The 43546-nt window shown below is 49.5% G+C and carries 40 protein-coding genes and 2 pseudogenes; 36 read left to right on the top strand and 6 right to left on the bottom strand.

The window, feature by feature from the left end; translation table 11 throughout:
• Positions 1-112: 112 nt before the first annotated feature.
• From PUQ60_RS07515 to PUQ60_RS07525, 3 genes and pseudogenes are all read left to right on the top strand, one after another.
• A pseudogene (locus PUQ60_RS07515) lies at positions 113-337 on the top strand (VOC family protein); the annotation flags it as partial.
• Between the two features lies 1 nt (position 338).
• Positions 339-788: a hypothetical protein gene (locus tag PUQ60_RS07520; protein WP_243176557.1), complete on the top strand. Its 450-nt coding sequence runs from the start codon at positions 339-341 to the stop codon at positions 786-788.
• A gap of 156 nt (positions 789-944) precedes the next feature.
• Entirely contained in the window at positions 945-1112 is a 168-nt protein-coding gene (locus PUQ60_RS07525) for a hypothetical protein (protein ID WP_243176556.1), read from the top strand.
• Positions 1113-1458: 346 nt separating this feature from the next.
• Here PUQ60_RS07525 and PUQ60_RS07530 read toward each other — a convergent pair whose 3' ends face one another.
• Together PUQ60_RS07530 and PUQ60_RS07535 are read right to left on the bottom strand one after the other, a co-directional pair.
• Positions 1459-1701 (bottom strand): hypothetical protein, encoded by a 243-nt coding sequence (locus PUQ60_RS07530; RefSeq protein WP_273482895.1) that lies wholly within the window; start codon positions 1699-1701, stop codon positions 1459-1461.
• Positions 1682-2083, bottom strand: coding sequence for a DUF3990 domain-containing protein (locus tag PUQ60_RS07535; RefSeq protein WP_337955627.1), 402 nt, complete (start codon positions 2081-2083; stop codon positions 1682-1684). Before PUQ60_RS07535 ends, PUQ60_RS07530 begins: the two co-directional genes overlap by 20 nt.
• Here PUQ60_RS07535 and PUQ60_RS07540 point away from each other — a divergent pair.
• The 3 genes and pseudogenes from PUQ60_RS07540 to PUQ60_RS11465 all read left to right on the top strand — a co-directional run.
• Positions 2081-3106: pseudogene (locus PUQ60_RS07540) on the top strand (phage tail tape measure protein); the annotation flags it as partial. The gene PUQ60_RS07535 and the pseudogene PUQ60_RS07540 overlap by 3 nt on opposite strands.
• Before the next feature lie 140 nt (positions 3107-3246).
• Positions 3247-3519 (top strand): hypothetical protein, encoded by a 273-nt coding sequence (locus PUQ60_RS11460; protein WP_337376214.1) that lies wholly within the window; start codon positions 3247-3249, stop codon positions 3517-3519.
• 44 nt (positions 3520-3563) lie between these two features.
• Positions 3564-3695 (top strand): nucleotidyltransferase, encoded by a 132-nt coding sequence (locus PUQ60_RS11465; RefSeq protein WP_333493374.1) that lies wholly within the window; start codon positions 3564-3566, stop codon positions 3693-3695.
• 61 nt (positions 3696-3756) lie between these two features.
• Here the strand turns inward: PUQ60_RS11465 and PUQ60_RS07550 are convergent, their stop codons facing one another.
• Positions 3757-5106 carry a hypothetical protein gene (locus tag PUQ60_RS07550; RefSeq protein WP_273482896.1) on the bottom strand — a complete coding sequence of 450 codons (1350 nt, stop codon included), beginning with the start codon at positions 5104-5106 and terminating at the stop codon, positions 3757-3759.
• Positions 5107-5256: 150 nt separating this feature from the next.
• Between PUQ60_RS07550 and PUQ60_RS07555 the strand changes: the two genes are divergently transcribed.
• The 17 genes from PUQ60_RS07555 to PUQ60_RS07640 all read left to right on the top strand — a co-directional run bounded on the left by PUQ60_RS07555 (position 5257) and on the right by PUQ60_RS07640 (position 26950).
• Positions 5257-6456 carry a helix-turn-helix transcriptional regulator gene (locus PUQ60_RS07555; protein WP_118293294.1) on the top strand — a complete coding sequence of 400 codons (1200 nt, stop codon included), beginning with the start codon at positions 5257-5259 and terminating at the stop codon, positions 6454-6456.
• A 945-nt stretch (positions 6457-7401) separates the two neighbouring features.
• The gene (locus tag PUQ60_RS07560; RefSeq protein WP_118293292.1) at positions 7402-7929 is read left to right on the top strand and encodes a VanZ family protein; all 528 of its coding nucleotides are present in this window, start codon (positions 7402-7404) and stop codon (positions 7927-7929) included.
• A gap of 389 nt (positions 7930-8318) precedes the next feature.
• Entirely contained in the window at positions 8319-8666 is a 348-nt protein-coding gene (locus tag PUQ60_RS07570; protein WP_273417135.1) for a hypothetical protein, read from the top strand.
• 106 nt (positions 8667-8772) lie between these two features.
• Positions 8773-10134, top strand: a complete 1362-nt coding sequence (locus PUQ60_RS07575) for an MATE family efflux transporter (protein WP_273417134.1) — start codon at positions 8773-8775, stop codon at positions 10132-10134.
• A gap of 149 nt (positions 10135-10283) precedes the next feature.
• Entirely contained in the window at positions 10284-11300 is a 1017-nt protein-coding gene (locus tag PUQ60_RS07580; protein WP_186854973.1) for an alpha-hydroxy-acid oxidizing protein, read from the top strand.
• A gap of 49 nt (positions 11301-11349) precedes the next feature.
• Positions 11350-12537: a phosphopentomutase gene (locus PUQ60_RS07585; protein WP_270252399.1), complete on the top strand. Its 1188-nt coding sequence runs from the start codon at positions 11350-11352 to the stop codon at positions 12535-12537.
• A gap of 43 nt (positions 12538-12580) precedes the next feature.
• Positions 12581-13363 (top strand): uridine phosphorylase, encoded by a 783-nt coding sequence (gene udp, locus PUQ60_RS07590; protein WP_022359925.1) that lies wholly within the window; start codon positions 12581-12583, stop codon positions 13361-13363.
• Positions 13356-13778 (top strand): cytidine deaminase, encoded by a 423-nt coding sequence (gene cdd / locus PUQ60_RS07595; RefSeq protein ID WP_118293287.1) that lies wholly within the window; start codon positions 13356-13358, stop codon positions 13776-13778. Before udp ends, cdd begins: the two co-directional genes overlap by 8 nt.
• A gap of 231 nt (positions 13779-14009) precedes the next feature.
• Positions 14010-15986, top strand: a complete 1977-nt coding sequence (locus PUQ60_RS07600) for an RsiV family protein (protein ID WP_273379851.1) — start codon at positions 14010-14012, stop codon at positions 15984-15986.
• 139 nt (positions 15987-16125) lie between these two features.
• Entirely contained in the window at positions 16126-16452 is a 327-nt protein-coding gene (locus PUQ60_RS07605; RefSeq protein WP_107000176.1) for a cupin domain-containing protein, read from the top strand.
• A 186-nt stretch (positions 16453-16638) separates the two neighbouring features.
• On the top strand, positions 16639-17823 hold the full coding sequence (locus PUQ60_RS07610) for an exonuclease SbcCD subunit D (protein ID WP_118524606.1): 1185 nt from the start codon (positions 16639-16641) through the stop codon (positions 17821-17823).
• Positions 17820-20621: an SMC family ATPase gene (locus PUQ60_RS07615; RefSeq protein ID WP_273379855.1), complete on the top strand. Its 2802-nt coding sequence runs from the start codon at positions 17820-17822 to the stop codon at positions 20619-20621. The genes PUQ60_RS07610 and PUQ60_RS07615 overlap by 4 nt, the downstream gene beginning before the upstream one ends.
• A gap of 50 nt (positions 20622-20671) precedes the next feature.
• The gene (locus PUQ60_RS07620) at positions 20672-21529 is read left to right on the top strand and encodes a glycerophosphodiester phosphodiesterase family protein (RefSeq protein WP_273379857.1); all 858 of its coding nucleotides are present in this window, start codon (positions 20672-20674) and stop codon (positions 21527-21529) included.
• 110 nt (positions 21530-21639) lie between these two features.
• On the top strand, positions 21640-23211 hold the full coding sequence (locus PUQ60_RS07625; RefSeq protein WP_118524603.1) for an ABC transporter substrate-binding protein: 1572 nt from the start codon (positions 21640-21642) through the stop codon (positions 23209-23211).
• Between the two features lie 137 nt (positions 23212-23348).
• The gene (locus tag PUQ60_RS07630) at positions 23349-24299 is read left to right on the top strand and encodes an ABC transporter permease (RefSeq protein WP_022359791.1); all 951 of its coding nucleotides are present in this window, start codon (positions 23349-23351) and stop codon (positions 24297-24299) included.
• Between the two features lie 11 nt (positions 24300-24310).
• The gene (locus PUQ60_RS07635) at positions 24311-25108 is read left to right on the top strand and encodes an ABC transporter permease (RefSeq protein ID WP_107000170.1); all 798 of its coding nucleotides are present in this window, start codon (positions 24311-24313) and stop codon (positions 25106-25108) included.
• 12 nt (positions 25109-25120) lie between these two features.
• Positions 25121-26950: an ABC transporter ATP-binding protein gene (locus PUQ60_RS07640; RefSeq protein WP_273379860.1), complete on the top strand. Its 1830-nt coding sequence runs from the start codon at positions 25121-25123 to the stop codon at positions 26948-26950.
• A gap of 96 nt (positions 26951-27046) precedes the next feature.
• On the opposite strand, the gene PUQ60_RS07645 is transcribed toward PUQ60_RS07640, so the two are convergent.
• Positions 27047-27751, bottom strand: a complete 705-nt coding sequence (locus PUQ60_RS07645; protein ID WP_273401035.1) for a hypothetical protein — start codon at positions 27749-27751, stop codon at positions 27047-27049.
• Between the two features lie 286 nt (positions 27752-28037).
• On the opposite strand from PUQ60_RS07645, the gene PUQ60_RS07650 reads away from it, so the two are divergent.
• Entirely contained in the window at positions 28038-28793 is a 756-nt protein-coding gene (locus PUQ60_RS07650; protein WP_022359795.1) for a class I SAM-dependent methyltransferase, read from the top strand.
• Entirely contained in the window at positions 28794-29714 is a 921-nt protein-coding gene (gene hslO / locus PUQ60_RS07655) for an Hsp33 family molecular chaperone HslO (protein ID WP_333490943.1), read from the top strand.
• 233 nt (positions 29715-29947) lie between these two features.
• On the opposite strand, the gene PUQ60_RS07660 is transcribed toward hslO, so the two are convergent.
• On the bottom strand, positions 29948-30148 hold the full coding sequence (locus tag PUQ60_RS07660; protein WP_022359797.1) for a cold shock domain-containing protein: 201 nt from the start codon (positions 30146-30148) through the stop codon (positions 29948-29950).
• Between the two features lie 290 nt (positions 30149-30438).
• On the opposite strand from PUQ60_RS07660, the gene PUQ60_RS07665 reads away from it, so the two are divergent.
• Positions 30439-31059, top strand: coding sequence for a DUF5662 family protein (locus tag PUQ60_RS07665; RefSeq protein ID WP_022359798.1), 621 nt, complete (start codon positions 30439-30441; stop codon positions 31057-31059).
• Between the two features lies 1 nt (position 31060).
• Here the strand turns inward: PUQ60_RS07665 and PUQ60_RS07670 are convergent, their stop codons facing one another.
• Complete coding sequence (locus PUQ60_RS07670; RefSeq protein WP_118523527.1) at positions 31061-32170, bottom strand: ribonuclease H-like domain-containing protein; 1110 nt, start codon at positions 32168-32170, stop codon at positions 31061-31063.
• Between the two features lie 807 nt (positions 32171-32977).
• Between PUQ60_RS07670 and PUQ60_RS07675 the strand changes: the two genes are divergently transcribed.
• The 10 genes from PUQ60_RS07675 (at position 32978) to PUQ60_RS07720 (ending at position 43397) form a co-directional block, all read left to right on the top strand.
• Positions 32978-34945 (top strand): NAD(+) synthase, encoded by a 1968-nt coding sequence (locus PUQ60_RS07675; RefSeq protein ID WP_273379870.1) that lies wholly within the window; start codon positions 32978-32980, stop codon positions 34943-34945.
• Complete coding sequence (locus tag PUQ60_RS07680) at positions 34942-35736, top strand: RNA methyltransferase (protein WP_022359801.1); 795 nt, start codon at positions 34942-34944, stop codon at positions 35734-35736. The genes PUQ60_RS07675 and PUQ60_RS07680 overlap by 4 nt, the downstream gene beginning before the upstream one ends.
• A gap of 219 nt (positions 35737-35955) precedes the next feature.
• Complete coding sequence (locus PUQ60_RS07685; protein WP_022359802.1) at positions 35956-36393, top strand: NfeD family protein; 438 nt, start codon at positions 35956-35958, stop codon at positions 36391-36393.
• A 5-nt stretch (positions 36394-36398) separates the two neighbouring features.
• The gene (locus PUQ60_RS07690) at positions 36399-37337 is read left to right on the top strand and encodes an SPFH domain-containing protein (protein ID WP_022359803.1); all 939 of its coding nucleotides are present in this window, start codon (positions 36399-36401) and stop codon (positions 37335-37337) included.
• A gap of 236 nt (positions 37338-37573) precedes the next feature.
• A complete protein-coding gene (locus PUQ60_RS07695) occupies positions 37574-37882 on the top strand; it encodes a DUF6637 family protein (protein WP_022359804.1) in 309 nt (102 codons plus the stop codon).
• Between the two features lie 26 nt (positions 37883-37908).
• Positions 37909-38868, top strand: coding sequence for a biotin--[acetyl-CoA-carboxylase] ligase (locus PUQ60_RS07700; protein ID WP_337955605.1), 960 nt, complete (start codon positions 37909-37911; stop codon positions 38866-38868).
• The gene (locus PUQ60_RS07705; RefSeq protein WP_273379868.1) at positions 38861-40051 is read left to right on the top strand and encodes an A/G-specific adenine glycosylase; all 1191 of its coding nucleotides are present in this window, start codon (positions 38861-38863) and stop codon (positions 40049-40051) included. The genes PUQ60_RS07700 and PUQ60_RS07705 overlap by 8 nt, the downstream gene beginning before the upstream one ends.
• 38 nt (positions 40052-40089) lie before the next feature.
• Positions 40090-41010: a YegS/Rv2252/BmrU family lipid kinase gene (locus PUQ60_RS07710; RefSeq protein ID WP_107000161.1), complete on the top strand. Its 921-nt coding sequence runs from the start codon at positions 40090-40092 to the stop codon at positions 41008-41010.
• A gap of 304 nt (positions 41011-41314) precedes the next feature.
• On the top strand, positions 41315-42442 hold the full coding sequence (rpoD, locus tag PUQ60_RS07715; RefSeq protein WP_022359808.1) for an RNA polymerase sigma factor RpoD: 1128 nt from the start codon (positions 41315-41317) through the stop codon (positions 42440-42442).
• A 262-nt stretch (positions 42443-42704) separates the two neighbouring features.
• Positions 42705-43397 (top strand): epoxyqueuosine reductase QueH, encoded by a 693-nt coding sequence (locus PUQ60_RS07720; protein WP_022359809.1) that lies wholly within the window; start codon positions 42705-42707, stop codon positions 43395-43397.
• The last annotated feature ends 149 nt before the right edge of the window (positions 43398-43546 follow it).

The raw sequence follows: 43546 nt of genomic DNA on the forward strand, positions 1-43546 counted from the left end.
ATTCACCCCAATCTCTAATATATCTTCAAATGCAATAATGGTCGGCAGCTCTTTGTCGGTATTATTTATAAAACCTGTGTAAATTCGCAGTTCTTTGCTTATCGCATACACGGAGCTGGAGATTTTCGCTGAGGAAAATCCTCCGAAGCGTGTAAACCGTCCAGAGGCCTGTGGTCTACGCCATCTTGCGTTCTGCGTTGATAGCGTGGAGCAGACGGTGAATGAAATGGCGGAGGTAGGCATTGAATGCGAGCCAATCCGCGTGGATGATTACACCGGCAAGAAGATGACTTTCTTCCACGACCCGGATGGACTGCCGCTGGAGCTGCATGAGTAAAATGAAGAAAACCAGAAAGCCCGGTGGTGGCCGGAAGAAGCTGAAGCCGGAGTATGATGCCGGGAAGAATCTGAAAGAGCAGATGGATGCTGCTGTGGCACTTTATGGGGAGGAATGCTCCCTCCAATCCATCGCAGATGCGCTGAACCTTAACCCTATCAAAGTAAGAAAGCTCCTCATCACGGCAGGTGTGTATGAATCAGAAGTGGCGGAGAAGGTGCAAGCTACCTTTGAAGAATACCGTGAAACACAAGACTACAAAACCTCCATACTCTCAACTGCAAACACCCTGAAACTTTCCAAAGTCTCTGTTACTTCGTATCTGCCATATCAGAAAGGCGTGTACTTCCCAAGTACAGAAAAGGAGAAGATCAGTGTTGGGGCAGAGCGGCAGCGGAGATACAGAGCAATGAAGCGATGGAGGGCTAATCCGACAGAAGAAAACTTCTAGGGTGTGGTTCTGACCTATGCTGGAGTGAAATTTAAGATCTACTCCGGGTTGCCATTCTCTTACGAAATTAAAAAGGGCAGGAATGGCGAGTATACAAAAGAACTGTGGATCGACCGCCGAGAGAAGAGTAAAAGTCTGGCGTGGAGTTCTATAGTTTTGGCGCTGAAGAATATTAAAGGGGAGGTAGTAGACCGCCCGAAAGCTCTGGGTGATATCCGGGGAATGACCTACATATACGGAATGTTTTATCGGTTCGGACTGATTGATGTGCCGGACAAGGTAAAGGAGAAGATGGGCCGTCTAAAAGACCGCAACTCAAAGTAATAAAACGTATTATGTATGGCAGAAATAGTTTTGAATTATTGAAGGCAAAAGTACTGCTTCATGAACAATTTCGCTGTGAAATCAACTAAGTGTGGAAAGAGCCCTTACTGCCTTTTTATCGTTATGTTCTAAAGCAAAAACCAGACAACCGTGCTTATATTACGAACGAAATAAGCACAATCGTCTGGTGGTAAGGCATAGAAATCCCCCAGTCGTACACAACTGGGGGAGAAAGAAGGTGGCCCGGAGGTCATCTTCCCGGCCTCGGACCTCGCAAGGTTACCGAAACCTGATCACTGTTGAAAGTATAGCCGATGTAGTAGTGCTAGTCAAGCAGAAAGAAAACTTAGGCAGTCTTTTTAGAATTGCAATAGTCATAGAGATTCAGAAGATAGTCGGGGCTTTCTCTCCAAATTCCGGTATCATAGTCGAAAAGTGTTTTATATACCTTTGAATTTATGAAGCGTAACAGTGCATCTTCATAGGACATAGTATCACGCAAAGCGAGTTCTTTGACCGTATCGCGCATGAGACTGACAGCACAGCTTTCTTTCTGCGTATCTGTGAAGTTATAGTTTGACATCTCCATAGCGGTCACTCCTTATATATTCAAGATGATTAACGGCGTCCTGCGTGCGAAAACAGAAGTGGTCTTTTAGGCGATTGGGAAGAAGTTTTTCAATAGCTATTTTGTCTGCTTTCGGTGTGCCGGGGATACCAAAGTCAACGCCACCGATATACTGCTGTAAGGTGTGGGCTGTTTGGTCATCTGCAATTTTTCCACCGATGATGTCGATGGTGCCGTATTTTTTCAAAAGTTGTGGGAACAAATCCTTTTTTCGGTTTTCTGCTACAAAATGAAGCCATTCAACAGAGGCTCCTTGGAAACAGTAAGCTAATATGTTGGGATCGTAGTGGAATTTGTAAACAGATATCTGTCCGTCTTCCGGGTTGAAATCTTTTGGAAGGATGCCATTGAAGCTACCAAGGAAAAGCTGGCAACTCTGAAGACTGCCTCACAGCAGGCCAATGAGCAGCTTGCCAATGGTGAGATCACCCAGCAGCAGTATGCTGCTCTTCAGCGTGAGATCGTGGAGACCGAACAGAATCTGCGATCCTTACAGGATCAGGCGGCTACTACCAATGCGACTCTTGCCAAAATCGATGAAGCCGGAGAAAAGCTCCAGAACATCGGGTCTTATGTGGAGAATGTCGGTAAGAAGTTCCTGCCGGTGATTGCCGCTGTAACGGGTCTTGGTACGGCAGCAGTAAAAACCGCAGCCGATTTCGATTCCGAGATGAGTAAGGTATCTGCCATTTCCGGTGCGACCGGGGATGACTTTGACCAGCTCCGTGCGAAAGCCCGTGAGATGGGTGCAAAGACCAAGTTCTCTGCATCCGAGGTGGCTTCGGCGATGGAATACATGGCCATGGCCGGATGGAAGACTTCTGACATGCTGAACGGCATCGAGGGTATCATGAACCTCGCGGCGGCATCCGGTGAAGACCTCGCCACGACTTCGGATATCGTCACGGATGCCCTTACCGCTTTCGGTTTGTCTGCGGCGGATTCCGGGCATTTTGCAGATATTCTTGCAGCTGCTTCTTCCAATGCGAACACCAATGTCAGCATGATGGGCGAGACGTTCAAGTACTGTGCACCTATCGCCGGTGCACTGGGGTTCTCGGCAGAGGATACCGCAGAAGCCATCGGTCTCATGGCAAACAGTGGTATCAAGGCTTCTCAGGCCGGTACTTCGTTGCGATCCATCATGAACAACCTTGCCGGTGAAGTGACCTTTGTCGGTGAGAATATTGGCGAGGTCACAATTGCTACCAGTAATGCGGATGGCAGTATGAGAAGCCTGAACGATATCCTCGCAGACTGTCGTGTGGCTTTCTCCGGTTTGACCGAATCGGAAAAAGCATTCAATGCAGAGGCACTGGTCGGCAAGAATGCCATGTCCGGCTTCCTTGCCCTGATGAATTCCAGCGAAACAAAACTATTGATAACACGATATATCGTATGAAGCTAGTACAACGTAAAACGCAAACAGTATGAGGGGAAAGTGAATGATGAAAGGAAGGCTTTAAGGCGGTTCACGAGTATCTGGTGAATGGCGGAAAGTCCTGCATGGCAGGTTTTGTTTTGAAGAATACCTTGTCTGATAATGGCGGTGTGACGCGTGGTGTCTGCAAGATGGACGGGCAGAGCAATCTGACGGAAGTGGTGGAGACGAAAAATATTGTGAAGACGGAAAATGGAGCGGAAACGGATGGCGTTTCTATTGATACGGATTCACTGGTTTCCATGAATATGTGGGGGCTGACGCCGGATTTCCAGGATGTGCTGGAAGCTGGTTTTAAGGAGTTTTTTGAGAAGGAAGTGCCGCAGAATCCTATCTGATTCCTATCTTTATTGGTGAACTGCTGAAGCAGGGGAGAATCTCTGTGAAGGTGCTGAAAACGAATGATATCTGGTATGGCATGACTTATAAGGAGGATGTTGGCGCGGTAAGGGAAAGTTTTAGGAAGATGTTGGAGGATGGGGTGTATAAGGCGGAGCTGTTTGAGAACTTGTGATATACTGGAGAGCTGCCGCATTTTGGTGCGGCAGCCTTGCTTATTTAGGGGAAAAGGGAAATTATGGATTGCTCTGGAATTTAAGCAATTCCTGTGGAATTCGGTTTAAAGTAGCTGCCAAAAAAGACCCCATACCGATTGCCACAGTGGAGACAGATATATTGACTGCGGTCTCACCGAAGAGAAAACCTAACAGAAGGTAAAAGCCAAACGCAACAACACCTTGAAGCAAGCATTCACGGGCGGTATAATATATATCAGAATAAAGAGCATTATTATTATCGGAAGGCTTCTTTATAAGACTGGGCAGTCGGTTTATCAGCCAATAGGTCAGCATATAGGAGAGTATTCCCCGGTAAATCGTGTTTGTAGCAATTGCTTTTTGGGCAAAAAACATGATAGTAATGTAGAGAGTTATCCCGCAGATGGCCTTGATGAATAGGAGAATGCAGTCATTACACCAGCGGCGGGTTTTCTCCGTAAGAGATGGATCAGGAGCCGGAGCTAAAAAGTCCAAAGGCTGGGCGATAAATTCCTGGGAGAAGCTGATAAACAGTTCTAAGAATATCGAGAGAGCCAGACTGATTACGATGGAAATGACCAGATAACAGCTTCGGGGGTAGCTTCGGTGTGCGAAAAGTACCGTTAAGGTATGGGCGAGCAGAGGATTGTCATACTGACTGGCAACGGAGGCATCGGAAAGGTCAGTGAGAGCTGCTAAATCTCTGTCACGCTGAGCTTCACGTTCGGTCTGATATTCATGGAGTTTCTGCTGAAAGTCCTTCTCGAACTCCTGTTCTCTCTCCGCGTATTCACTGGCTGTCAGTGAAGCGGAATCCTGCAGAAAAGCTAACTTCTGTTTAGCGAGACTGGAAGTTAAATTGGAAGAGGTGAAACTATTCAGGTTTTCGAACGCAGTTTCTTTACTTGCCTGATAGGGAGCGATACGCTGGGATTTTTCCATAGCTAAACTCTGTTGTTTCTGCGAAATGTCTTCCTCACAGGACTGGGTGATTTCTGCTATTTGGGCATTGACAGAATCCGAGCTGTAGGAAGCCAAATCGAGAGCATTAATGGAAAAAATGATCGAGCAGGCAAGGGAAATTAATGTGGGGATCAGTACCAATACCCCGACTTTCCGTGTAAAGTGTTTTGAGAAAGAGGGTGATGCCTCATGAAGTTTGCCGTTCAGATAGTGTGAAAATATTTTTGTGTATTCGAGAGGGATCACAAATAAAAGGGCAAGCAGAGATGGGGAAATAAAAATCTGCTGCACGGAGGTGAACAGGCTGATAAATACGCTGTACTCGATAGTTGCAGATGTAACAGCTGCGAGCAGTCCGCTACAAATGAAGAGAATTGTTAAGATGGGGATAAATACATGATTGATCATAGTTTTGATGAGCTCCATATTGCGTAACCTCCTTGGTAAAAAATGTTTTTGCTAAGACTAGAATACTATATGAAAGGTAGTTCGACAATGTGTGAATGATGTGTTCATGAAAAATTGTTGTTACTATTGGAAATGAGTTATATAATTATAAGAAAATGGAGGGGTAACATGAAAAGTAATCAAAATTACCAGAATATCAGTAATGAACTGGATGATATTTTTAGAAGAAATTTAAGAATGTTATTGTCGGCTTGCGGATGGACACAGATGAGCTTTAGCGAAGATATGCCTAGAAAAACGATATCACTGGGAAGGTCGAGCGTGAATAAAATTTTAAATGGAAAACAACGTGTTTCTGCAGCATTTTTACTAGGCTGCTGTGATTATTTTAAAATTCCTGTGCATGAAATGGTTTCACTGGAATTTAATCCTGAAAAATATATAAATGCTGAAAATGTAAAATATACGAATTACGTAGATATAAATAAATTAAATGAACGGCACGAAGAAGTATTGGTGAAGGAAAAACAGGAGGAGCCAAATCCAGAGCTTATGTTAGCACATGGAAAAAATTTGATAACAAATCCTGAGCACGCTCTGTTTCAGGGCTATCTACAGGAGTATTATTGTTATTATTGTCCGACTAATTCGAAGGAAAATAAGGATAAAAATAAAATATTAAAGGGGATCTTAAAACTGCAGAAAGCAGGAAAGTGGTGCCAAGCAACTTTAACAATAAATACAGGGAAAGTAAATAAGGAGGGGGAGATTAATTACAAAACATATATGGGATATGCAGCAATTACCGCGTATGGAACAGCATTGAGCTGTAATATGTATAGTGATGAGCTTGATGAATTTTGCTTTTTGATGTTTCGGCTTTTTAAAATTAATTTTGGTGCCCAGGATTTCCGGATTGCAGAGGTGTTGTCCACTTCTTCTGCATCAGAGACGCGACGTCCCACAACCCACCGGATGCTTCTGAGCAGGGAAGAACTGCGGAATGAGGATTTACAAGCAATATTGCCTGCGCTGGAATTAAACTATTCGACAATTGCGGTAGTGAAAGAAAACATGAAATTGCTTTGTGAGCGCTCGGAAGTTTATAGGGAAATAGTAAATAAAATTATGAGTGAGTTTCAAGAAAATGAAATTTATTTTCTGACAGAATCAGATGTAAGAAATATTGCTAAGAAATGTTTAAAATCATCTGCGGAAGTGAATGAGTTTATCATGCAGTTGAGAAAAATGGCGTATTCGTATAGATACAATAAGATTGGAAATAAGGCAGATGAGATGCCGCGGGATATATTACTGGCTAGAGGGTATTATAAGACGGAGGATAAGGGAAAATCTGGGATGGTATAATTTTATAGGGGCTACTGCATTCTGGTGTGGTAGCCCTGTTTGCTTATATTGCCCTAAAAAGTCAGTATGCAACTTTTGAGACTGCTTATAAGCAGATGAAAATTCTATAATTGTGCAAGTTACGGTTAAACGGTGCAGCCATTCTATTTCGAACGGTGCGGGGCACCGCTATGTTGGCACGCAGTGCCACTGGTGAGGTTAATACAGTTATTTATCTGTATCCCGCATGCTGATTCCATTCATTTTTAAACGATAACAGTGCCGTTTGTCAGTGAACCGGGTAAGGCATGCATCTGCATAGGTATGTTCCTTTCTTAGGACAACTACAAAAAACTGAATATTCTTGTGCGATGAGAGCCACCATTCCGGAGAATGAGAGCCATATATTCCGGTATCTCTACACAGTACTACTTTATATGCCGGACTACAAAAATGAGCCCGCAGGTATAGAAAAGCTGTTACCGTGGGGCGACTTTATAAAGGAACGCTGCAGTGGATTGATTGATGTTGAAAATCAAACACCTGAACACCATGAACCACTGCCTGTTTAAGGCGAAGGATACCAAGGGGGCAGTGGGCAATACGGTGGATTATTCATCGCTTACCGTTGCTTAACTTACTGACATTGGTTCACGGATAGACACTTTTGGAACCGAAAGTGCCGTAAGAAAACGTGGTGGCAGCAGGAATTCACCATATTTAAATGCGAAGCCACGGCAAATTCCGTTACTGGGCACGTATGCGTGAACAGTAACAGTACTCAATTTTGGGGATTGCCTATAAGCAGGAGAAAACGGTATAATTGAGGAAGGCAGTTGGGTATAAGGGGTACAAGTGGTGGAGATGAAAAATATTGTGAAGACGGAAAGAGGGGCTGTTGCATGCTTGTGAGTTAGTGATTTATGGGTATCATGATAAAACAAAAACAATAATTGGAGAACCTCATTGGAATTTTGGAAAATATTGTTAGATGATATAAAAGAACCGGTTTCGTACCTTCCCATGGGAGTCGGAGCGGCGATTATGATGCTTTTGTTATTGCGGCTGGTTGCCGGGGAGAAGGCATGGAAGCGACCGCAGGTGTATTATTATTTTTTATTGGGTGTATATGAAACGGTTGTGTGGATTCAGGCGTTTTTTTCGCGGGAGTCGGGTTCCAGAACGGGGATTGACTGGCAGCTGTTTGAGACATGGGGCAGAACCTGGCAGTCCAGGGCATATATGGTTGAGAATGTGATTATGTTTCTTCCGCTTGGAGTTTTGCTGCCGTTGGCAGAAAGGCGGTGTGCCAAATGGTGGAAGATGCTTTTGATCAGTATGCTGTTGTCGATGATGATCGAGGGGATGCAGCTTGTGACAGAAAGAGGATATTGCCAGCTGGACGATGTAGTTATGAATACATTGGGCGGTTGTCTGGGATATGGGGTGATGCGGATAATCGATGCGGTGCATCGCCGTTTGCATCATTCATAGAGGGCTGCGGTATTTGTTTCAAGGTTATGGCAAATCCATATCATAGGGGAAGGCAATACGAGAACAACGGCAGTGTTCTTCATTAAATATTTAAGGACACTTGGGTTTTCTGCAACTAATGATATTTTTACGGAAAATGCGTGGTATTTCCGAAATGCACTTGTTCGTGCAAACTATACGAACCTGCAAAAAGGCATGAGGTGTTTGGAAGAAGTGCAGTTATGGAGCTTCTTGAGCTGAAAGGTTCAGGTGCTTCAAAACTTCTTTCCAATTTGGTAAAGGCAGACATTATTGAACCAGTATCCGGTCATGGAAAAGGAAAATATAAATTCAAGAAGTAGTTTAGATATTGTAGAATTTCCGCTCATCGAGTGGAAATTTTGCTTAATATGATAGAGATATTTTCCAGAAATCCGGATTTCATTATATTGGAAGATGATACAGTTCTCACACCGCTTCTGATAGATGATGAAATATCTAGTTTGTCGGCAATCCTTTTAAATGAAGCGTATTATGAGTTGCTAAAAACCGGACAAAAGATGGTTGATGGCATTCCGGTATTAAGTCCGACTTGCCTGATACCATTTAAGGCGAAAGCGTGGCTGGATTTAAAAGAACGCAAGTTAAATGGAGATCAGGTTGACAGCAAAAATATAAAGAAACATAAAAACGATGTGTTCCGATTAGCACTGTTAATCACAGCCAATGGGCTACACACTCAGCGCAAGAAGTATTGAGAATTTGCTGGCAGTCGGCTATAATGAGATCGAGAACATATGCGTGCAGAGGGGCGATGAATAGTCATCGACTGTGTGCATAAATATGATTAATTTTGGGGGTTTTATGGGGGCTGAAAGCAAAACGAGGATGACAGAGGGAAGTATCTCTAAGAAGATTATTTTATTTGCCATACCATTGTTTCTGGGGAATCTGTTTCAGCAGCTGTATAATACAGCGGATTCTCTGATTGTAGGTAATTATCTTGGCAGCAATGCGCTGGCAGCAGTCAGTTCGTCAGGAAACCTGATTTTCCTGATGGTAGGTTTTATTAACGGTATTGCCATGGGAGCAGGTGTGGTAATTGCCAGGTATTATGGGGCGAAAAACAAGGATTATCTCCAGCGAGCGATTCATACAACCACAGCCTTCGGTCTGGTGGCCGGAATCACACTGACGGCTGCGGGAATGTATCTGGCACCGAAGATTCTGGTACTGATGGGAACACCGGCAGATGTACTTCCAGAATCGATTGTATATTTTCAAACCTATTTTGCAGGTTCTCTGGGTGTAGTCATGTACAATATTTTCGTTGGAATCCTGCAGTCGGTGGGGGACGGCCGCCATCCGCTGCTCTATCTGATTATTTCCTCCTGTGTGAATGTGGTGCTGGATATCTTCTTTATCGCAGGACTTGGCATGGGAGTGGGCTCTGCAGCCCTGGCAACGGCTATATCCCAGTTTGTCAGCGCGATTCTCTGTATGGTGCATCTGATGCGGGTGAAGGAAGATTACCGGCTGGAGCTTAGGGAGATTCGTTTTGACAGACATATGCTGAGGCAGATTATTCAGAATGGTGTACCTTCCGGTTTCCAGAACTCAGTCATTGCCATAGCCAACGTGTTTGTACAGTCCAACATCAATGCATTCGGTAAAATGGCCATGGCAGGCTGCGGAGCTTATTCTAAGGTAGAGGGTTTTGCCTTCCTGCCGGTGACCTGCTTTACTATGGCGATAACTACCTTTGTGGGACAGAATCTTGGGGCAAAGCAGTATGACAGAGCAAAGAAAGGTGCGAAGTTCGGTATCCTCTGCTCCATCTCCATTGCAGAACTGATTGGTATCACCATATATACGGCAGCACCGGTGCTGATTGCAGCATTCAACCGTGATCCGGATGTGATACATTATGGGGTGATGCAGGCCAGAACCATTGCGTTGTTTTATTGTTTATTGGCATTTACTCACTGTATCGCGGCTGTACTCCGGGGTTCCGGCAATGCTGCCGTGCCCATGATCGTTCTGCTCTGTGTATGGTGTCTGTTCCGTGTCAGCTACATCACACTGGCAGTGCGTCTGATTCCGGATATCCGGGTCATATTCTGGGCATACCCACTGACCTGGAGCATCAGCTCCGTGATTTTCCTGTTTTTGTTTTTAAGGGGAAATTGGGTGCATGGATTTGAGAAGAGGCCGAAGAAGGGATAGGTTTTTATTATATCATATGTGAAATGGTTGTTTTGAGTGGTGGACAGCTGCTTACCGGAAATGATGCAGCTGTCAAAAAAATTTCTCGCAGAATCAAGTACAAAAGGATTTCGAGACCACATGAAAGTGACAGGGAGGTAACCAGATTAATGAATTATGCAGAATGTTTAGAACTGGCAAGAGGAAAAATGGGAAATTACTGCAAGGCCTGTCCGGAATGCAACGGAAGAGCCTGCAAGAATCAGATGCCGGGTCCGGGAGCCAAAGGAATCGGAGATACGGCGATTCGGAATTATGACAAATGGAAGGAAATCCGTGTCCAGATGGATACACTGGTGGAGAAACGTCCCATCGATACCTCTCTTTCGTTGTTTGGAAAGAATTTTCAGTATCCGTTTTTTGCAGGTCCGGTGGGAGCCGTGAATATGCATTACGGCGATTCACTGAATGATGTTTCTTACAATGATATATTAGTTTCTTCCTGTGCAGAGTTTGGAATTGCTGCTTTTACAGGAGACGGAATGGACAGCAATGTGATGGTGGCTGCCACGGAAGCTATCAAAAAGGCAGGGGGACTGGGAATTCCAACAGTGAAGCCATGGAATGTGGAAATGGTTCGTGAAAAGATGGCGCTTGTCAAGGATGCAGGTGCTTTCGCGGCTGCCATGGATATCGATGCGGCAGGTCTTCCATTTTTGAAAAATTTCAATCCGCCGGCCGGAAGTAAATCAGTGGAGGAACTTCGTGAGATCGTGAAGGCAGCAGGAGTACCTTTTATTGTAAAAGGAATTATGACGGTAAAAGGTGCTTTGAAGGCTAAAGAGGCCGGTGCAGCAGCTATCGTGGTATCTAACCATGGAGGAAGAGTCCTGGATCAGTGCCCGGCAACTGCAGAAGTTCTGGAGGAAATAGCAAAGGCAGTGGACGGTTCCATGAAAATCTTCGTGGATGGCGGAATCCGTTCCGGCACCGATGTGTTTAAAGCATTGGCACTGGGGGCAGATGCGGTTATCATAGCCAGACCTTTCGTCACAGCTGTCTATGGCGGAGGCCGAGAAGGGGTCGAAGCTTATATCCAGAAGATTGGAAGTGAGCTTGCAGATACCATGGCTATGTGCGGCGTATCTTCCCTTGCTGAAATTACCCGCGACTGTGTGAGAGTGTAAAAAAGTAAACTATCAAATATAGCAAAAATTAGTAGAAAGGGTGAGTGGTATGCGTTTTAAGCGAGTGTTTGTAATTGTACTTGATTCCCTGGGAATCGGTCCCATGGCAGATTCTGCGAGATTTGACGATGCCGGTGCGGATACGCTGGGGCACATCTCAGAAACAGTGGAACATCTGGATATTCCGAATCTGCAGAGATTGGGACTTGCCAATCTCAAGGCCCTTAAGCAGGTAAAGCCGGCAGAACATCCGGAAGGATATTTTATGGCGATGAATGAGGCAAGCAATGGTAAGGATACCATGACCGGTCATTGGGAGATGATGGGAATCCGGACGGATAAGCCATTTATCACATTTACAGAACATGGATTTCCCAAGGAACTGATTGACGAACTGGAAAAGCGCTGCGGCAGAAAGATAATCGGCAATAAGGCAGCCAGCGGAACGGAGATTCTGGAGGAGCTGGGTGAACAGGAAGTGAATGAAGGAAAGCTGATTGTCTATACATCAGCGGATTCTGTGCTTCAGATCTGTGGCAATGAGGAGACCATGGGACTGGAAACTCTGTATCATTACTGTGAGATCGCCAGAGAACTGACCATGCGGGATGAGTGGAGAGTTGGCCGTGTTATCGCAAGACCCTATGTGGGCAAAAAGCGCGGCGAATTTAAACGGACAAGTAACCGCCATGATTATGCTTTGAAACCCACCGGACCGACGGCGCTGAATGCCCTGAAGGATGCCGGATATGATGTGATTTCCGTTGGAAAGATTAACGATATCTTTGTGGGAGAAGGGATAACAGAAAGCAATCATTCCGACAGCAGTGTACATGGCATGCAGCAGACCATCGATATCGCAAAGCGGGATTTCAAGGGACTTTGCTTTACCAATCTGGTAGATTTTGATGCGTTATGGGGACATCGCAGAAATCCGGTGGGATACGGGGAAGAGATCGAAAAATTTGATAAAAAGCTGGGAGAGCTTCTGCCGCTGCTCCGTGAGGACGATCTGCTGATTCTGACGGCGGATCATGGAAATGATCCAACCTACAAGGGAACGGATCATACGAGAGAGCAGGTCCCATTTATTGCGTATTCACCGTCGGATACGGAAAGTGGGAAGCTTGATACCAGTGACACCTTTGCCGTTATCGGCGCGACCATTGCGGATAATTTCGGTGTCAGAATGCCGGAGGGGACCATCGGAACTTCTATTCTGGATCAGATAAAATAAATGACATTGGACTTGAAGTTAAAAACAGAAAGGCGGCGATTATATGGTTGATTATACAGAAGGAACGGGAAAACAGTACCACACAGGAATCGGCCCGGAGGATATCGGCGGATATGTCATCATGCCGGGGGACCCCAAGCGATGCAAGAAGATAGCAGAACATTTTGAGAATCCGGTGTTAGTTGCGGATAATCGTGAATATACCACATATACGGGAACCATCGATGGGGTAAAAGTCAGTGTGACGTCAACCGGCATCGGTGGTCCGTCAGCGGCTATCGCTATCGAGGAGTTATCCAAGTGCGGAGCCCATACTTTTCTGCGTGTGGGCACTTGTGGCGGTATGCAGGAGGATGTACTGGGCGGAGATATCGTAGTTGCAAGCGGAGCTATCCGCATGGAAGGAACCAGCAGAGAGTACGCTCCCATTGAGTACCCGGCTGTTCCCCATGTGGATGTTATGAATGCCATGATCCGTGCAGCGAAGAATCTGAAGTTCCGCTGTCATGCGGGCGTTGTACAGTCGAAGGATTCCTTCTTTGGTCAGCATGAGCCGGAGGTGATGCCGGTCAGCTACGAGCTTGAAAATAAGTGGCAGGCGTGGCTTCGGATGGGATGCCTGGCATCGGAAATGGAGTCAGCAGCACTGTTTATCGCAGGCAGCTTCCTTCGGGTGCGTGTAGGTGCCTGCTTCCTGGTTCTGGCTAATCAGGAGCGGGCGAAAAAAGGCCTGTCCAATGAACAGGCCCATGATACAGAGGCAGCAATCCGGACAGCGGTGGAAGCCATCCGTATCTTGATTCAGGAGGATGCGAAGAATGAATAATGAGAGGATAGAAACACTCATCGAGGAAGCATTCGCAGCACGGAAAATGGCCTATACACCCTATTCTCATTTTCAGGTGGGGGCGGCTCTGCTGACTGAAAAAGGCGGGATTTACCGTGGCTGCAATATTGAAAATGCGGCCTATACACCGACAAACTGCGCGGAACGCACTGCCTTTTTTAAGGCAGTCAGTGAGGGTGAACGCAGCTTCACAGCGATTGCAGTTGTGGGAGGCCCGGAAGGAGCTTCGGAATTTGACTGGTGTGCGCCCTGTGGCGTGTGTCGTCAAGTGATGAAGGAATTCTGCCATGAGGATGCGTTTCAGATCATTCTGGCACGTTCGGTGAAGGAATATAAGGTCTATACACTGGCGGAGCTTCTACCGATGGGATTCGGACCGGATAATTTGCAGTAGGAATGCCGATTGCCTCATAAAGCTGGTATGCAGGTGTCAAAGACCCGCGCACTGTAATCTTACAGTTTCATTAATATAACTTAATATATTGGAACACCTTTTGACATTGCAAAAAAAACAGGGTACACTGTATGACAGGCGGGGATGGATTCACCATTTCCGCCTGTATTCAGAAGAAAAAGCGGACGCAGGTCCGATGAAAAATAGAAAAAGTGTGGGGAGTTTGGACGGATGGCTCAGAAAGAGTGGAAACGGGAAGAAATGAAACAGAATCAGGGAAGAACAGAGCAGAACCAGAGAAAAAAGGTTCAGAAAAAGACAGGGTATAGGGCAGTGCTGGCGGCTTCGATGTTTTTGATTGCTGCTTCGGCAGCCCTGTCAGCGTGCAAAAAATCACCGGCGGCTGAGACAACAGCGCAGACACAGGCGGCAGAGGAAACGGAGGGCGCGGTCAGCACGGCGCTCGGAGCGGCGGATCGGGTGCTGGAGGAGAATGGCATGCTGTACCTCAAATACCGCACGGAGATCCGTTCCCTTTCGAAGGAGACAGGCGAGATGAAGACGCTCTGCCAGTTTGACACAGGAGATGAAAACAGCACCTTCTGGGTCTACGGAGGCGGGCTGTATTTTGACCGGATACAGGCGGAGAGTGGCAGCACACAGGGCACGGAGCTTTATGGGCTGTACCGGCTGGATTTGGAGAGCGGTGTGGAAGAGCATTTAGCGGATCTGACGGATCAGCCGTCGGTGCTCTATGCGTCAAAGAACCGCCTGTATGTCAAGGGTTACAATATGAATGTCATTTATACGCTCGATGAGAATGGCAAAACAGCGGGAGAGCTGTCACCGTCAGACACGATCTACGGGGAGATTCCGGCAGGCTGCAGCGAGCTGTTTAATGGGATTCTTCCATATTATACGGAACAGTTTGGGTATATGCCAGTGCAGAATGAAACCTGCCTGGTGATTGCGGATGCGGACGGCAGCCATCCGAGGGAGATTTCGGATATTACGAATACATCGTCGGTGCTGTTTGCGAAGGACGCATTCTTTGCCCTGCTTCGGGATGGCAATGGAAATACGCAGTGTTACCGCTATGAGGTCTCCGACCCGGAGAAACGGACGCTTTTATATGAGACGGCGGAAAATATCAGCTTGGTGCAGTATCAGGACGGATATTTGTATCTGATGGAAAATCAGGCATCCCAGACCAGCACGGGAGAGTTTTTGTTTAAGCGGATTGCGGCGGATGCGGAGGCAGATGCAGCGGCAAATGCCGCCGAGGCGCAGAATGCGCTTTTTACGGTCGAGGAAGAGCCGGGCATGACGAATGATTTTTCTATGTATGGTAATTTTTATGTGACGGGAAATCAGGCATACTGCCAGCAGTTTAAGGATTACGGCGTTTATCTGGGCGAAAAAACGCTGGATGATGCGGCAGGCGGGGAAGTGACGTTGTTAGATCCGGTTCTGTTCCAGTCTCCGATCCGGGAGCTGGGGCATGTCGAGGCGCAGTCGGAGACGTTAAAGAGTGCGGATGGAAGCCGGGAGCTGGGAAGTGTGTACGCAGAACGGCTGGTATTTGACGGAGAGGGCGATGCGGTCGAGGTGATGAACCAGACGATGCAGGAGCTGCAGGCGTCGATTCTGTCGGCGGCGCGGACGGATTCCATAAATCTTGATACGGAGATGAGCATCGATACAGCGGAAACGGACGGATCGGAGGAAGAGGTACTTCCGCAGGAGGCGGATGCAGCGCAGCCGATCTATTCGATGGCGCTTACGATCGACGGAGATGACGCGATTACGTATCTGGATGATCATTATGTCTGCGTCCGTGCGGATGGATACGAATATACGGGCGGCGCACACGGAACGCCGTTCCGCCAGTATTTTGTCTTTGACCGGGAAACGGGGGCACGCCTGTCTTTGAGCGATGTGGTCGAGAATCCGGTGGAGGAGCTGCAGGCGAAGGTTGGTGCGGCATTCCGGGAGCTGGCGGAAAAGACAAATTTTGCCTTTGAATCACCGGAGGATCTGGAACATACGGTGGCAGACGGCATCAGCTACGAATCGCCGTTTTATCTGAGCGAGACGGGCGTGGTTTTCTATTATGCGCCGTATGAGATTGCATCGTATGCGGAAGGATTCCCGGAGGTGACAATTCCGTACAGCGAGTTGGAAATGCGGATTGAACTTAGCAAGTAGGAATTTTCTGAACTGCAACAAATGCGGATTGCGCTTAAGTAGAGATCTTGAAGTTGAGAAAAAAATCGCTTATAATACTCCATAGAAAAATAGTGTCGAACGAATCTGAAAGAATGGCACAGGATGAGGAGGAAGCAGCATGAAGACAGTTGTTAAGGAAAATGCGAACGGCGGCAAAGGACAGGTAGTTGTAAAATACATTCTGGATGACAATGAGTTAAATGCAAAATGTAAGATGTTTGCCGAGGTAACGATCGCACCGGGATGTTCCCTGGGCTATCATGAGCACCACGGCGAGAGCGAGACGTATTATATCATCAAGGGACAGGGCGAGTACGATGACAATGGAACGAAACGTCCGGTTACCGTCGGCGATAAGACCTTCACGCCGGATGGCTGTGGTCATGGCATTGCCAATACCGGAGATGAAGATCTGGTCTTTATGGCATTGATCCAGCTGGATTAAGAGTGAAGAACAAAACAGAAAAAGGTAACGGTTCACAGTAACCAAAAAAGGCGCTGGCACGGGAAGTGGTTCGATGTGTCGGCGCTTTTTGCCATATATGTCCGGAAAATGTCTATATGTTTAAGCGGAAAAAATTGGAAATCAAAAAAACAGTGGATCAAAGAAAGAAAAAGGAGGTGTGCCTGCGTGAAACTATTTCATCTTTCTGATCTGCATATCGGGAAAATGTTAAATGGCTATAGCCTGCGCGAGAGCCAGAAGAATGCGTTTTTGCAGATACTTAAATATGCGGAGGAAGAGAAGCCGGATGCGATTCTGATATGCGGGGATATTTATGATAAATCGGTCCCGGCGGGGGAAGCGTATACGCTTTTTGACTGGTTTCTGACCGAGCTATCCGGGCGCTGTCCGGGGACGGAGATCCTGATCATTGCGGGAAATCACGATTCACCGGAGCGGCTGGCGTATGGCGCATCGTTTCTGGCACGCCACCGGATCCATATCGCGGCGCTGCCGCCGGCAGATCGGACGGAGTATTTAAAGCAGGTCACACTTACAGATGAGTGGGGACCGGTTCATTTTTATCTGGTACCGTTTATCCGTCCGGGTCATGTGCGCCATTTGTTTGACACCAATGGTTATACCGATGCATTCCAGAAACTCCTGGCGCGGGAGACGATCCGGAAGCAGGAGCGCAATGTGGTTCTGGCGCACCAGTTTTTTGTCTGGAACGGTCAGAATCCGGAAACCTGCGATTCGGAGACGGCGGTGCTGACCTCCGGAGGATTGGATGCGATCGATGCGTCGGTGCTGGAACCGTTTGAATATGCGGCGTTAGGGCATATCCACGGGGCACAGAAGGTAGGGCAGGAGCGGTTTCGCTATTGTGGGACGCCGTACAAATATTCGATCAGTGAAGAACACCATCAGAAGGGGATCACGGTGGTGGAACTGGGAGAAAAAGGAAGTGAGCCGCAGATCCGCCGTCTGCCGATTCTCTGCCATCCCGATGTAAAGCGCGTGCGGGGGACACTGGAAGAACTCAAGCTGCTTTCAGATACGATGGAAAAGATGCCGGATGGAAGCGGACGCGCGGACGCGTATGTGAGCGTGGTCCTGACGGACGAAAAAGAAATGTACGATTTCCGGGAACGCCTGGAGGAGTTATTTGCGCATATTTTGGAGATCCGGGTGGACAATGAGAGGACGCGGAAACGACTGGAGGAAGAACCGGAGGAAAAAGGGGCGGTGACGCCGTTTCAGGCATTTGCCTCTTTTTATGAGGCGGTGCGCCACTGCCCGATGACAGAGGAACAGGAGACGATTCTGGCGCGCATGGTGGAAGAGGCAGAGGAGGAGGAACGCGTATGAAACCGAAGCTGCTTACAATGTCGGCGTTTGGCTCTTATGGGGGCGTGACGCAGATTGATTTCGAACGGGCGGGGACGGGATTGTTCCTGATCACGGGCGATACGGGGGCAGGCAAAACGACGATCTTTGACGCGATCTCGTTTGCGCTCTACGGGGCGGCGAGCGGCGCCGGGAGAGAGGGCGCGATGCTTCGCAGCCAGTATGCACCGGAGGACGCGGAGACCTGGGTGGAACTGACGTTTGAGGATAAGGGGCAGGATTATACGATCCGCCGCAGTCCGGCATACACGCGCCTCAGCAAGCGGAAAAATAAGGACGGCGCATACACGGCGACGAGTGTGGCGCCGAAAGCGTCTTTGCTTTTGCCGGATGGAAGTGAGATGTCCGGCCGGATCCGTGAGATCGATGAGAAGATCCGGGCGATCGTGGGCGTGGACCGCGATCAGTTTTCGCAGATCACGATGATCGCGCAGGGCGAATACATCCGTCTGCTCCATGCATCCTCCAAAGAAAGAAAAGAGATATTTTCGCGCATTTTCCATACCGGGATCTACGGTAGAATCCAGCAGAAGCTGCGGGAGGCAGATCGGACGCTGTATGGAAGGCTGGAGGATAACAAGACCCGGTGCGAGGAAGTCATCCGGCAGGTGACGGTTCCCAGGACGGAGGAGGCGGTAGCTCCGGAGTGGGAAGAAAGATGGCAGTCTTTGAAAGAGCGGTACCGGACAAATGGAGCGGAACTGCTTGCATTTCTGCATCAGTTGTCGGAGGAAAGCCGGAGGATCGAGGAAGAGACGGGGAGACTGGAAGAGAATGCAATCCAGAAGCTTGCCGCCGGACAGAACCATCTGGAGCTTGTGAAAAAGGAAAAACGGGTACTGGAAGAAAAGAGCCGTTTGGAAGCATTTGGACGGGAGATGGAGGCCAGGTGCCGGGAAGCTGCCGCAGCCTATGAGAGCCGGAAACCGGAGCTGGAGGATCAGATCCGGCGGATGCAGGATGCGCTTCCGCTCTATGCGGAGCAGGAGAAAAAACGGCAGGCATATGAAACTTTGGAACATCAGCGGACGGCTCTGACCCAAAACCTGAAAAAAATGCAGAATCAGTTGGAAACGTGCCGTACACAGGAAGAAATACTTCGAAATCAGGAGCGGAAGGCGGTAGAGGCGCGCGCTGCCCTGGCAGAATGCCGGGGACGGCGGGAGCAGATGGAACGGCGCCAGGCGGTTTTTCAGGAGTTAGGGAAATGCTGTGAAGCGGAGCGGACATGGAGAAAGTCACTGGAAAAACGCCAGGAAAAATTTCAGGCAGCCGCGCGGGCGTACCAGCAGTCAGATCAGTTGTATCAGGACGCGTCCTGCCGCTTTCTGGCGATGCAGGCGGGGCTTCTGGCGGCAGAGCTGCAGGAAGGAAAACCGTGCCCGGTCTGTGGCTCGCTGGAACACCCGGCTCCCTGCCGTCTGGAGACAGAGCCGATCCGGGAGGAACAGGTGGAAGCGCTGCGTGCCGGGCGGGATGATGCCGATCAGAAGCAGAGGACAGCCGCTGAGGCGTGCCAGGAGGCGCAGATCTCGCTGGAACATGAGAGCAGACGACGGATAGAGATCCAGGGAAAGCTGTACGGCCAAAATCAGGACAGCCCGGCAGCCCAGCCGGATGCGGATGCTCTGGAGAAGGAGCTCCGGCAGATGGCACAAGAAATCCGGCGATGCAGGCAGGCGGAAATCACTTATACTGACCGGATTGCCATGGAAGAAACGATCCGGCAGAAACGGGAGGCGAACGGAGTCGGACAGAAGAAGCTGGAAGCTGCGCTGGAGCTTAAAAGAAGTGAGGTGCAGCAGGCGGCGATCGAGAGCCAGACGAGACGTAATGAGCTGGAGGAACTCTCGAAGCGGCTGGAGTGGAAAGACAGCCGGACACTCCGGGTGGAGCTTGAGAAGCGCAGCCGGGAGCTGGAAACACTTGCAGAGGCGGTGACAGCGGTTGATAAGAAAGCACAGGAGTGCCGGGAAAAATGCCGGGAGCTGGAGGGAAGCTTATCTTCGCTCCGGGAACATATGGAAGCAGATTCGGAAACAGATCCGGAAGAAAAAATCCAGCAGGCGATCCGGCATTGGGAAGAGGAAAAAACGCGCTGGTCGCGGCTTCACCGGGAACATATGTCGGTGCGGACGCGCAACGAGGATGCATATGCGGCACTTCGGGTGTATCTGCAGGAACGGGAGCAGCTTGACCGGGAAAAACAGCAGATCAGCGAGCTTTACCAGACGGCGGACGGAAAACTGAGCGGTGCGGCGCGGATCGATTTCCAGACGTATGTACAGCGCCAGTATTTCCGCCAGATGATACAGGCAGCTAACCGCCGCCTGCGCCGGATGACGAAAGGAACCTTTGAACTTCAATGCCGCGGTCTGGCTGATCTGGGAAAACAGGGAGAAGTGGGACTTGACCTGGATGTCTACAGCTTTGTGACTGACCGGGTCCGGGACGTCAAAACGCTGTCCGGTGGAGAATCCTTTCTGGCGGCGCTTGCGATGGCGCTCGGCATGGCGGATGTCATCCAGAATGCGGCAGGCAGCGTGAAGGTGGATGCGATGTTCATTGATGAGGGATTTGGTTCCCTGGATGAGGAATCACGAACGCGGGCGGTTCAGGTGCTGCAGGAGCTGTCCGGAGGAAGACGCCTGATCGGCATCATTTCCCACGTGACGGAGCTGAAAGAGGAGATGGGACACAAGCTGGTGGTAAAAAAAGGAAATGGTGGAAGCCAGGTGCATTGGGAGATAGAAGATTAGTAGGACGGCGCAGAGCCGTTGTGTGACGAAAGAAAAGAGGCTATTTACATATGACAATCGTAATTCCAGGGATGGTGACGATATCGCTCTTATCTCTGTTTTACTGCAGTATGCTGCCGGAGACGGGGCGGAAGGCGAGAATGCAGGCATTTGAGCGGCAATACATCGCCCACCGGGGATTTCATGACAACCGGAGCGAATGTCCGGAAAATTCGCTCCCGGCGTTTGAGCGCGCGATCCAGATGGGATATGGGATCGAGCTGGATGTACAGCTGACAAAAGACGGGGTTCCGGTCGTATTTCACGACTGGGATCTGAAGCGGGCGGCGGGCGTTGACCGGAAGATACGAGACTGTACCTTTGAAGAGCTGCAAAGCTATCGTTTGTTTGGTTCATCCCAGACGATACCAGCCTTTGAGACAGTGCTTGAGCTGGCGGATGGACGCACACCGCTTATCATCGAGCTGAAAACGGAGATTGTCCACCGGGAGCTGTGCGAGAAATGCGCGGTGCTTTTAGACCGTTATCCGGGTGAGTACTGCATCGAATCGTTCAGTCCGCTGGCACTCGGCTGGTTTAAGCGCCATCGTCCAAATGTTTTGCGCGGACAGCTTGCGACCAATCACCGCGGCGAGGGATTGAAAACGCCGGTCATTGTGCGGGAGATGCTTACATACTGTATGCTGAACGGATTTTGCAAACCGGATTTCATTGCGTACAACTGCCAGTTCAGCAACACGCTTCCGGTGGAAATGCTGCGCTATTTCTACAAATGTAAGATGGCGGCGTGGACGATTAAAAACCAGGGCGAATTAAACAGGCACCGGAAACAGTTTGATGTTTTTATTTTTGACAGTTTCGAGCCGGATCAATTCGTAAATTTCAACAAAAAACATCCTAAAAGATAGTGAGAAAGTCCTAAATTATGTTGGAAAAGTTGATTTTCTATGAAAATCTGCTATAATGGCTAAGACAATTTAATAATGAGAGATTATTACGAAATCGAGAGGACAAAGATATGAAAAAGAAACAGCTTCTTTCAGGCGTAATGGCACTTTTGTTATCTGCTTCACTCTGTGCATGCGGAGGCAGCAAGACAGCAGAAGGCACCTCAGAAGCAGCTGGCGAGTCCAGCGAAGCAGAGACCAGTAATACTCTTTCAGAAGGAACACCAGTACCAGGCGGCAGCGTTGTGTATGGCATGACGCAGGACCTGGCTAGTCTTGACCCCCATGTAGATACGGACGCAGGAACTAGAGACGTGGTTTTCAATTTGTACGAAGGGCTTGTAAAGCCTACTTCCGATGGCGGATTTATTCCGGCTGTTGCCAGCGATTACATCATTTCCGATGATGCAAAGACTTACACTTTCACATTGAGAGATGGCATCACATTCCATGACGGCACACCGGTTACCATCGAAGATGTCAAATATTCCATCGATCGTTATGCGGAGATTCAGGGCGAATCCTCCGCTTTTTCTTCGCTTGTAGATAGTGTAGAGGTGCAGGATGACAAGACACTGGTTGTAAACCTGAAAGAAAGTTATTCAGAGTTTCTTCCGATGATGACGATTGCCATCATTCCGCAGTCCAACGAGGACCCGGCAGGCAATCCGATCGGTACCGGCCCATTCAAATATGTTTCCTACACACCGGGACAGAACCTGGAGCTGGAAAAATATGACGGCTACTGGCAGGAGGGCGTTCCGAGCCTGGACAGCGTGGAATTTAAATTTATTGCCGATGTGGACACCGCATTTGTAGAGCTGCAGGCAGGCACCATCGACATTCTGAAATATTTAACCTCCGCACAGGCGGAGACACTGGGCGATGATTACAACATCGTACAGGGAAGCATGAACCTCGTCCATGCGATGTACTTAAACAGCGCTTACGAGCCGCTTTCCAAGACAGAGGTGCGTCAGGCACTCTGCTATGCGGTAGACCGCGATGCGATCAACAACTTTATTTTCGGCGGAAAGAGCCACATCATCGGCTCCCATATGATTCCGGCAATGTCGAAATACTATGAGCCGGAAGCAGAGACCGTATACAGCTACGATCCGGAGAAGGCAAAAGAGCTTCTGGCAGATGCCGGATACGCAGATGGCTTTGATCTGGAAATCACCGTTCCGAGCTCATACAGCCAGCACGTAGACAGCGCGCAGATCATCGCGGATGAGCTGTCCCAGGTCGGCATCAACGTGACCTTAAATCAGGTTGAGTGGAGCACCTGGCTGCAGGATGTATACAAGGGAGGCAACTTCCAGGCGACCGTCATCGGTTTTGACGGAACGCTGGCACCGAGCGACTGGCTCAAGAAATATGTGACAGACGATGCGAAGAACTTCATGCATTACTCCAACACTGAGTACGACGATGTATTTAATACAGCATACACAACCGTTGATGACGATGTAAAAGTAGAAAACTACAAGAAGGCGCAGATGATCCTGGCAGAGGATGCGGCAGCCGTTTACATCGAAGATCCGGCGAACCTCGTAGCAGTCAGCAAGAAGTTTGGCGGCTACACCTTCTACCCGACGGCAGCAGAGGATATGTCCCTGTTATATCAGGTAGAGCAGTAAAATATACAGTTACAATCCAGCAAATTCCTGTTGCTACCACGTTTTCTTACGGCATTTTCGGTTCCAAAAGTGCCTGCCCGTGAACAGTAACCAGGAAATAACAACAGAATAAGAAGCGGTAAACGCAGGAGGGAATTATGAAATTCTTTATAAAAAAACTGATAACTCTCATTATCACATTGTTGGTCATATCCTTCCTGACGTTTACCGCTTTTTCTGTGATTCCGGGCGATGCGGCACTTTCCAGGCTGGGAAAGGACGCGACGGAAGAGCAGTTAGAGCGGGCGCGGGATGAGATGGGATTAAATGATCCACTTCTGGAGCGGTATGGAAGATGGGTGACCGATGCGATGCAGGGGGATTTCGGGGAGTCCTACCGGTATGAGGGAACCTCAGTCCGCTCCCTTCTGGCACAGCGGCTTCCGGTCACGGTGCTTCTGGCAGTCATTTCCCTGCTCATCATCACGGTGATTTCAGTTCCACTCGGAATCCTGAGTGCCCGGTTTGCCGGGAAATGGGTCGATACGCTGACGAACTGCCTGACGCAGATTCTGATGGCGGTGCCGTCATTCTTTCTCGGCATGATCCTGACCTACGTGTTTGGACTGATTCTTCATATGTTCCAGCCGGGTAAATTTATCGAACCGTCGGAAAATTTCGGAAAGTCTGCACAGTACCTTTTATTTCCAGCGCTCGCGGTGGCGCTGCCGAAGATTGCGATGGTGGTGAAATTCCTGCGAAGCTCGATTCTGACCGAGATGAACCGGGAATACGTGCGGACTGCCTACAGCCGCGGCAATACGGAAACGGCGGTATTGTACGGGCATGTGCTGAAAAATGCGATGATTCCGGTTGTGACGTTCTTTGCGATGGTAATCGCGGAGATCCTTGCCGGCAGCATCGTGGCGGAGCAGGTGTTCAGCGTGCCGGGAATCGGAAGACTTCTGATCAGCTCGATCTCCAACCGCGATTATCCGGTTGTGCAGGCGATCGTGCTGTATATCACATCGGTGGTCGTACTTATCAATTTTGCGGTTGATATGATTTATCAGGTTTTGGATCCGAGAGTCCGGACGGCGGAAGAATAGAGGGAAGACGAATGAAACGAAAGAATTATAATCTGATGATAGGGGGCGCGATCACGCTGTTCTTTCTGGCAGTTGCCCTGATCGGACAGTTCTGGACGCCGTATGGGACGACGACGATGGACTCCATGGCAGTCAATCTGGCGCCGTGTGCAGCACACCCGCTGGGAACGGATAACTTCGGGCGCGATATTTTGAGCCGTGTGATGGCGGGAAGCGGCAGCACCTTTTTTGTGGCAGTCTGCACGGTTCTGATCGGGTGTGTGTTTGGCACGATCGTCGGTGCGCTGACCGGCTATTTCGGCGGCTTTTTCGATAACCTGATCATGCGTTTCAATGATATCCTTTTATCGTTTCCGAGCATTCTTCTGGCGCTTATCTTCATCAGCCTGACGAAGCCGGGAAGCTACAACATCATTCTGGCGCTGGGAATCCTTTTTATCCCGAGTTTTGCCCGGATCGTCCGCAGTGAGGTGATCCGGTGCCGGGAACTGGATTTTGTCAAGAGTGCGCGGATCCTTGGCGCAGGGCATATCCGGATTATTTTCGCCCATATTCTGCCGAATGCGGCGGTCAGCCTTTTGACGGCGGCAGCGATCGGATTTAACAATGCGGTGCTGGCGGAGGCGAGTATGAGTTATCTGGGACTGGGAATCCAGCCGCCGGAGCCGAGTCTCGGGAGAATGCTTTACGAAGCGCAGTCGTACCTGTTCAATGCGCCGTGGTACGCGATCGGACCGGGCGTGACGATCATCCTGATTATTCTGGGATTCAGCATGGTGAGCGAGGGGCTGCGCTCGATGCAGCAGTAAGGAGGCGAAAAGATGGAACCATTGGTTGAGATAAAAAATCTGTCGATCCGTTTTCCAGAAGGAAATTCGACCTTTGAGGCAGTCAAGGGCATCAGCTTTTCGATCGGAAAAGGCGAGATCGTCGGAGTAGTCGGCGAGTCAGGGTCAGGAAAATCCATGAGTGCGCTTGCTCTGATGGGGCTGCTTCCGAAGGACGCCGAGATTGCCTCCGGATCGCTCTGTTTTCAGGGAGAAGATCTGGTGACCATGAAACCGGAAAAGCGGAGACAGCTATGCGGCAGCAAAATGGCGATGGTCTTTCAGGAGCCGATGACCTCCTTAAATCCGGTATTGAAAATCGAACGGCAGGTCGGGGAAAGCCTGCGGATCCATACGAAACTCGGAAATGCGGAGATCCATGAACGGGTGGTGCAGGCACTCTCAGAAGTTGGTCTGCCGGACCCGGAGGGGCTGTGCGGTAAATACCCGCATGAACTTTCCGGCGGCATGCGCCAGCGTGTGATGATCGCGCAGGCGATGATCAATTCTCCGAGTCTTCTGATTGCGGATGAGCCGACGACAGCGTTAGACTGTGTCGTTCAGGCACAGATCCTGGAGCTTCTGCGGAATATCCACCGGACCAAGGGAACGTCGATTCTCTTTATTTCCCATGATCTGAATGTTGTGCGTGCGCTCTGCAGCCGTGTGATCGTGGTTTATAAGGGAGAGATCGTGGAAGAAGGGCAGACGGAAGACGTCCTTCTGCATCCGAAGCATGAATATACGCGCCATCTGGTGGCGTCGATTCCGGAGGGAGAAAAAGGGGAAAGCTCCGGCGGGGAGATCCTGCGCCTGACGGATTTGAACGTATTTTACGATGTGCGTGGCGGTCTGTTCCGCAAAAAAGGAAAAAAACACGTAATTCACGATCTGAACCTGTCGGCAAGAGAGGGAGAGATTGTGGGGATCGTGGGCGAGAGCGGCTGCGGCAAATCGACGCTCAGCAAGACGATCCTGGGACTTCACGACAATTATACGGGTGAGGTGAAAGTGCGTGACGGCGTCCGTCCGCAGATGGTATTTCAGGATCCGGCGGGATCGCTCAACCCGGCGCGGACGATCGGATGGATTCTGGAAGAACCGCTGCGCCTGCGCGGCATCAGGGACCGCACAGAGCGCAGGCAGCTTGTGAAGGAAATGCTTGAAAATGTCGGACTGGACGAGTCCTTTGCGGCGCGCCATCCGAGAGAGCTTTCTGGCGGTCAGAAACAGCGCATCAGCATCGGCGTGGCACTTCTCATGGATCCTCGCCTGGTGATCGCGGATGAGCCTGTTTCGGCGCTTGATGTGACGGTCCAGTCCCAGATTTTGAACCTGCTTTTGAAGCTGCACGCCGAAAAGCAGATGACCATCCTCTTTATTTCCCACGATCTGAACGTCGTGCGCGGGCTCTGCAGCCGTGTCATGGTCATTTACAAGGGTGTGATTGTGGAAGAAGGTCTGGCAGAAGAGATCTATGAGCATCCGGCGCATCCGTACACGAAACTTCTGCTGGAAGCGGCGATCGGCGGGGATACAATGGAACTGGATGCGGAGGCAGGAAAGCAGAGTGCGGAGCCGGAGAGAGACAGCCGGATGGAAAAACCTGAGCGGGGACAGAAGAAAGAGAACCTTTTGGAAAATCAGGAAAAAGAGCGGTCCGTCCAGAATGCACCAAAGAAGATAGCGGGCAGTGGGGAGAAGTGTATCTTTTATGAACGATGTCCGAAGAGAAGAGAGGCGTGTGCCCATGTGCCGCTGTCACCGGAGGCAGTACAACTTTCAAAGACACACTGGGCGCGGTGTATTCAGATAGAAGCATAATCTGATAAGCTGAAATAGAGAAAAACGAAATAGCAGCCGAAAAAAGACAGACGGTTCGGCCTATGCCAGGGAAAGCGGCATGGCTCGAATCGTCTGTCAATGTTTTTTCCTGCGGTGGGAAATCAAAGTGCGCGGCTGCTCACTGGAAGAATCCTGCTGCCCCTGCTGTGCCTCACCGGAAAGCTGCAGCGGCTCCCGGCGGTGCCGGAGTGAATGGTAAAAAAGCCAGATCAGATCCACCAGGGCGATCAGAAACGCACATCCGGCTAATAGATGAAATACCTCATGCGTCAGGGCGGGATACGGCAGAGCGGATATGATATAAGGAGAAGTCATATTCCGCAGGGAGCTCGCCGTCCAGGAGAGACTGTCTGCCATCGTCTGGAGAAGCGATTCATAGGTATCCTCGTTCAGGCGGATCAAACGCCCGTTTAATGAAAGTGCTTTGCGTTCGGGCGGCTCTGGATAGCCGGAAGACGGATCGAGCAGATAGAAATGGCAGGTTCCATTTTCCAGAGAGTAATAATAATATCCGGTCTCTTTCTTTCCATCGTAGGCAGCGCACCCTGTATAATATAAGGAAGGAGCGTTCACCGAGACATAGGGCTGAGCCGGGTTATAAAAATTTTCAAACTTGCACTGGCTGTTTATCGGCCGCGGGGAGTGTGAATTTTCCCCGGCATTCTGCCACAGAAGCAGGATGGACGCGATCAGCACCAGTGCCGGAAGCCACATCTGCCGGCGGTAAAAACGGCGGCTTTTGATGGGGGAATGTTTTTGTTTTTCAGTCAATTTTTTCATATGCTCTAGTATAGTCAGTTCTGCGTGGAACGTCAAGAGTTAGTGTATACGACAAAATCCTGCTGCCACCACGTTTTCTTACGGCACTTTCGGTTCCAAAAGTGCCTGCCTGTGAACAATTACTCCATTCCTGGTCATCTGCGCGTGCTTTTTCAATTATTCTTGCAAACAGGGCGAAAAATTGCTATGATGGGAGTGCTGGCATCGGAAGGAGATTGTGCAGTAGGGGAAAGCTTTCGGTGCATGGCAGTCATTTTTGCATCGGCAATATAGAAGGAGAGGCTAAATGGACGCTTACACGAGTTTTGCGGAAGTATATGATATGTTTATGGATAATATTCCCTATGAGGACTGGTGCGGGTACCTGACTTCTCTTTTAAAGGAATATGGGATCAACGATGGCCTGGTGCTGGATCTGGGATGCGGAACCGGCACGCTGACGGAGCTTCTGGCAAAGGAAGGCTATGATATGATCGGCGTGGATGTCTCGGAGGATATGCTGCAGGAAGCAATCGAAAAACGGGCAGAATCCGGGCTGCCAATTTTGTATTTATTGCAGGATATGCGCGAATTTGAATTGTACGGGACGGTCCGGGCGGTCGTGAGTATCTGCGATTCGCTGAATTATATTCTGGATTATGACGATCTGGCGCACGTATTTTCGCTGGTCAACAATTATCTGGATCCGAAGGGAATGTTCATTTTCGACCTGAACACGGAGGCAAAGTTTCAGGCAATGGGAAGTGAGACGATCGCGGAGGTGCGCGACGAGGGGAGCTTCATCTGGGAAAATGAGTATGATGAAGAGGAGAAAATTAACTCCTACGATCTGACACTCTTTATCCGCGAGGAGGATGACTTATACCGCCGCTATCAGGAGACGCATTTTGAGCGCGCGTGGTCGTTGGACGAGATAAAAAAGGCGCTCACAGAGGCGGGCATGGAATTTGTGGCGGCGTATGACGCATTTACGAAGAACGCGCCGCGAAAAGAGAGCGACCGAATCTATGTGGTTGCGAGAGAACATGGAAAAGAGGTATAAATGATGGAAAAGATAAAAGCAGGTGAAATAACGGGACAGACCGGAGATTATATGCTCCGTGCGACGGCGGCGAATGGTCAGATCCGCGCATTTGCGGCGACTTCCCGCGATCTGGTGGAGAAAGCCAGACAGGCGCACAATACCAGCCCGGTGGCGACCGCAGCGCTGGGACGCCTGATGACGGCAGGGGTCATGATGGGATCGATGATGAAAGCGGACAGCGATCTTTTAACCATCCGGGTCGAGGGCGATGGTCCGATCGGCGGTCTGACGGTGACAGCTGATAAGAACGGCAATGTCAAGGGCTACGCGTTCCACCCGGAGGTAATGCTGCCGCCGAATGCGAAGGGCAAGCTGGATGTGGGCGGTGCGCTGGGAGTCGGCGTCTTGAGCGTAATCCAGGATATCGGTTTGAAAGAGCCGTATGTGGGACAGACGATCCTGGTAACGGGTGAGATTGCGGAAGATCTGACTTATTACTATGCGACCTCCGAGCAGACTCCGTCCTCCGTGGCACTGGGCGTTCTGATGAATAAAGAAAATACGGTGCGCCAGGCAGGCGGATTTATCATCCAGCTTCTTCCGGGAGCAGAGGAGGCGACGATCGCGGCACTTGAAAAGACGATCGGTGAGCTGGAGCCGGTGACGACGATGTTAAATAAGGGAATGACCCCGGAGGACATTCTGGAGCTGATTTTAGGACAATTTGGTCTGGAGATTCTGGATAAGATGCCGATTCAGTTTACCTGCAACTGCACCAAGAGCCGTGTAGAAAAGGCGCTGATCAGCATCGGCGGCAGGGAGCTGCAGGAGATGATCGACGAGGGCAAGAGCATCGAAGTCAACTGCCAGTTCTGCAACAAGCACTATGAATTTAGTGTGGATGAGCTGAAAAAATTGTACGAGAAAGCTAAGAAGTAAAAAGAAATGAGATAATAGATATGGCTGCTGTGCGGAAAAAGGATATCTGGATATGTTCCGCATGGCAGGACAGAAAAAAGGTAACTGTTCACACATGTGTGAGCAGTAACGAAAAAAGGGATACTGCCGAAGCGGTATCCCTTTTTATAATCACTTTACTTAGATCAATATAACGTATTCGCAAAATATATATCAAACATATTTGGAAAACAGGTACACTGGAAAGTTGATGATTAAAGCTTGGTTACGTTAGTAGCCTGCGGTCCCTTAGCACCGTTAACAACTTCGAACTCTACCTGAGCGCCTTCCTCAAGAGACTTGAAGCCTTCCATGTTCAGTCCGGAGTAGTGAACGAATACATCGTTGCCCTGCTCGTCGCAGATAAATCCGTAACCTTTCTGGTTGTTGAACCACTTTACAGTACCTCTGTTCATATGATACCTCCAAAAAAATATAAAAAATAGTGATGGCCGCATGGATTTACGACCTGTTCCAAGAATAGCATAGTTTCATATTGATGTCAAACGTTTTCGCATAAAATTTCTGGAAATTCAGACATTTAAAAATAGTTAAATTTTTGTGGAAAATAAGGGCATTTGTTACTGTACACATATGTGTGCCCAGTAACGGGTATTTTCCAGAAAGCCGCGAAAGAAAGTGGGGTTGTCAAACCAGGATACGGGGGGTAAAATAGGAGGAAAGAAAAGGGGAAAGAGGTAGGAAAATGAATTATATTTACAATGCGTATCATCATTTTTTGACGATCACGAAACATAAATGCGAGGTCATGAAAAACTGCTTTGCGGTAGGGCTGTACCGCCAGGGACTTCTGCACGACCTGTCCAAGTATTCCTGGGAGGAATTTGCGACCGGCGTTAAATATTATCAGGGAAACCGCAGCCCAAATGCAGCGGAAAAAGAAGAAAAGGGCTATTCGGCGGCATGGCTGCACCACAAGGGACGCAACAAACATCATTTCGAATACTGGATCGATTTTGCACCGGACAAGTCCTGGGGGCTTGTCGGCAATAAAATGCCCCTTCGCTACCTGATCGAGATGGTAATGGACCGGATTGCCGCGTCGAAGGTTTATAAGGGAAAAGATTACACGGATGCGTGTGCGTGGGAATACTTTGAAAGAGGCAGAGATTTTGTCGTGATGCACCCGAGGACGAAGTACCAGCTGGAATATCTCCTCACGATGCTGAAAGAGCAGGGCGAGGAGAGAACCTTTGCGTTCATCCGGGCGCTGCTTGCACGGGAGAGGGCGAAAGAACAGGCAGTCCGGAGAAAACGGATGGGACACGTGATCCGGGAGATAAGAGAGCGTGGACGGGTGCTGTAATTTATAAGGACAATTCTCTCAGATAATTATGTAAGTACAGCACTGCCGTCTCTGGATCTGTGAAAAGCTGTTCTGAATACGGCACAAACAGCTGCTTACTCTTATAGTCTGCTTTCAGGCATTCATGCCACATCGGAGTGCCATCTGCAAGAAGCGGCTGCGGCACAAACAGCCCGGCTGCGCGGGTGTAGCACGTTTTGGCGGTTGCCTTCTTGCGGGCGGAGCGATCCACGTACTGACCGACGCTTTTGTGGATGGCGCAGTCCTCGTAGATCATATAGTAATAATTCTCATAATCGCTGTAAAATCGTTTCAGTTCCCCGGAATATAATGGAAGGTCGAGCGTCAGGCGGTTTCCTTCCGCTGACAGCTCCAGCTCACCGATAGAAAACTGGAATCCGCTTGTCAGAGAGACGGGGCTTTCATAGTGAAGCAGCAGGTGCTTTTCTGAGTTTCCGTCCGCATATGGGATATCACGGCTTTCTGAACCTTTGAAAGAAAAATCGCCGGTCAGAAAGTCCGGGTAGGCGAGAATCGGCAGAATCTGCGGCATTCCCTTTAAGTCATCCTCGTTATGGAGAATCAGAAGGTGTTTCAGCAGTTCAGAGTGCGTCTGTAAATATTCACCGTAAACCTCGATGAGCTGACCGCCGTTGTACTTATCTTCGCGGGCAATGCCGAGGAACCGCTCGATGCTTTTTTGTTTCAGATTTTCAAGTCCCAGCAATTTCTTTAATGGGCGTATTTTCTTATAAATATCAAAACTTTCAACTGCTTCAAAATTCCAGTCCTTTTTATAAAAAACACAGCGTTTCGTCAGAAATGGAATGTCAAACCCGTCGCCGTTGAAATGGACGAGGATGCGCTTTGTCCGGAGAAGAGCAAAAAAAGCGTCGAGAACCTCTTCCTCCGCATCCCTCGTCTCGGCAAAATACTGGGTCAGAATCCAGGTGTTTCCGTCGTGCCAGACGCAGCCGATCAGATAGACCGAGGCGTAGTCACCGGAAAAGCCGGTTGTCTCGATATCGAAAAAGAGCAGATCGGAGATAGCTCCTAACCGTTTGGGCGGATAAGAAGAAGTAAAGGTCAGCGGATTTTGAATGGTGATCATTTGGCAGTATCCTCCTGTGTCGGTTTATAATGTCCGCCCCAGATCCGCATTGCGTCGGGGATTGGTTTCAGACTGTAACCTATGGCGTTATTATAAATTCATCGGAAGTGAAAAGCAACCGTTTAAAATGATAAAACAATAACACACCCGGTATCGTGAAATATCCGTTCTGGCAGTTGAGTAAAAAGAAAAACAATTTGTAAACCTTCAGTGGTACAAGTTTGGCAATCGTTTGAAATTCCGATATATTAGAAAATGTCGGAAGTGACAGCGGGATATGTGGTTGTACCAATATGGCAATTCGGGAATTTTTGGCGGAAAGACTGGCAGATTATGAGATCCCGCGCAAATTTGCCTTGCTAAAGGAGTTTCCAAAGACTGAAAGCGGAAAGATTCGTAAAAAAGAACTGTGAAAATTGCTTTTTCTTGTCGAAAAAAGAAAATGATTTATTGTGCAAAATGACAAAAGTGACGTTGACAAAATTGGAAAAGAGTGGTATATTTACATACAGCAATCAAACTATTTAATGTAACGGTTGTGAACGTGACCGGAGAGCTGCTTTCTGTGGGGGAAAAGCGGCTCTCTTTTTATATATGTTTGACTTTTTGTATAGTGACAGCTACAATAAATTCGTAACTGTTCAGTACCTTCACAGTCACGCGCAAAAATCCATTTAAAATTGCCTACGGCAATGGGATTTTTGCCTGCTGGTCCATGTTTTCGTACGGTCAGCGCAGTAAATGCGCAGACCTATTGAACAGTTGCTATGTTTTTAAAAATTATTTATAAGGGAGACAAACCATATGATAAGAGATGGCTTTATCCGGGTTGCCGCGTCAACGCCGGAAGTGAAGGTGGCAGATGTAGAGTACAACCGGGAACAGGTTTGTGAACAGATAGAGGAGGGGCGCAAAAAGGGCGCTTCGATGATGGTATTTCCAGAGCTGGTGCTGACGGGATATACGTGCGGTGAGCTGTTTATCCAGAAATCGCTGCTGGCGAAAGCAAAGGAAGAGCTTAGGAAGCTGATCGCCTTTACAGCTGGCGATTCAATGCTTGTATTTGTAGGACTTCCGTGGGAATACAACAATAAATTGTACAATGTGGCAGCGGCGATCCAGGATGGAAAGCTGCTCGGTCTGGTTCCGAAGAGATGGATTCCAAACTATTCTGAATTTTATGAGGGACGTTATTTCAACCCAGGCTGGGAAAAGGCAATCGACGTTTCCTGGGACGGTTATCAGGTGCCAATGGGAATGAAGCTTTTATTTTCCTGTGACAATGTGGAAAATCTCGTCGTGGGGGCGGAGATCTGCGAGGATGTCTGGGTTTTAAATCCACCGAGTATTGCACACGCGTCGGCGGGGGCAACGGTGATCGTCAACTGCTCTGCCAGCGATGAGGTGACAGGCAAGAGCGAGTACCGCAGAAGTCTGATCAGCGGTCAGTCGGCGCGGCTGCTCTGTGCGTATATTTACGCCAATGCGGGCGAGGGAGAGTCTTCCCAGGATCTCGTTTTTGGCGGCCAGAATATTATCGCTGAGAATGGCAATATCCTGTCGGAGTCAGCGCGATTTGAGAATCAGACGATCTACGCAGATATCGATTTGGAACGTCTGGAATGTGAGCGCCGCCGGATGACGACCTATCAGACAGAAGGCCGTGAGGATTACCGGTTTGTAAGCTTTACGCTGGATCGGAAACCGCTTGCGCTGGAGCGCGCGATCGATCCGACCCCGTTTGTCCCACACGATGCGGGCAGCCGGAACCGCCGCTGCGAGGAGATCCTTTCGATCCAGGCGATGGGATTGAAAAAACGTCTCAAACATACTGGATGCCGCCATGCTGTCGTTGGTATTTCAGGCGGTCTGGATTCAACGCTGGCACTTTTAGTAACCGTGCGCGCCTTTGATCTGCTGGGGATTCCGCGTGAAAATATCCTGTCTGTGACGATGCCGTGCTTTGGTACGACTGACCGGACGTACCAGAATGCCTGCCAGCTCACGAAAAAGCTGGGTGCAACCTTGAAAGAAGTCGATATCCGAGAGGCAGTTACGATCCATTTCCGTGACATTGAGCAGGATCCGTCGGTTCATGATGTAACGTATGAAAATTCACAGGCACGCCAGAGAACTCTGGTTCTGATGAACCTTGCCAATAAGATCGGCGGTCTTGTCATCGGTACCGGCGATATGTCGGAGCTGGCGCTTGGCTGGGCGACCTACAACGGTGATCATATGTCGATGTACGGTGTCAACTGCTCGGTTCCGAAGATGCTGGTGCGCCATCTGGTGCGCTATTATGCAGATACCTGTGGCGAGAAAGAGCTTTCTGATATTCTGCTGGATGTACTGGATACGCCGGTCAGCCCGGAGCTTCTGCCGCCGGAGGAGGATGGAAAGATCGCACAGAAAACGGAGGATTTGGTTGGTCCTTATGAGCTGCATGATTTCTATCTCTACTATATATTAAGATTCGGCTATCGTCCGGGCAAGATTTACCGCCTGGCGCGTCAGGCATTTGACGGTGCTTATGATAAGGAAACGATCCTTAAATGGCTGAAGGTGTTCTACCGCCGTTTCTTCAACCAGCAGTTTAAGCGTTCCTGCCTGCCGGATGGTCCGAAGGTAGGTTCTGCTGCAGTATCGCCGCGCGGCGACCTGCGTATGCCGAGCGATGCGTGCAGCCGCCTGTGGCTGGAGGAGCTGGAAACACTGGATGAGGATTGCGTTTACGGAGTGCCGGAGACGAAAGCGGCAGGAGGCAGCCTGTGATCGCGAGCACGGGCAACGCCCGTGTCAGAGCGGTGACGGCGCTTGCAAAGAAAGCAAAAGCAAGACGGGAACAGGGCGTCTTTTTGGTGGAAGGTCCGAAGATGTTCGGGGAACTGCCGGTGGAGAGACGCCGCGAAGTCTATGTGTCGGAAAATTTTCTGCGCCAGCAGGGGGAAAGAGCAGAAAAACTGCTGGCTGGCTGCCGGTATGAGACGGTGACGGATGAGGTCATGCGCCATATGTCGGACACCCAGACACCGCAGGGTATCCTGGCGGTAGCGGAACAGTTTTCTTATCAGATCTCAGATGTGCTGAAAAATAGTCCGGACGGAAAGGCACCGGAGCTTGTGATTCTGGAGACGCTGCAGGATCCGGGTAATCTGGGAACAATCCTGCGCGCCGGAGAGGGGGCGGGTGTGACAGGCATCATTCTTGACCGTGGTTCAGCTGATATTTACAGCCCGAAGGTCATCCGTTCCACGATGGGCTCGATCTACCGGGTGCCGTTTATCTACACGGACGACCTGCATCAGACGATCGGGGAAGTAAAAAAGCAGGGAATCCGCCTCTATGCGGCGCATTTAAAGGGGAAACATAACTACGAAGAAGAAAATTATACAGGTCCGTCCGGCTTTCTGATCGGAAATGAGGCAAATGGTCTGACCGAGGAGACGGCGGCGCTTGCTGACGCGTGGGTGAGGATTCCGATGGCTGGAAAGGTTGAATCCCTCAATGCAGCGGTGGCGGCTTCGGTGCTGCTGTTTGAGACGGCACGGCAGAGACGGCAGTAAATTGCATTTTTTGAAACAATGTTTTAAGCCGGATAGTTTGTGCAAATAGAGAGTTGTGAAGAAATAAATTGAACTGCAGATCGATATGTTCCATTAAGAAGTTTGTAATAAAACCGTAAGTTCAAAAACAGAGCTGATTGGTTGATAAATGTCAGAAAATATCGTATACTAGTTTTAAGATATCAGGGTCAAAAGACCTATATGGAAGGAGGGGATGACATGGCAGTATGGTGTGTCTGGCTGGCGGTGTTTGTAGTGTGTATCGGGCTGGAAGCAGCGTCGATGGCGCTGACTTCGATCTGGTTTGCTGGAGGCGCTCTGATTGCGTGTGTCCTGTCGATCGCGGGAGTGAATCTTTACATCCAGATGGCGGTGTTTGTCGTTGTTTCATTCCTTCTTTTGTATTCAACAAGACCATTGGCACTCCGGTATATCAATCAGAAGACGGTGCGGACCAATGTGGACGCGCTGGTGGGTAAAAAAGCGCGGGTAACCGCAGAGATTGATAACGACGAGGCGAGAGGGACGGCGATGGTGTCCGGCCAGGAATGGACGGCACGCTCGGCGGATGGAAGCCGGATTCCGAGGGATACGATGGTACAGATTCAGGCGGTCAGCGGCGTCAAGCTGATTGTCAGCAAATGTAAGGAGGAGTAGGAAATATGGGAGCAGTTATCAGTTTTCTTGTCATTGCGATTGTGGTACTTCTGATTTTGTCATCCTGTATCCGGATCGTGCCGCAGGCACAGGCATTAGTCGTAGAGCGTCTGGGTGCTTATCTGGAGACATGGTCGGTTGGCGTGCATTTCAAGGTGCCGTTCATTGACCGCGTGGCAAAAAGAGTCATTTTAAAAGAGCAGGTTGTAGATTTTGCACCGCAGCCGGTTATCACGAAAGATAACGTTACGATGAAGATTGATACGGTTGTATTTTTCCAGATCACGGATCCGAAGCTGTTTGCTTATGGTGTTGAGAACCCGATCATGGCGATCGAGAACCTGACGGCGACCACCCTTCGAAACATCATCGGTGATCTCGAACTTGACCAGACCTTAACCTCCCGTGAGACGATCAACACGAAGATGCGCGCTGCACTCGATGTGGCGACAGACCCGTGGGGAATCAAGGTAAACCGTGTTGAGTTGAAAAATATCATTCCTCCGGCAGCCATTCAGGATGCGATGGAGAAACAGATGAAGGCAGAGCGTGAGCGCCGTGAGTCCATTCTCCGTGCCGAAGGCGAGAAGAAATCGACGATCCTGGTAGCCGAAGGTAAGAAAGAGTCCGCGATTCTGGAAGCAGAAGCAGAGAAAGAAGCGGCGATCCTGCGTGCAGAAGCACAGAAGGAAAAGATGATCCGCGAGGCAGAAGGTGAGGCGGAAGCGATCCTCAAAGTTCAGAAAGCGGAAGCAGACGGACTTCGCTTCATCAAGGAAGCAGGCGCGGACAATGCAGTGCTGCAGCTCAAGAGCCTGGAGGCATTTGCCAAAGCAGCGGACGGCAAGGCGACGAAGATCATCATCCCGTCCGAGATCCAGGGCATTGCCGGTCTGGTAAAGGGTCTGACGGAAGTTGGCACGGATGTTCAAAAGGCAGAGTAGCCGGGAGTGAGCGGCTCTAAGTTGTAAAAAAAGGTATAAGAAAAGGCTGATGGTTATGTAAAGCAGGAACCGCAGCCTTTTTCGATTTCTTTTTTGACAAGCCTGCGGACATTCGGTATAATATCCCATAGTGATATGTATACCCATATATGTTGATGAAAGGGTATATGCAAGAAGCTATGTGCTATATGAAGAATGAGGCTGTTGTTTGTGAATATAAGTAAGGAGTGGATGCGTTGAACCTGCAGGAAAAAAGAAAGAAAAGCGCGAATATCGCGTTTGCCCTGGATATGCTTCATATCGTAGTGGGTATATTGATCGTGATATTTGCGGTTCTTGCGTTTCTGAACCCGGATGAAAACCGGATTTTGTTTCCGGTAATCTTTCTTCTGGCGGCGGTACTGAATTTTGCCAATGGCTATGACCGCTATCGCCGGGGAAGGGGAAGAAAGCATCTGCGGACCGGCGGAATGATCCTGATGGCAGTGGGAGCAGGATTGTTCCTTTTATGTATTGTCAGTACACTTACAATATGGTGGGGGTAATAAAAGTGAAAACAGAAGTTTTGCGAATGTTAAAAGAAACGGATGATTACCTGTCCGGACAGGAGATCTGTGAGCGTTTAAATGTATCACGGACGGCAGTCTGGAAAGTTATCAAACAGTTGGAGGCAGAAGGATATGAGATAGAGGCGGTCCGGAACCGCGGTTACCGGCTGCGTTTCCTGGGCGATGTTCTCAGCCAGGCAGAGCTGGAGAGCAGCATCGACAGCGAGTGGGCTGGAAAAAATATTTTATATTTTGACGAGACGGATTCAACCAATACCGAGATCAAGAAAGCGGCGGAGAAAGATGCCCCGCACGGTACGCTGGCAGTCGCGGATTATCAGTCGATGGGAAAGGGACGCCGCGGAAGAAGCTGGGCGGCGCCGCATGGCGTCGGCATCTGGATGAGCCTGCTTCTGCGCCCGGAGCTTCCTCCGACCTGCGCGTCGATGCTGACGCTGGTGGCGGCTCTGGCAGTTGCCGACGGGATTCGGGAGGTTTGTGATCTGGAGGCAAAGATCAAGTGGCCGAACGATATCGTCGTCAATGGAAAGAAGGTCTGTGGTATCCTGACCGAGATGAGCACGGAATTAGAGTGTATTAATTATATCGTGACTGGTATTGGTATCAACGTGGCAAATCACGAGTTCCCAGAGGAGATTCGGGATGTGGCAACGTCTCTGTATCTGGAGACAGGAAAAGAAGTGCGCCGCAGCCAGCTTATCGCCGCGATCATGCGTGCGTATGAGGGATATTATGATAAATTCATGGAAAACCAGAACATGAAATCCCTGATGGACGTTTATAACAGCCGTCTGGCAAACTGCGGTACACAGGTGCGCGTCCTGTCTCCGGGCAATGAGTATACGGGCATGGCGCTCGGAATTGACGAGATGGGCGAACTGCTGGTCCGCACAGAAGACGGAAAGGTGTGCAAGGTGATCTCAGGAGAGGTATCTGTCCGGGGCATTTACGGATATGTATAAAGATTTTTATGCGTCGTTGAAGCCTTTAGAGGGGGAAATACCTTATGCGGAAGAAGAGAGGCTGGCGGCATCCGGCGCTCCATTGCTCTCCTGGTACCGGAAAAACCGGCGGCTCCTTCCGTGGCGGGAGAATCCGGAACCGTATTCGGTCTGGATTTCGGAGATCATGCTGCAGCAGACACGGGTAGAGGCGGTCAAACCGTACTTTGCCCGTTTTATGGAAGCACTCCCGGACATTACCTCGCTCGCGCAGGTGGACGAAGAGCGGCTTTTGAAGCTGTGGGAGGGACTTGGGTATTATTCCAGAGCCCGGAACCTAAAAAAGGCAGCGGTCTGCCTGATGGAAGACTACGGCGGTCAGATGCCGGCGTCGCGGGATGAGATATTGAAACTTCCGGGCATCGGAAGTTATACAGCCGGGGCAGTTGCGTCGATCGCGTATGATCTGCCGGCTCCGGCGCTGGATGGAAATGTGGTGCGTGTTCTGACACGCCTGTTTGCTGACCCACAGGACAGCACGAAGCCGGCGCTTCGAAAGAAATATGAGCGGCGCCTGGAGGCGGAACTTGTGCGCCGGACGGAGGAAAGAGATTCCTATTTGTCAGCCGGTGATGATGCCGGTGAGGTTTCCACGGCATTACGGTCAGAAGAGCTATTTCATCCAGGTGAATATAATCAGGCATGGATTGAGCTGGGTGCGCTTGTCTGCATCCCGGGCGGACGTCCGCTCTGTGAGAAGTGCCCGCTGGAATCCCTTTGTCTGGCGCATCGGCGGGGAGAGGAGGAGCAATATCCGGTCAAGCCGCCGAAAAAGCCGCGCCGGATCGAGGAAAAAACGGTCTGCCTGATTGAGTGGGAGGATACGGTGGCGATCCGCAAGCGCAGCAGCAAGGGATTGCTGGCGTCCCTCTACGAATATGTCAATCTGGACGGAAAAAAGAGTGCGGCGGAGGCAGCGAAAGAACTGGGGATCGCGGAGGCGGATATCAGGGAAACCGAGGATCTGCCGGATGCAGTCCACATTTTTTCCCATGTTGAATGGCATATGTGCGGACGCAGAATCCGCCTGAAACGGGCATCCGGCTATCAGGATAAAACAGTTTTGATGGTGCGCCGGGCGGAGCTGCAGGATCGCTATCCGATCCCCAATGCATTTCGCGTGTATACAAATATATTAATATGAAATACTGTTAGTGTGGGGGAGCAGGAAAAATGGCGATTATGAAAAAAATGCTTTTTATCATCAATCCGAGATCTGGCAAAGAACAGATTCGAAGTCGTCTTCTTGAAATTTTAGATAGTTTTGTAAAGGCGGGCTATGGACCGTCTGTTTATATTACGCAGGGCCCGAAGGATGCGGAGTATCAGGCGGCGCGTGCGAAAACGAAGGAACTGGTCGTGTGTAGCGGCGGGGACGGTACGCTCAACGAGGTGGTATCGGGGCTGATGACGATCACCCCGGAAAAGCGTCCGGAGTTAGGGTATATCCCGTCGGGTTCCACGAATGATTTCGCATCCAGTCTGGGACTTCCGAAAAATATGCGGAAAGCGGCGCAGACAGCTGCGCTGGGAAAACCATTTCTGGTGGATGTCGGTGTATTCGGCAAAAACCGGTATTTCGTCTATGTGGCGGCGTTCGGAGCATTTACGGAGGTATCCTATTCGACCCCGCAGGAGACGAAAAATATTTTGGGGCATCAGGCATATATGCTGGAAGCCATCAAACGCCTGACAGGGCTTAAATCCTACCGGATGCGCCTTACATGGGAACATCTGGGGGAGCAGAGAGAATTGGAAGAGGAATTTATTCTGGGAATGGTGACCAATACGACCTCGATCGGAGGTTTTAAAGGACTGGTTGGTATGGACGTGGCGCTGGATGACGGGGAGTTTGAGGTGCTTCTGGTCCGGAAACCGCGCACGCCGCTTGACATTGCAAGTATTGCTGCTTATCTGATTCAGAGAGAGGGCGAAAATGAATGTGTATTCAAGTTCCGCACCTCGAAACTGACGGTACAGTCGGAGGAGCTGGTGGACTGGTCGCTGGACGGTGAGTTTGGCGGAAGCCAGACAGAGGTCGTGATTGAAAATAAACCAAGAGAGATTGCGATCAGGGTGCCTGAAGTTACGGTTCGCGGGTAGGCACTTTTGGAACCGAAAGTGCCGTGAGAAAACGTGGTGGCAGCAGGAATTTGCCGTATTTAAATGCGAAGCCACGGCAAATTGCGTTACTGGGCACGTATGCGTGAACAGTAACTGCCTAAATAGAAATAGATCGAAAAATTTCGAAAATTGTTGAAAAATAGAATTTAATCGTATATAATGTACTTTCGGGATATTGCAGGGAAAGGTGCAGGGAAATAAAAGCACACAAACAATCGAGGGACAATATCACGTTAGATATAAAGAAACTTCTAAGCGAAATAAATCGAAAGGACGTTAATTCGTGGAGAAAGAAAATTTTTTAGGTAAGTTAAGGAAACTGGTAGAGTTAGCAAAGTCCAAGCAGAACGCGCTGGACGTGACAGAGATCAATAACTTTTTTATGGGCGATAATCTGCAGACAGAGCAGATGGAGCAGATTTACAATTATCTGGAGCAGAATAATATTGATGTCATTCCGGAGGTGATCGATGATTCGATCCTCAAGGAAAATGATTCGATGCTCGATGATGATGTGGATGATGAATTCCTCAAGAACGAGGAAGAGGATATCGATCTGGATGCGATCGATCTGTTAGAGGGAATCGGCACGGAAGATCCGGTCCGCATGTACCTGAAAGAGATCGGTACCGTTCCGCTTCTGAGCGCGGAGGAGGAGATCCGCCTTGCAAAGCGCAAAGCAGAGGGTGATGTGAATGCAAAAGAGCGCCTGATTGAGGCAAACCTGCGCCTGGTTGTCAGCATTGCAAAGCGCTATACAGGGCGCGGCATGAGCTTCCTGGATCTGGTTCAGGAAGGCAATCTGGGTCTTATTAAGGGCGTTGAGAAGTTTGATTATACAAAGGGTTATAAGTTAAGTACATATGCGACCTGGTGGATTCGTCAGTCTGTTACAAGGGCTCTGGCGGATCAGGCGAGAACTATCCGTGTCCCGGTGCATATGGTAGAGACGATCAACAAGATGTCCAAGATGCAGCGTAAGCTGACGCTGGAACTGGGCTATGAGCCGTCGGTGGCAGAGCTTTCCGAGGCGCTTGGCATGTCCGAGGATAAGGTCATGGAGATCATGCAGATCGCACGTGAGCCAGCTTCCCTGGAAACCCCGATCGGTGAGGAAGACGATTCCAATCTGGGTGATTTCGTAGCGGACGGCAACGTGGTAACGCCGGAAGGGAATGTAGAATCTGTTATGCTGCGTGAGCATATCGATGCATTGCTTGGAGACCTGAAGGAGAGAGAGCGTCAGGTTATTATTCTCCGGTTTGGTCTGGAGGACGGACATCCGAGAACCCTGGAAGAGGTCGGAAAAGCATTCAACGTAACGAGAGAGCGTATCCGCCAGATCGAGGCAAAAGCACTTCGTAAATTAAGAAATCCGGTCCGGAGCAAGCGGATTCGCGATTTCCTGTAAGAGTTGTATCATTTTGATAAAAAGGGAAATTTGTTTGGAATTTCCTGAAAGGTTTAATAAAAAGATAAAGCAGTTTGTACCCGTCCGTGGGTACAGGCTGCTTTTTCAAGTTTTGGAGAATATGAATTATTGTGCATATCTTCATATGACGTCTAAGGATGGAAATGATGTTTGTCAGGAAAGAAGCGTTTCGGATAGAAGTATCGCGTGCTGGAAGGAAAATGAACGGACAGATGGGAACTTATAGAAAGAGGAGAGAAAAATGTCGGAACCAATGAAAAATCCGCCAGCCAGAAAGACACAGACGGCGAAACGGAATTATCAGAAAGAAATGGAAAAAGTGCTGGATGCAGCAGTCCGGGACGGCAGAGTTCCGACTTTATTTCTCCACAGCTGTTGTGCGCCGTGCAGCAGCTACGTGCTGGAATATCTGTCGCAGTATTTTTCGATTACGGTGTTCTACTACAATCCGAATATTTCACCGAAAGAGGAATATGAGGCGCGCACGGAGGAGGTACAGCGGCTGATCCGGGAGCTTCCAGCGGTGCATCCGATCCGGTTTGTAGAAGGAAAATACGACCCGGAATGCTACTATGAGGCAGTCCGGGGGCATGAGAAGGATCCGGAGGGCGGCGAGCGCTGCGGTATTTGTTTTGAGATGCGCCTCCGGGAAGCGGCGAAGCTGGCAGCCGAGGGCGGCTATGACTGGTTCACGACGACCCTCACGATCAGTCCGCTCAAAAATGCCGGGCGCCTCAATACGATCGGGCAGGCGATGGGAGAAGAGTATCATGTGGCATTTCTGCCGTCGGATTTCAAGAAAAAAGAGGGATATAAGCGCTCGATCGAGCTGTCGGCGCAGTATCATCTATACCGGCAGAATTACTGCGGATGCGTGTTCTCGAAGCGGGAGCGTGAAGAGCAGATGCAGAAGGAGAGGCAGGAAACATCGTGATTTGAGGGGCGATATGTTTGGTCGAAGATGAGTTTGTATGGATGATTGCCTGTAGCTGCGAAAGTATGAAACGGCTGTGAGGGGAAAAAAGTGGTACTGTTCACAGGTAGGCACTTTTGGAACCGAAAGTGCCGTAAGAAAACGTGGTG

Origin of the sequence: Clostridium sp. AF02-29, from assembly GCF_934835585.1 — a bacterium.
GTDB lineage: Bacteria > Bacillota > Clostridia > Lachnospirales > Lachnospiraceae > Otoolea > Otoolea fessa.

What these genes read in the sequence shown, in the direction of transcription:
- PUQ60_RS07520 (WP_243176557.1), top strand. Translation starts at nt 339, where the DNA reads ATGAAGAAAACCAGAAAGCCCGGTGGTGGCCGGAAGAAGCTGAAGCCG.
- PUQ60_RS07530 (WP_273482895.1), bottom strand. Translation starts at nt 1,701, where the DNA reads ATGGAGATGTCAAACTATAACTTCACAGATACGCAGAAAGAAAGCTGT.
- PUQ60_RS11460 (WP_337376214.1), top strand. Translation starts at nt 3,247, where the DNA reads ATGGCAGGTTTTGTTTTGAAGAATACCTTGTCTGATAATGGCGGTGTG.
- PUQ60_RS07550 (WP_273482896.1), bottom strand. Translation starts at nt 5,106, where the DNA reads ATGGAGCTCATCAAAACTATGATCAATCATGTATTTATCCCCATCTTA.
- PUQ60_RS07555 (WP_118293294.1), top strand. Translation starts at nt 5,257, where the DNA reads ATGAAAAGTAATCAAAATTACCAGAATATCAGTAATGAACTGGATGAT.
- PUQ60_RS07570 (WP_273417135.1), top strand. Translation starts at nt 8,319, where the DNA reads ATGATAGAGATATTTTCCAGAAATCCGGATTTCATTATATTGGAAGAT.
- PUQ60_RS07575 (WP_273417134.1), top strand. Translation starts at nt 8,773, where the DNA reads ATGGGGGCTGAAAGCAAAACGAGGATGACAGAGGGAAGTATCTCTAAG.
- PUQ60_RS07580 (WP_186854973.1), top strand. Translation starts at nt 10,284, where the DNA reads ATGAATTATGCAGAATGTTTAGAACTGGCAAGAGGAAAAATGGGAAAT.
- PUQ60_RS07585 (WP_270252399.1), top strand. Translation starts at nt 11,350, where the DNA reads ATGCGTTTTAAGCGAGTGTTTGTAATTGTACTTGATTCCCTGGGAATC.
- udp (WP_022359925.1), top strand. Translation starts at nt 12,581, where the DNA reads ATGGTTGATTATACAGAAGGAACGGGAAAACAGTACCACACAGGAATC.
- cdd (WP_118293287.1), top strand. Translation starts at nt 13,356, where the DNA reads ATGAATAATGAGAGGATAGAAACACTCATCGAGGAAGCATTCGCAGCA.
- PUQ60_RS07600 (WP_273379851.1), top strand. Translation starts at nt 14,010, where the DNA reads ATGGCTCAGAAAGAGTGGAAACGGGAAGAAATGAAACAGAATCAGGGA.
- PUQ60_RS07605 (WP_107000176.1), top strand. Translation starts at nt 16,126, where the DNA reads ATGAAGACAGTTGTTAAGGAAAATGCGAACGGCGGCAAAGGACAGGTA.
- PUQ60_RS07615 (WP_273379855.1), top strand. Translation starts at nt 17,820, where the DNA reads ATGAAACCGAAGCTGCTTACAATGTCGGCGTTTGGCTCTTATGGGGGC.
- PUQ60_RS07620 (WP_273379857.1), top strand. Translation starts at nt 20,672, where the DNA reads ATGACAATCGTAATTCCAGGGATGGTGACGATATCGCTCTTATCTCTG.
- PUQ60_RS07625 (WP_118524603.1), top strand. Translation starts at nt 21,640, where the DNA reads ATGAAAAAGAAACAGCTTCTTTCAGGCGTAATGGCACTTTTGTTATCT.
- PUQ60_RS07630 (WP_022359791.1), top strand. Translation starts at nt 23,349, where the DNA reads ATGAAATTCTTTATAAAAAAACTGATAACTCTCATTATCACATTGTTG.
- PUQ60_RS07635 (WP_107000170.1), top strand. Translation starts at nt 24,311, where the DNA reads ATGAAACGAAAGAATTATAATCTGATGATAGGGGGCGCGATCACGCTG.
- PUQ60_RS07640 (WP_273379860.1), top strand. Translation starts at nt 25,121, where the DNA reads ATGGAACCATTGGTTGAGATAAAAAATCTGTCGATCCGTTTTCCAGAA.
- PUQ60_RS07645 (WP_273401035.1), bottom strand. Translation starts at nt 27,751, where the DNA reads ATGAAAAAATTGACTGAAAAACAAAAACATTCCCCCATCAAAAGCCGC.
- PUQ60_RS07650 (WP_022359795.1), top strand. Translation starts at nt 28,038, where the DNA reads ATGGACGCTTACACGAGTTTTGCGGAAGTATATGATATGTTTATGGAT.
- hslO (WP_333490943.1), top strand. Translation starts at nt 28,794, where the DNA reads ATGATGGAAAAGATAAAAGCAGGTGAAATAACGGGACAGACCGGAGAT.
- PUQ60_RS07660 (WP_022359797.1), bottom strand. Translation starts at nt 30,148, where the DNA reads ATGAACAGAGGTACTGTAAAGTGGTTCAACAACCAGAAAGGTTACGGA.
- PUQ60_RS07665 (WP_022359798.1), top strand. Translation starts at nt 30,439, where the DNA reads ATGAATTATATTTACAATGCGTATCATCATTTTTTGACGATCACGAAA.
- PUQ60_RS07670 (WP_118523527.1), bottom strand. Translation starts at nt 32,170, where the DNA reads ATGATCACCATTCAAAATCCGCTGACCTTTACTTCTTCTTATCCGCCC.
- PUQ60_RS07685 (WP_022359802.1), top strand. Translation starts at nt 35,956, where the DNA reads ATGGCAGTATGGTGTGTCTGGCTGGCGGTGTTTGTAGTGTGTATCGGG.
- PUQ60_RS07690 (WP_022359803.1), top strand. Translation starts at nt 36,399, where the DNA reads ATGGGAGCAGTTATCAGTTTTCTTGTCATTGCGATTGTGGTACTTCTG.
- PUQ60_RS07700 (WP_337955605.1), top strand. Translation starts at nt 37,909, where the DNA reads ATGTTAAAAGAAACGGATGATTACCTGTCCGGACAGGAGATCTGTGAG.
- PUQ60_RS07705 (WP_273379868.1), top strand. Translation starts at nt 38,861, where the DNA reads ATGTATAAAGATTTTTATGCGTCGTTGAAGCCTTTAGAGGGGGAAATA.
- PUQ60_RS07710 (WP_107000161.1), top strand. Translation starts at nt 40,090, where the DNA reads ATGAAAAAAATGCTTTTTATCATCAATCCGAGATCTGGCAAAGAACAG.
- PUQ60_RS07720 (WP_022359809.1), top strand. Translation starts at nt 42,705, where the DNA reads ATGTCGGAACCAATGAAAAATCCGCCAGCCAGAAAGACACAGACGGCG.